This is a genomic window from Bradyrhizobium yuanmingense (assembly GCF_025200905.1).
GTDB classification, from domain to species: Bacteria; Pseudomonadota; Alphaproteobacteria; order Rhizobiales; family Xanthobacteraceae; genus Bradyrhizobium; species Bradyrhizobium yuanmingense.
In genome coordinates this window covers 7440379-7496320 of the sequence record NZ_CP104173.1, presented here as the reverse complement: position 1 = coordinate 7496320, position 55942 = coordinate 7440379, and the positions used below count along the sequence as shown (strand labels likewise).

Annotated in this window: 54 protein-coding genes and 1 tRNA gene (1 of these 55 cut by a window edge); 25 read left to right on the top strand and 30 right to left on the bottom strand. The window is 64.5% G+C overall.

Going from position 1 to position 55942, the window contains the following annotated elements; all coding sequences use genetic code 11:
* From hisF to hisB, 5 genes are all read right to left on the bottom strand, one after another.
* On the bottom strand, positions 1-231 hold the 5' end (the start) of the coding sequence (gene hisF, locus N2605_RS34735) for an imidazole glycerol phosphate synthase subunit HisF (RefSeq protein WP_225135505.1). The gene continues 543 nt to the left of window position 1, outside the view; only the first 231 of its 774 coding nucleotides appear in the window; its start codon is at positions 229-231; the stop codon falls past the left edge of the window.
* A gap of 3 nt (positions 232-234) precedes the next feature.
* Positions 235-966 (bottom strand): 1-(5-phosphoribosyl)-5-[(5-phosphoribosylamino)methylideneamino]imidazole-4-carboxamide isomerase, encoded by a 732-nt coding sequence (gene hisA / locus N2605_RS34730; protein ID WP_225172047.1) that lies wholly within the window; start codon positions 964-966, stop codon positions 235-237.
* Complete coding sequence (gene hisH / locus N2605_RS34725) at positions 963-1613, bottom strand: imidazole glycerol phosphate synthase subunit HisH (RefSeq protein WP_109141958.1); 651 nt, start codon at positions 1611-1613, stop codon at positions 963-965. Before hisH ends, hisA begins: the two co-directional genes overlap by 4 nt.
* Positions 1610-2140 carry a DUF2628 domain-containing protein gene (locus N2605_RS34720; RefSeq protein ID WP_260345201.1) on the bottom strand — a complete coding sequence of 177 codons (531 nt, stop codon included), beginning with the start codon at positions 2138-2140 and terminating at the stop codon, positions 1610-1612. The genes hisH and N2605_RS34720 overlap by 4 nt, the downstream gene beginning before the upstream one ends.
* A gap of 64 nt (positions 2141-2204) precedes the next feature.
* Positions 2205-2798 carry an imidazoleglycerol-phosphate dehydratase HisB gene (gene hisB, locus N2605_RS34715; RefSeq protein ID WP_036044988.1) on the bottom strand — a complete coding sequence of 198 codons (594 nt, stop codon included), beginning with the start codon at positions 2796-2798 and terminating at the stop codon, positions 2205-2207.
* A gap of 191 nt (positions 2799-2989) precedes the next feature.
* Here hisB and hslV point away from each other — a divergent pair, with 191 nt between their 5' ends.
* From hslV to N2605_RS34690, 5 genes are all read left to right on the top strand, one after another.
* Complete coding sequence (hslV, locus tag N2605_RS34710; RefSeq protein WP_225172049.1) at positions 2990-3550, top strand: ATP-dependent protease subunit HslV; 561 nt, start codon at positions 2990-2992, stop codon at positions 3548-3550.
* 190 nt (positions 3551-3740) lie between these two features.
* On the top strand, positions 3741-4223 hold the full coding sequence (locus N2605_RS34705; protein WP_260345199.1) for a GNAT family N-acetyltransferase: 483 nt from the start codon (positions 3741-3743) through the stop codon (positions 4221-4223).
* The gene (locus N2605_RS34700; RefSeq protein ID WP_260345198.1) at positions 4220-4837 is read left to right on the top strand and encodes a DUF2585 domain-containing protein; all 618 of its coding nucleotides are present in this window, start codon (positions 4220-4222) and stop codon (positions 4835-4837) included. The genes N2605_RS34705 and N2605_RS34700 overlap by 4 nt, the downstream gene beginning before the upstream one ends.
* A 49-nt stretch (positions 4838-4886) precedes the next feature.
* Positions 4887-6191: an ATP-dependent protease ATPase subunit HslU gene (gene hslU, locus N2605_RS34695; RefSeq protein ID WP_036003145.1), complete on the top strand. Its 1305-nt coding sequence runs from the start codon at positions 4887-4889 to the stop codon at positions 6189-6191.
* A 28-nt stretch (positions 6192-6219) separates the two neighbouring features.
* Positions 6220-7344: a hypothetical protein gene (locus tag N2605_RS34690; protein WP_260345197.1), complete on the top strand. Its 1125-nt coding sequence runs from the start codon at positions 6220-6222 to the stop codon at positions 7342-7344.
* A gap of 183 nt (positions 7345-7527) precedes the next feature.
* Here the strand turns inward: N2605_RS34690 and N2605_RS34685 are convergent, their stop codons facing one another.
* From N2605_RS34685 to N2605_RS34675, 3 genes are read right to left on the bottom strand one after another with little or no spacing between them, the layout of a single operon-like run.
* Complete coding sequence (locus tag N2605_RS34685; protein ID WP_225135512.1) at positions 7528-8118, bottom strand: Smr/MutS family protein; 591 nt, start codon at positions 8116-8118, stop codon at positions 7528-7530.
* On the bottom strand, positions 8115-9650 hold the full coding sequence (gene mltA, locus N2605_RS34680; RefSeq protein WP_260345195.1) for a murein transglycosylase A: 1536 nt from the start codon (positions 9648-9650) through the stop codon (positions 8115-8117). The genes N2605_RS34685 and mltA overlap by 4 nt, the downstream gene beginning before the upstream one ends.
* Positions 9628-10335 (bottom strand): Tim44/TimA family putative adaptor protein, encoded by a 708-nt coding sequence (locus tag N2605_RS34675; protein WP_036003134.1) that lies wholly within the window; start codon positions 10333-10335, stop codon positions 9628-9630. Before N2605_RS34675 ends, mltA begins: the two co-directional genes overlap by 23 nt.
* 398 nt (positions 10336-10733) lie before the next feature.
* Here N2605_RS34675 and secB point away from each other — a divergent pair, with 398 nt between their 5' ends.
* Complete coding sequence (gene secB, locus N2605_RS34670) at positions 10734-11222, top strand: protein-export chaperone SecB (protein ID WP_036003132.1); 489 nt, start codon at positions 10734-10736, stop codon at positions 11220-11222.
* Here the strand turns inward: secB and dnaQ are convergent.
* Genes dnaQ through N2605_RS34650 form a run of 4 tightly spaced genes read right to left on the bottom strand, consistent with a single transcriptional unit; the run spans position 11213 to position 14051 of the window.
* Positions 11213-11935 carry a DNA polymerase III subunit epsilon gene (dnaQ, locus tag N2605_RS34665; RefSeq protein WP_036024295.1) on the bottom strand — a complete coding sequence of 241 codons (723 nt, stop codon included), beginning with the start codon at positions 11933-11935 and terminating at the stop codon, positions 11213-11215. The two genes, secB and dnaQ, sit on opposite strands and share 10 nt — an antisense overlap.
* Before the next feature lie 29 nt (positions 11936-11964).
* Entirely contained in the window at positions 11965-12564 is a 600-nt protein-coding gene (gene coaE, locus N2605_RS34660) for a dephospho-CoA kinase (RefSeq protein ID WP_036024292.1), read from the bottom strand.
* A 23-nt stretch (positions 12565-12587) separates the two neighbouring features.
* A complete protein-coding gene (locus tag N2605_RS34655) occupies positions 12588-13196 on the bottom strand; it encodes a Maf family nucleotide pyrophosphatase (protein WP_260345192.1) in 609 nt (202 codons plus the stop codon).
* Between the two features lie 9 nt (positions 13197-13205).
* The gene (locus N2605_RS34650) at positions 13206-14051 is read right to left on the bottom strand and encodes a pyruvate, water dikinase regulatory protein (RefSeq protein WP_036003121.1); all 846 of its coding nucleotides are present in this window, start codon (positions 14049-14051) and stop codon (positions 13206-13208) included.
* A gap of 461 nt (positions 14052-14512) precedes the next feature.
* On the opposite strand from N2605_RS34650, the gene hemJ reads away from it, so the two are divergent.
* The 7 genes from hemJ to N2605_RS34615 all read left to right on the top strand — a co-directional run bounded on the left by hemJ (position 14513) and on the right by N2605_RS34615 (position 23251).
* Positions 14513-14947, top strand: a complete 435-nt coding sequence (gene hemJ, locus N2605_RS34645; RefSeq protein ID WP_036003118.1) for a protoporphyrinogen oxidase HemJ — start codon at positions 14513-14515, stop codon at positions 14945-14947.
* Positions 14948-15202: 255 nt separating this feature from the next.
* Entirely contained in the window at positions 15203-16468 is a 1266-nt protein-coding gene (gene rho, locus N2605_RS34640; RefSeq protein WP_008133567.1) for a transcription termination factor Rho, read from the top strand.
* 306 nt (positions 16469-16774) lie between these two features.
* Positions 16775-18130, top strand: a complete 1356-nt coding sequence (mnmE, locus tag N2605_RS34635) for a tRNA uridine-5-carboxymethylaminomethyl(34) synthesis GTPase MnmE (RefSeq protein ID WP_260345188.1) — start codon at positions 16775-16777, stop codon at positions 18128-18130.
* 531 nt (positions 18131-18661) lie between these two features.
* Positions 18662-20542, top strand: a complete 1881-nt coding sequence (mnmG, locus tag N2605_RS34630) for a tRNA uridine-5-carboxymethylaminomethyl(34) synthesis enzyme MnmG (RefSeq protein ID WP_260345186.1) — start codon at positions 18662-18664, stop codon at positions 20540-20542.
* A gap of 23 nt (positions 20543-20565) precedes the next feature.
* The gene (gene rsmG / locus N2605_RS34625) at positions 20566-21339 is read left to right on the top strand and encodes a 16S rRNA (guanine(527)-N(7))-methyltransferase RsmG (RefSeq protein ID WP_425248829.1); all 774 of its coding nucleotides are present in this window, start codon (positions 20566-20568) and stop codon (positions 21337-21339) included.
* A gap of 20 nt (positions 21340-21359) precedes the next feature.
* The gene (locus N2605_RS34620; RefSeq protein ID WP_260345184.1) at positions 21360-22226 is read left to right on the top strand and encodes a ParA family protein; all 867 of its coding nucleotides are present in this window, start codon (positions 21360-21362) and stop codon (positions 22224-22226) included.
* 137 nt (positions 22227-22363) lie between these two features.
* A complete protein-coding gene (locus N2605_RS34615) occupies positions 22364-23251 on the top strand; it encodes a ParB/RepB/Spo0J family partition protein (RefSeq protein WP_036024286.1) in 888 nt (295 codons plus the stop codon).
* Between the two features lie 188 nt (positions 23252-23439).
* Here the strand turns inward: N2605_RS34615 and holA are convergent, their stop codons facing one another.
* The 3 genes from holA to leuS all read right to left on the bottom strand — a co-directional run bounded on the left by holA (position 23440) and on the right by leuS (position 27711).
* A complete protein-coding gene (gene holA, locus N2605_RS34610; protein ID WP_057025788.1) occupies positions 23440-24468 on the bottom strand; it encodes a DNA polymerase III subunit delta in 1029 nt (342 codons plus the stop codon).
* Between the two features lie 65 nt (positions 24469-24533).
* Positions 24534-25085: an LPS assembly lipoprotein LptE gene (gene lptE / locus N2605_RS34605; RefSeq protein ID WP_225127968.1), complete on the bottom strand. Its 552-nt coding sequence runs from the start codon at positions 25083-25085 to the stop codon at positions 24534-24536.
* Positions 25072-27711, bottom strand: coding sequence for a leucine--tRNA ligase (leuS, locus tag N2605_RS34600; RefSeq protein WP_260345180.1), 2640 nt, complete (start codon positions 27709-27711; stop codon positions 25072-25074). Before leuS ends, lptE begins: the two co-directional genes overlap by 14 nt.
* A 257-nt stretch (positions 27712-27968) precedes the next feature.
* On the opposite strand from leuS, the gene N2605_RS34595 reads away from it, so the two are divergent.
* Entirely contained in the window at positions 27969-28946 is a 978-nt protein-coding gene (locus N2605_RS34595; RefSeq protein ID WP_260347535.1) for a GGDEF domain-containing protein, read from the top strand.
* Between the two features lie 176 nt (positions 28947-29122).
* On the opposite strand, the gene N2605_RS34590 is transcribed toward N2605_RS34595, so the two are convergent.
* Positions 29123-30826, bottom strand: a complete 1704-nt coding sequence (locus N2605_RS34590) for a sensor domain-containing diguanylate cyclase (RefSeq protein WP_109141973.1) — start codon at positions 30824-30826, stop codon at positions 29123-29125.
* A gap of 109 nt (positions 30827-30935) precedes the next feature.
* On the opposite strand from N2605_RS34590, the gene N2605_RS34585 reads away from it, so the two are divergent.
* On the top strand, positions 30936-31625 hold the full coding sequence (locus N2605_RS34585) for a YggS family pyridoxal phosphate-dependent enzyme (protein ID WP_225148208.1): 690 nt from the start codon (positions 30936-30938) through the stop codon (positions 31623-31625).
* Between the two features lie 79 nt (positions 31626-31704).
* On the opposite strand, the gene N2605_RS34580 is transcribed toward N2605_RS34585, so the two are convergent.
* A complete protein-coding gene (locus tag N2605_RS34580) occupies positions 31705-32274 on the bottom strand; it encodes a L,D-transpeptidase family protein (RefSeq protein ID WP_036003068.1) in 570 nt (189 codons plus the stop codon).
* Positions 32275-32477: 203 nt separating this feature from the next.
* Here N2605_RS34580 and N2605_RS34575 point away from each other — a divergent pair, with 203 nt between their 5' ends.
* Entirely contained in the window at positions 32478-33164 is a 687-nt protein-coding gene (locus N2605_RS34575) for a response regulator transcription factor (RefSeq protein ID WP_008142830.1), read from the top strand.
* A gap of 58 nt (positions 33165-33222) precedes the next feature.
* Positions 33223-33666, top strand: a complete 444-nt coding sequence (locus N2605_RS34570) for a Crp/Fnr family transcriptional regulator (protein WP_025033074.1) — start codon at positions 33223-33225, stop codon at positions 33664-33666.
* Positions 33667-33808: 142 nt separating this feature from the next.
* On the opposite strand, the gene N2605_RS34565 is transcribed toward N2605_RS34570, so the two are convergent.
* The 8 genes from N2605_RS34565 to N2605_RS34530 all read right to left on the bottom strand — a co-directional run bounded on the left by N2605_RS34565 (position 33809) and on the right by N2605_RS34530 (position 43635).
* Positions 33809-34624 (bottom strand): exodeoxyribonuclease III, encoded by an 816-nt coding sequence (locus tag N2605_RS34565; RefSeq protein ID WP_036003067.1) that lies wholly within the window; start codon positions 34622-34624, stop codon positions 33809-33811.
* A 159-nt stretch (positions 34625-34783) separates the two neighbouring features.
* The gene (locus N2605_RS34560; protein ID WP_036003066.1) at positions 34784-35542 is read right to left on the bottom strand and encodes an outer membrane lipoprotein carrier protein LolA; all 759 of its coding nucleotides are present in this window, start codon (positions 35540-35542) and stop codon (positions 34784-34786) included.
* A gap of 152 nt (positions 35543-35694) precedes the next feature.
* Complete coding sequence (locus N2605_RS34555; protein ID WP_036024275.1) at positions 35695-38175, bottom strand: DNA translocase FtsK; 2481 nt, start codon at positions 38173-38175, stop codon at positions 35695-35697.
* Positions 38176-38184: 9 nt separating this feature from the next.
* Complete coding sequence (locus N2605_RS34550; RefSeq protein ID WP_225113159.1) at positions 38185-39399, bottom strand: aminotransferase class I/II-fold pyridoxal phosphate-dependent enzyme; 1215 nt, start codon at positions 39397-39399, stop codon at positions 38185-38187.
* A gap of 325 nt (positions 39400-39724) precedes the next feature.
* The gene (locus N2605_RS34545) at positions 39725-41173 is read right to left on the bottom strand and encodes an ammonium transporter (protein ID WP_036003055.1); all 1449 of its coding nucleotides are present in this window, start codon (positions 41171-41173) and stop codon (positions 39725-39727) included.
* A 37-nt stretch (positions 41174-41210) separates the two neighbouring features.
* Positions 41211-41549: a P-II family nitrogen regulator gene (locus N2605_RS34540; RefSeq protein ID WP_008142813.1), complete on the bottom strand. Its 339-nt coding sequence runs from the start codon at positions 41547-41549 to the stop codon at positions 41211-41213.
* Positions 41550-41858: 309 nt separating this feature from the next.
* Entirely contained in the window at positions 41859-43160 is a 1302-nt protein-coding gene (locus tag N2605_RS34535; protein ID WP_225174076.1) for an ammonium transporter, read from the bottom strand.
* Positions 43161-43296: 136 nt separating this feature from the next.
* On the bottom strand, positions 43297-43635 hold the full coding sequence (locus tag N2605_RS34530; protein ID WP_008142802.1) for a P-II family nitrogen regulator: 339 nt from the start codon (positions 43633-43635) through the stop codon (positions 43297-43299).
* Between the two features lie 260 nt (positions 43636-43895).
* Here N2605_RS34530 and N2605_RS34525 point away from each other — a divergent pair, with 260 nt between their 5' ends.
* Positions 43896-44774 carry a DUF4339 domain-containing protein gene (locus tag N2605_RS34525; RefSeq protein ID WP_260345157.1) on the top strand — a complete coding sequence of 293 codons (879 nt, stop codon included), beginning with the start codon at positions 43896-43898 and terminating at the stop codon, positions 44772-44774.
* Positions 44775-44804: 30 nt separating this feature from the next.
* Here N2605_RS34525 and tesB read toward each other — a convergent pair whose 3' ends face one another.
* A complete protein-coding gene (gene tesB, locus N2605_RS34520; RefSeq protein WP_036003028.1) occupies positions 44805-45668 on the bottom strand; it encodes an acyl-CoA thioesterase II in 864 nt (287 codons plus the stop codon).
* A 205-nt stretch (positions 45669-45873) separates the two neighbouring features.
* Here tesB and N2605_RS34515 point away from each other — a divergent pair, with 205 nt between their 5' ends.
* Positions 45874-47094 carry a ubiquinone biosynthesis hydroxylase gene (locus N2605_RS34515; protein ID WP_260345155.1) on the top strand — a complete coding sequence of 407 codons (1221 nt, stop codon included), beginning with the start codon at positions 45874-45876 and terminating at the stop codon, positions 47092-47094.
* Between the two features lie 75 nt (positions 47095-47169).
* On the opposite strand, the gene N2605_RS34510 is transcribed toward N2605_RS34515, so the two are convergent.
* Together N2605_RS34510 and N2605_RS34505 are read right to left on the bottom strand one after the other, a co-directional pair.
* Positions 47170-47367, bottom strand: a complete 198-nt coding sequence (locus N2605_RS34510) for a Trm112 family protein (protein ID WP_036003042.1) — start codon at positions 47365-47367, stop codon at positions 47170-47172.
* Positions 47368-47424: 57 nt separating this feature from the next.
* Positions 47425-47955: a TetR/AcrR family transcriptional regulator gene (locus N2605_RS34505; protein ID WP_036024363.1), complete on the bottom strand. Its 531-nt coding sequence runs from the start codon at positions 47953-47955 to the stop codon at positions 47425-47427.
* Positions 47956-48046: 91 nt separating this feature from the next.
* Between N2605_RS34505 and N2605_RS34500 the strand changes: the two genes are divergently transcribed.
* Complete coding sequence (locus N2605_RS34500) at positions 48047-48397, top strand: hypothetical protein (RefSeq protein ID WP_260345154.1); 351 nt, start codon at positions 48047-48049, stop codon at positions 48395-48397.
* 353 nt (positions 48398-48750) lie between these two features.
* Complete coding sequence (locus tag N2605_RS34495; protein WP_074447583.1) at positions 48751-51252, top strand: EAL domain-containing protein; 2502 nt, start codon at positions 48751-48753, stop codon at positions 51250-51252.
* Positions 51253-51387: 135 nt separating this feature from the next.
* On the opposite strand, the gene N2605_RS34490 is transcribed toward N2605_RS34495, so the two are convergent.
* Complete coding sequence (locus N2605_RS34490) at positions 51388-52065, bottom strand: LON peptidase substrate-binding domain-containing protein (RefSeq protein WP_036003016.1); 678 nt, start codon at positions 52063-52065, stop codon at positions 51388-51390.
* A 105-nt stretch (positions 52066-52170) separates the two neighbouring features.
* Positions 52171-53094, bottom strand: a complete 924-nt coding sequence (gene trxA, locus N2605_RS34485; RefSeq protein WP_025033093.1) for a thioredoxin — start codon at positions 53092-53094, stop codon at positions 52171-52173.
* A gap of 271 nt (positions 53095-53365) precedes the next feature.
* Between trxA and N2605_RS34480 the strand changes: the two genes are divergently transcribed.
* The 4 genes from N2605_RS34480 (at position 53366) to N2605_RS34465 (ending at position 55588) form a co-directional block, all read left to right on the top strand.
* A tRNA-Gly gene (locus N2605_RS34480) sits at positions 53366-53440 on the top strand.
* A 272-nt stretch (positions 53441-53712) separates the two neighbouring features.
* Positions 53713-53967 (top strand): hypothetical protein, encoded by a 255-nt coding sequence (locus tag N2605_RS34475; protein ID WP_036003012.1) that lies wholly within the window; start codon positions 53713-53715, stop codon positions 53965-53967.
* The gene (locus tag N2605_RS34470; RefSeq protein WP_036024255.1) at positions 53964-54692 is read left to right on the top strand and encodes a Fic/DOC family protein; all 729 of its coding nucleotides are present in this window, start codon (positions 53964-53966) and stop codon (positions 54690-54692) included. Before N2605_RS34475 ends, N2605_RS34470 begins: the two co-directional genes overlap by 4 nt.
* Positions 54689-55588, top strand: a complete 900-nt coding sequence (locus N2605_RS34465) for an NAD-dependent epimerase/dehydratase family protein (RefSeq protein ID WP_074447584.1) — start codon at positions 54689-54691, stop codon at positions 55586-55588. The genes N2605_RS34470 and N2605_RS34465 overlap by 4 nt, the downstream gene beginning before the upstream one ends.
* Positions 55589-55942: the final 354 nt, after the last annotated feature.

Genomic DNA, 55942 nt, shown 5'->3' with positions numbered 1-55942 from the left:
GACAGGCATGAAGCAGGCTTCCGCCGTGCGCCGGACCACGTCCAGCATGATGCCGCGGTTCTCGTGGGTCGCGGTGATGTCGAGGAAGGTGAGCTCGTCGGCGCCGGCGGCGTCATAGGCGATGGCGGCTTCGACGGGATCGCCGGCATCCCTGAGATCGACGAAGTTGACGCCCTTGACGACGCGGCCGTCCTTGACATCGAGGCAGGGGATCACGCGCACCTTGAACATGGGTCAGCTCCTGCGCGCGTCGCGGATCAAGGTGAGGGCGGCGGCGGGATCGAGCCGGCCGTCATAGAGCGCGCGGCCGGCAATCGCGCCGGCGAGCTTCTTCGCGCGCAGCATGGCTTTCACGTCCTCGATCGAGGCGAGGCCGCCGGAGGCGATCACGGGAATCGAAATGGCATCGGCCAGCGCGATGGTCGCCTCTAAGTTCAAGCCCTTGAGCAAGCCGTCTCGCGCGATGTCGGTGAAGATGATGGCGGCAACGCCGGCATCCTCGAAGCGCTTGGCGATCTCGAGCACAGTCACTTGCGAGGTCTCGGCCCAGCCTTCGACCGCGACCTTGCCGTCGCGCGCATCGAGCCCGACCGCGACGCGGCCGGGGAATTTTTTGGCGGCGCTTTTCACCAATTCAGGATCGCGCACCGCGGCGGTGCCGATGATGACGCGGGTGATGCCCTTGTCGAGCCAGGCTTCGACGGTCGCGAGATCGCGAATGCCGCCGCCGAGCTGCACCGGAATCTTGATCGTCTTCAGCATCGCCTCGACGGCCCCGGCATTCACAGGCTTGCCGGCGAAGGCGCCGTCGAGGTCGACGACGTGGAGATATTCAAAGCCCTGCGCGGCAAAGCTCTGCGCCTGTGCGGCCGGATTGAGATTGAACACGGTCGCGCGCGCCATGTCGCCTTGCTCGAGGCGCACGCACTGGCCGTTCTTGAGGTCGATCGCGGGAAAGAGAATCACGGTTTCCATCGCAAGAAATTCGAGATCAGGGCCAGCCCGAAGCGTTGGCTCTTCTCGGGGTGGAATTGCGTGCCGATGGCGGTGTCCTTGCCGACGATCGCCGTGACGGGTCCGCCATAGTCTGCGCGCGCGAGCACATCCGCCTCGTCGGCGGCGTTGAGATGATAGGAGTGCACGAAATAAGCGTGCTGGCCCTTGGGACCGAGCGGCAGCTTGTTCAGCACCGGATGCTCCTGCAGCAGGTCCAGCGTATTCCAGCCCATGTGCGGGATCTTCAGGCTTTCATCGCGCGGCGTGATCTTCTCGACGTCGCCGCCGATCCAGTTCAAGCCCTCGGTGACGACGTGTTCCTTGCCGCGGCTCGCCATCAGCTGCATGCCGACGCAGATGCCGAAGAACGGCCGCGCCTTGACGCGCACCGCTTCGGTGATGGCCTCGACCATGCCGTTGACGGCATCGAGCCCGCGCCGGCAATCGGCGAAGGCACCGACACCCGGCAGCACCAGGCGATCGGCCTCGTAAGCCTGGTCCGGATCGCTGGTAACAAAGACCTTTTGCGGGCTCTCCAGGCTGCGCGCGGCGCGCTCGAAGGCTTTCGCGGCGGAATGCAGATTGCCGGAACCGTAATCGATGATGGCGACGCTCATCTTGACCCTCCCGGTTCTGGAAACAACCCAATGATGCCGCCGGCTGGAATGGGCGGCGGGTTCGAGAATGGCTGGCCCGGCACATTGCGGGTCGGCGGCGGGCCGCCGCGATCGACGGCCCATTGATCGCCAGCGCTGCCGTTCTGCTTCTGGCTCCAGCGTTCGAAGAAGCGGCGCTCCGCAGTGTCGCTGTCGTCGGCGACGACGATATCCAGCTGCCGCCACTTTCCGTGCGACAAGGTCCAGCGGCGCAGGCTCGAGGCTTCGAGGCCCATCAGCACCGCGACGATGCAATCGGCGAAGAAGATCGAGGAGCGCCCGACGCCGAGGCTCGACAGCCCCGCGTTGAACGCGGCCAGGAAGATCAGATAGCCGATCAGCGCCAGCCACAGCCGATTCCACAACAGCCAGAACGGACCGAAGATCATCGCCCAGAAATGGAAGCCGTCGCGCACGAACACGAACTTGTCGGGCGCGCGCAGATCGGCTCCGCCAGGGGAGGGAGCATGGACTGTGTAGACAGGCATGGTGATGCCCCGTTCTCGAAAATCAGTGATGCCGCCAGCAGCCTTCGCCGCAAGACGGAAGATGTCAGCCGCCGAGCGAGCCCTTGGTGGACGGGATTTCGCCCGCCGCCTTCGGATCGATCGCCACGGCCGTGCGCAGCGCCCGCGCCAGACCCTTGAAGCAGGACTCGGCGATATGATGGCTGTTATCGCCATATAGGGTCTCGACGTGGAGAGTCACGCCGGCGTTGATGGCAAAAGCCTGGAACCACTCGCGCACCAGCTCGGTGTCGAACTCGCCGATCTTGTGCCGGGGGAAGTCGGCCTTGAACACCAGGAACGGGCGGCCCGAGATGTCGATCACCACGCGCGTCAGCGTCTCGTCCATGGGCATGTGCACGCCGGCGTAGCGGGTGATACCCGCCATGTTGCCGAGCGCCTGCTTGACCGCCTGGCCAAGCGCGATGCCGGTGTCCTCGGTGGTATGGTGATAATCAATGTGCAGATCGCCCACCGCCTTGACCGTGAGGTCGATGCGGGAATGGCGGGCGAGGAGATCGAGCATATGGTCGAAAAAGCCGATGCCGGTCGCGATATTGGCCACGCCGGTGCCATCGAGGTTCACGGAGACCTCGATGTCGGTTTCCTTGGTCTTGCGCTTGATCGTCGCGGTGCGCATTGAAAGCTGGCTTTCATCCTAGCTAGGGAGCCGAAAACGCCAGTCTCTTAACAGCCAAATGACACCTTCGCTACTGCGGGAACGGCCGGCCGGACCTCTACTTCTGCCTATGGTGAGCGAAATTCGGCCCGGAACGGCCCGTTGTGCCCTTCGTCCCGACCGCCTAAATCAGGCCGGACAGTGAGGTATTCATGCAGGACTCCCAGAACAGCTCGCCGGGCTGGCACGGCACCACGATTCTAACGGTCCGCAAGGGCGGCAAGGTGGTGGTCGGCGGCGACGGCCAGGTCTCGATCGGCCAGACCGTGATCAAGTCCAATGCCAAGAAGGTCCGCAAGCTCGGCAAGGGCGACGTGATCGGCGGCTTTGCCGGCGCCACGGCTGACGCCTTCACGCTGTTCGAGCGGCTCGAATCCAAGCTCGAGCAATATCCGGGGCAGCTGACCCGGGCGGCGGTGGAGCTCGCCAAGGACTGGCGTACGGACCGCTATCTTCGGCGGCTGGAGGCCATGATGATCGTGGCCGACAAGGACGTCTCCCTGGTGCTGACAGGCACCGGCGACGTGCTCGAACCCGAGGCCGGCGTGATGGCGATCGGCTCCGGCGGCAATTACGCGCTGGCGGCGGCCCGGGCCCTGCTCGACACCGACAAGGACGCCGAGACCATCGTCCGCCGCTCCCTGGACATCGCCGCGGACATCTGCGTCTACACCAACCGGAATCTGACGATCGAGAGCCTGGCTACGGGGTAGGGCGGAGGGGTCATTTGTCCGAGTGCCTCTCCGCACGGTCGGTGCAACCTCTCCCGCTTGCGGGGGAGGTCGGCGCGAAGCGTCGGCTGGGGGCTCTTCCCTCTGGGGGATTGTCCCATCGCGGAAACACCCTCTCCCCAACCCTCTCCCGCATGCGGGAGAGGGAGAGCAGCACCGCTGTGGGCGCTAGATGACGCAAAGCTACGCCTTCCGTCCCATGACCGCGGCCGACATGCCGCTGATCCGGCGCTGGCTCGCCACACCGCATGTCGCCGAGTGGTGGCATGATCCGGAGACGCTTGAATTCGTCGGCGGCGACCTCGATCATCCTGACCTGGCGCAGTTCATCGTCAGCCTTGACGGCCGGCCTTTCGCCTACCTGCAGTGCTACCGGCTCGGCGATTGGCATATCAGCTTCGGCCCGCAGCCCGTGGGCACTCGCGGCCTCGATCAGTTCATCGGCGAGGCTGACATGCTCGGATGCGGCCACGGCTCCGCTTTCATCCGCGCCTTCATCGACCAGCTCTTCGCGCGCGGTGTGCCGCGCATCGTGATAGACCCGAGTCCTTCCAATGCGCGCGCGATTCGTGCCTATGAGAAAGCTGGCTTCGTGCCGCGGCACGAGATCGTCACGCCCGATGGTCCCGCACTCCTGATGATCCGAGACCCATGACGCTCGCCGCAAGCCCCGCCGCCAAGACCACATTCCCGCCGCTCGCCTGGGCCGGCATCGCGCTACTGCTGCTGGCGCTGCAGGCGGCGATCCTGCTTGCTATGGGACGCGTGCCGATCTGCGCCTGCGGTACCATCAAGCTGTGGCACGGCGTGGTGAACAGCTCGGAGAATTCTCAGCAGATTGCAGACTGGTACACGTTCTCACACGTCCTGCACGGCTTCCTGTTCTACGGCCTGACCTGGCTGCTGTTCGCGCGGTTACCCTTGCTGCCTCTCTCCTGGCCCGCACGGCTGATCATCGCCATCCTGATCGAAGGCGCCTGGGAGATCGTCGAGAACTCGCCCTTCATCATCGAGCGCTACCGCGCCGGCACGATCTCGCTGGATTATTACGGCGACAGCATCCTCAATTCGGTCTCGGACAATCTGGCCATGATCTTGGGGTTCCTGGCCGCACGCGCGCTGCCTGTCACCACGACCGTGCTGCTGGGGCTTGCCTTCGAGATCGTGCTGGCGCTCCACATTCGCGACAATCTGACGCTCAATATCCTGATGCTGATCCATCCGATCGAGGCCGTGAAGCAATGGCAATCCGGCCCGCCGATCATCTGACCCAAAATGCGGCTTGTCCTTGGCCGTCTCCCGCCCTAGCTAATCAGACATGACAGACTTCTCCCCCCGCGAAATCGTTTCCGAACTCGACCGTTTCATCGTCGGCCAGGGCGACGCCAAGCGCGCCGTATCGATCGCGCTGCGCAACCGCTGGCGCCGGCAGCAGCTCACCGGCTCTTTGCGCGAGGAGGTGCTGCCGAAGAACATCCTGATGATCGGCCCCACCGGCGTCGGCAAGACCGAGATCGCGCGGCGGCTCGCCAAGCTCGCGAATGCGCCGTTCCTGAAGGTCGAAGCGACCAAGTTCACCGAGGTCGGCTATGTCGGCCGCGACGTCGAGCAGATCATCCGCGATCTCGTCGAGGTCGCAATCGCGCAGGTGCGCGAGCGAAAGCGCAAGGACGTGCAGGCGCGCGCCCAGCTTGCCGCCGAGGAGCGCGTGCTGGATGCGCTGGTCGGCGCCAATGCGAGCTCGGCGACACGGGAATCCTTCCGCAAAAAACTGCGCGCCGGCGAACTGAACGACAAGGAAATCGAGATCGAGACGCAGTCGTCGGGCGGCGGCATGCCGATGTTCGAGATCCCGGGCATGCCGGGCGCTCAGATGGGCGCGATCTCGCTCGGCGACATCTTCGGCAAGCTCGGCGGCCGCAGCAAGACGCGCCGGCTGACGGTAGAGAGCTCGCACGAGATCCTCGTCAACGAGGAATCCGACAAGCTCTTGGACACCGAGCAGCTGACGCTGGAGGCGATCAGCGCGGTCGAGAACAACGGCATCGTGTTCCTCGACGAGATCGACAAGATCTGCGCTCGCGACGGCCGGGTCGGCGGCGACGTCTCGCGCGAGGGCGTGCAGCGCGATCTCCTGCCGCTGATCGAAGGCACCACGGTCTCGACCAAGCACGGCGCGGTCAAGACCGACCACATCCTGTTCATTGCGTCGGGCGCCTTCCACGTGGCCAAGCCGTCGGACCTGTTGCCGGAATTGCAGGGCCGCCTGCCGATCCGGGTCGAATTGCAGGCGCTGACCCGCGACGACATGCGCCGCATCCTGACCGAGCCCGAGGCCTCGCTGATCAAGCAATATGTCGCCCTGATGCAGACCGAAGGCGTGACGCTCGACATCACCGACAGCGCCATCGATGCGCTGGCCGACATTGCGGTTGCCGTCAATTCAACGGTCGAGAATATCGGCGCCCGGCGGCTGCAGACCGTGATGGAGCGGGTGCTGGACGAGATCTCCTTCACCGCCCCCGACCGCAACGGCGAGACCGTCCGGCTCGATGCGGATTACGTGCAAAAGCACATCGGCGACCTCGCCAAGAATGCGGATCTGAGCCGCTTCATTTTGTGATTCGGAGCGGTCACGCTATTGATGCGGCGTGACCGTACGCATCCTGCAAAATCCCTGGCGGCTCCTGCTCGCGATCAACGCGGCGGTCATCGTCGGCGTGCTCATTCACAAGATCCAGCTGCCGCCTTACGTCCCCTACATCCATCTCCTGGTCGACTATCATTTCGGCTTTATCAAGCGCGCGCTGATCGGGGCAATCGTCGCGCTGTTCACCGAGAAGGTGCCGGTCTGGCTGGTGTTCGCGCTCGGCGGGGCGACGTGGCTGGCAACGCTGGGCCTCTATGCCAGGCTCTTCCAGAACACGTTCGGCTTCTCCGCGAAAACGCTGCCGCTGTTCGTCTTCATCGCGGGTTCGCCGTTCTTCCTGAAGAACTTCATGCACACGCTCGGCCATTTCGACATCTATGGCTGCGCGCTGGCGATGATCCTGCTGCTGATGCCGGCGGGCTCGCTGGTCTTCGTGGCTACGGCTGCGCTGTTCTCGATCGTTCTCGTGCTGATCCATCACATTCATCTCTTGATGTACGTGCCGACGATCATCACCATCGTCGTGATCCGGCATTACCTTGCTTACGGTTGTGACCGCAGCAATGTTGTCTTCGGCGGGGTCGCTCTCGCCATTGTCTCCGCGCTGTTCTTCGCCGCGCAGTTTCTGGGAACGATGCCGGTCCCCGAAGCGGACTTCGTCGCCTATCTCAAAAGCCGGATGGCCGATCCTGCGCGCATCGACCTCTTGCAATTTGCCTACATCTGGTACCAGCCGCTGGCGAAGGAGGTTGCCGACACCTGGGGCCGCCTGCCGCACAACATCCTCGGCGTGCCCGTGTTCGCAGCTCTCATCTGGCTGCACGCGCCGCTGTGGCGCTTCTTTGCCAGCCTGATCGGCGCGCTCGCCAGCGATCTGCACAAGCGGCTCGTCATCGCAGCACTGGTCGGCATCAGTGTCGCCTATCTCGTGATGTTCGCGATGGTGTTCGACTATTCACGCTGGATCTCGAACTGGGCGGTCTGCATGTTCCTGATCCTGCACGCGGTGAAGATGCTTCCGGCCGCACGGGAGACAGCGCTGATCCCGGCGGAGGATCGGAAGACAAATATCTTCGGTTTGATCCTCACGCTGATCCCGCGCGTCGGAATCATCCGACCGTTTTAGAGGTAGACCCAGTCGCAACCTCAGAGAAGGTGAGCTCCCTCCCCCGCTTGCGGGGGAGGGTTGGGGAGAGGGTGTCTCCACAGAGGGATTCCCCAAGAGGAGAGAGCCCTCACCCGCCGCGCTTCGCGCGTCGGCCTCTCCCGCAAGCGGGAGAGGCAAGGGAAGCCGCATGCGCCGAGACTGCTACCCTCTCGCCCGCCTGATCCGCACATACAGCGCCCCCTCGCCGCCGTGGCCGATCGCGGCTTCCTCGAAGCCGACCACGAAGGCGCGGAATTCCGGCAGGCTGAGCCATTCCGGCACTTGGCGGCGGAGCACGCCGCTTTCGCCGCCGCTGCGTCCCTTGCCGGTGATGACGAGCACGAAGGTGAGGCCGTCCTGATGGGCGCGGTGCAGGAAGCCGGCCAGCGCGCGATGGGCGCGCATCTGGGTCATGCCGTGCAGGTCGAGCCGCGCCTCGATCTCGCTGCGGCCGCGCGACAGCTTGGTCCGCTCGCGCTTGCCGAGCGGCGCTAGCGGCGGAATCGACGGCTTTGCAGCGCGCGGCGCCGGTGCAGCGGCAACCGGCCTTGACGGTGGCGAAGTCCTCGTCACCTGGGACCCGGGCGAAGATTCGGCGCGCGGGATAGCATGCGCCTTGGCCGCGCGATGCTTTCGCAGCGGCTTGACATGCTTTGCGACGAGATCCCACAGCTCGCGCTCCTCCTCGCTCAGCGCGCGACGGCGCGGCGAGGGGCGAGGCTCCAGCACGGGCGGACGGGACGATCGCTTCATTGCGGGCGATGAGGACGATTCTTTGCCGGACGGCGCGGCTCAGGGGCAGGCTCGATCGCGGGACGCGGCACCGGCAGCGGAACCGGGCCGGCGACGGCGACTGTTTCGGTCTTGCCTTGCGCCGCCGCGGCGACGGGCGTGCCGGTCTTCGCCGGATCGGTCTGCGGAAACAGCTTTGCGATCTTCTCGGCGGGCCTTGGGTCCGGGATCGGCAGCTTCGCGGCGCGCGGGGCGGGATCGAGGCTCTTCGGCACCAGCATCACGAATTGCATGGGGTGGCGCAGCCGGCCGGAGACACGGCCGGCATCCGCGCCGGCGCCGAAAAACAGATCGGCCCGTGCGGGCCCGATGATGGCAGAGCCGGTGTCCTGCGCGATCATCAGCCGGCGGAACGGCGTCTTGGCGCGTTCTGACTCGATCGGAAGCTCGCCCTCGATGAAGAACGGCGTGCCGTAGACATGCAGCGATTTGTCGACGGCGATGGAGCGCCCCGCGGTCAAGGGAATGCCTTGCGCGCCGACTGCCTCCTCCTTGTCGGAGAGGTTGACCTCGCGGAAGAAGATGTAGGCGCGGTTCGCGCGGCGCAGCTCCTTGGCGCCGTCGGGGTTCTGCGCCATCCACTCCCTGATCTTCTGCATCGACATCTCCTCTCTCGGGATGATGCCGCGCTCGATCAGGATGCGACCGACCGCCGTGTAGGGATAGCCGTTATAGGCGTCGTAATTGAGTCGAACCGAGCTGCCGTCGTCGAACTTGATGCGGGCCGAGCCCTGGATCTGCGCGAACAACAGATCGGTCGGATCCTTCAGCCAGGCGATCTCGAGCCCCCGGCCGGCGATCTTGCCGTCCTCGATCTCGCCGCGGTCGTAATAGGGCACCAGCTTGCGGCGGCCGATCTTGCGATAGACCGGGCCCTTGTTGGGCAGGCTGAGCGCATCCTGCTTGTAGCCGCGCACAAACAGGTTCGAGGGACGGCGATAGACCGGCACGTTGTAGACGTCGGTCTGCGCGCGCGATCCCTCCAGCACCGGTTCGTAATAGCCGGTGACGAAGCCTTCGGGCTCGCCGAGCCGCGAGATGCGCAGCGGCGTGAAATTCTCCTCGAAGAAGCTCTTCGCTTTGCCGTCGTCGGCGAGATCCAGCGTCTTGGCGACGCGGCAGGGCTCACCCAGCGATGTGCCCAAAGCTTTGGGCTCGGCCTTGGCTTCGCCGTTCTGCGCATTGATCGGCTTGCAGCTGGCGCGAAAGGTCTTGTACGCGGCGAGATGATTGTCGTCGCCCCACCCCTTCACGTCCGCCCAGGCCAGCGGCAGATATTGCGCGCCGGGAATTTCGAAGGGCAGGGTGAGCTGCGGATAGGGCAAGGCTCGTGGCGGAGCGGCAGGCGTTCGCGGCAGATGGTGGTGGTGGCTGCGATGGTGACGCCGCGCCGCCTCGGCGCCGAGCGAAAACGACGACAGCGCGACGGCAGCTGCGCAAAGCGCCGTCGCGCCGTTCTTCAGGAAGATCTTAATTCGCGCTTCCGGTGCCAACCAGCTTCCAGTTCGGATCGCGAGAGGAGGTGTCGCGGGCGAAAGTCCAGATATCGGTGATATCGGCGACCGTGTCGGCGCTGCCGTCGACGATGTTGCCGGCCTTGTCGCGGGTGGCCGAGATCATCTGCGAGACGAAGCGCACGGTGAGCTGCGCACTGCGATCGCGCAACTCGGCGCCGACGAGCTCGGCCTTGTCGATCGACACGAAGCGCGTCTCGGTCTTCTGCTCGTTCTTCTCGCGTTCCTTGATCGCAGCGTCGAAGCTTTCATAGACGTCCGACGACAACAGATCGCGCAGCGCGCGGCGGTCGCCATTGGCAAAAGCGAGCACGATCATCTCGTAGGCGCCGCGCGCGCCCGAGAGGAAATGGCGCGGGTCGAAGCTGGAATCCTTCTCGACGATGGCATCGAGACCCTGCGCCAGCGGCGTGCCCGGCTCGGTCAGCCCCTTCCAGCGATCGGACGGCGCGGTCGGCTCGGCCGTCGGCGCCAGCGGGGCCTGGTCGATCACCTTGCCCGGCATGGTCACGACGTTGTTGTCCTGGGCGCCTCCGAGCGCGTTGCGGGCGGCGGTGCGATCGAACGGCGGCCGCTCGTTGCCGGTGCGCTGCCCCAGCACGCTACGCAGCCGCAAGAAGATGAAGACGGCCAGCGCCAGGAATATGATGGTGTAGATGTCCACGTCGTATTCGCTTTCTGGTCTTTGCAGGGCTCGTTGCCGGGAAAATCAATCCGGCCAGTAGACCGTTCCTTACATAAACGGCAAGTCTACATCACCATTTTGGGTCCACGTCAGGTCCGTGGGATGTAGGCACGAAATCTGGCCCGGCCAATGGCGCCTTTTGGCACAGCGCCAAGTGTAGCGCGTTTTATGCTTAAGGGGAAACCCGATCCTGCCCGGAAATGGCGCATCTTCAATCGTTTAAGGCGAAATTTCGCGGAAAAGGCAGGAGGAACGTCAAAGCCGCGATTGTGGCCCGAATTCCCGGTCCGGGACCGTTCGTCCTTGTGGAACGAGCCGGCCCTATGTTAGCCAACCGCCGCGAAATTCAGCCCCCAATCGGGTAAGGAGACACTTTCATGACCAACGGTAACGGTACCCCTCCCGAGGCGGCCCAGGCTCCCCAGCTCAACGTGCTGGCGCAATACACCAAGGACCTCTCGTTCGAAAATCCCAACGCGCCGAGCTCGCTGCAGCCGCAGAGCCAGCCGCCGCAGATCAACATCCAGATCAACGTCAACGCCAACAATCTCAGTGAACAGGAATTCGAGGTGACGTTGTCGGTCGAGGGCAAAGCCGAGACCGCCGGTAAAGTGATGTTCTCGTTCGAGCTCGCCTATGCCGGCGTGTTCCGGATCGTCAACGTGCCCAAGGAGAACCTGCACCCGCTGGTCATGATCGAGTGCCCGCGCCTGTTGTTCCCGTTCGCACGCGAGATCATTGCGACGGCGGTGCGCGATGGCGGGTTCCCGCCGCTGATGCTGGATCCGGTCGACTTCGTCGGTCTCTACCGCCAGAACATGGAGCGGCAAATGGCCGCTCAGGGCGGACAGGCCGGTCAGGCCTGAGCCGCCGCCAGCGCGACTGGAGCGGGCAGGTACTCGTTCCAGATCGCCTTGTCGCCGAGCGTTGCGATGAAGGCCCGATGGGCCTCGCGCTCGGCTTCGGAAATCCGCGGCGCGAGCGGCACCGGGCGTTGCCGCCGCGGCGCATCGCCGGCGCTATTGACCCTGATCTCCTCGGCGTCCGAGGCCAGCAGCAGCTGCGACTGCCGCGCTCCGACCAGATCGACATAGACCTCGGCGAGCAGCTCGGCGTCCAGCAGCGCGCCGTGCTTGGTACGGTGTGAATTGTCGATCGAATAGCGCGAGCAGAGATCGTCGAGCCGGTTGGACACGCCGGGATGCTTGCGACGCGCCAGCAGCAGCGTATCGACCAGGCGCTCGCGCGGGATCGCAGCGCGCTTGATGCGGTCGAGCTCGGCGTTGATGAAGCCGATGTCGAACGAGGCGTTGTGGATCACCAGCGGGGCGTCGCCGATGAACGCCAGAAAGTCGTCGGCGACCTCGTGGAACAACGGCTTGGTCGCCAGGAATTCGGACGACAATCCGTGCACCGCAAACGCTTCCGCCGGCATGTCCCGCTCGGGGTTGATGTAGACGTGATACGTCTGTCCGGTCGGCATGCGGTTGAAGATCTCGACGCAGCCGATCTCGACCAACCGATCGCCGCGCAGCGGATCGAGGCCGGTGGTTTCGGTGTCGAGGACGATTTCGCGCATGTCTCTTGGAAGCCGTGTGAGGCGGCGAATCAGGTCCGCCGCTGCGGCATCTTAACGACCTCGGCCAGGATGTGCGCGATTTGGGCCCGCACGGGGTCAAGTCCGTGTGAGGTATCCACCACGAAATCGGCCCGCTTGCGCTTCTCGGCATCCGGCATCTGCTTGGCGATGATGGCATCGAGCTTGGCCTCGTCCATCGTGCCGCGCGCCAGCACCCGCTGGCGCTGCAGCTCGGGCGAGGTCGAGACCACGACCACGGCATCGACCCGCTTCTCGCCGCCGGTCTCGAACAGCAGCGGGATGTCCAGCACCACGACCGGCGCCTTGGCGGCCTCGGCGTCGGCAAAGAATTTCTGCCGGGACGCGCCGAGCATGGGATGAACGATCTGCTCGAGCTGCTTGATCGCGGCGGGATCGTGCACGACACGCGCCGACAGCTTTTGCCGGTCGACCTTGCCATTCGCGGTGGTGCCGGGGAAGGCGGCCTCGATCGCGGGAGCGGCCTCGCCCTCATAGAGCTGATGCACGGCGGCATCGGCGTCGTAGACGGGGACGCCGGCCTCCGCGAACAATGTCGCGGTGGTGGATTTGCCCATCCCGATCGAGCCGGTCAGTCCGAGAATTCGCATCAGCACCCAGCCTTCTCTCGCATCTACACCGCAATTAGCTGCTCGCGGCGCAGATACGCAAGCAGCGGCAGCAGCGGCAGGCCGAGAATGGTGAAATGGTCGCCCTCGATGCGCTCGAACAGATGGATGCCGAGGCCCTCGAGCTGATAGGCGCCGACGCTTCTGGTCACAGCGTCGCCCGCGGCGTCGAGATAGGCCGAAAGATCGGCTTCGCTCATTCCCCGCATGGTCATGCGCGCCACGGAAACGTCCTCGAAGAGAATCCTGCCATCCTGCGCCACGGCGACGGCGGAATTCAGCTCGTGCGTCCGACCGGCGAGATCGCGCAATTGCGCCAGCGCCTGGGCGCGGCCTGCCGGCTTGTTGAAGAGACGGCTCCCGAGCGCCAGCGTCTGGTCGGCGCCGATCACATAATGTCCGGGATAACAGGCAGAAACAGCCTTGGCCTTTTCGCGGGCCAGCAGCAGGGCGATCTCGCGCGGGTTGGAGAGCTTTGACGCGGCCTGGATGCCACGCTCGTCGATATCAGCGGTGACAGCCTCGAATGCGAGCCCGGCATTGGCCAGCAGCATTTTGCGCGCGCTGCTTTGCGAGGCCAGGATCAACGGACGTTTGCCGCGCCACAGACTCATCGGCGACACTTACTCGGACGGCCGGTTGCGCTGGCGATCGCTATACAGCTTCATGATCGCCGCCGCGGTTTCCTCGATGGAGCGGCGCGTGACGTCCAGCAGCGGCCAGTCATGCTTGGCGCTCAGCTTGCGCGCGAACGCGACCTCCTCCGTGACCGACTGCTTGTCGGTGTAGGTATCGCTACCGCTGCTGGACTCGGCGCCCATGGACAGCAGGCGGTTCTGCCGGATCTGAATCAGGCGTTCCGGCGTCGCGTGCAGGCTGACCACCAGCGGCCGCGTCAGCGTCTCCAATTGCGGGGGCACCGGAATGCCCGGCACCAGCGGCACGTTGGCGGTGCGAATGCCGCGATTGGCGAGATAGATCGATGTCGGCGTCTTCGATGTCCGGGACACCCCGACCAGTACCACGTCTGCCTCGTCGAGACCTTCGACATGCTGACCGTCGTCATGGATCATCGTGTAGTTCAAGGCATCGATGCGCTTGAAATATTCCGCGTTGAGCACGTGCTGGGCGCCGACACGGCCGGTGGTCGCTGCTCCCAGATAGGCCTCGAACAGCTGCATCACCGGTCCGATGATCGACAGGCTCGGAACATTGATCTGCTTGCACTTATCCTCGAGTCTGGCGACCAGATCCTTCTCGAGCAGCGTGAACAGCACGATCCCTGGCGCTTCCTCGATCTCATCAAGCACGCGGTCGAGCTGCTTCTGGCTGCGCACCAGCGGATAGACGTGCTCGACCGGCGTCACGTTGGCGTATTGGGCCGCGACCGCGCGCGCCACGGTGATGAGCGTCTCACCCGTGGAGTCCGAGACCAGGTGGAGATGGAAATAATTGTTCGAGGTCGGCACAAAAACCCTTTGAATTTCGTTGGGGTGGTTTGTGGATTTCTGTGGAGCTTAACCTCTCGGAAAGGGATGTGCGACACCAGGGGCGGGACAAGGCGTGATTTTCTTCACACCGCTGCCGGTCAGGACAAATCCGACGCCTCGCCGAGAGGGAAGCGGGATTGCGCGGACAAGTCCCTTGATAAGCTGCCGATACAATCGCGCAAGCCTTTGAAGCCGGCTGACTTATCGGAAGTCGACAAAGGCTGTCCGGAATATGTGGATGGATGTGAACAAGCGCGCGTGAACGCGCGGACGGAATTGCGTGAGTCCAATCCACGGTCACATAGACTCAAACCTTAAGAATCTAAGATTCTAGATTTGAGGAAGGCGCTACAGAGGGATATGTGTGCGGGGTAAGACCTTAACGGGTTCTTACTATCCCCAGCGTTCCCCGCGCTGGGCAGCAAGCCGGACCCCCGAAAATGTTCGAAGACGTCTATCTCTGGATCAAGGCGCTGCACGTGATCGCCGTCATCTCCTGGATGGCCGGCATGCTCTACCTGCCGCGGCTGTTCGTCTATCACTGCGAGGCCGAAATCGGCTCGAAGCAGTCGGAGACGTTCAAGGTGATGGAACGCCGGCTGCTCAAGGCGATCATCAACCCCGCGATGATGGTCACCTGGCTCGCCGGGCTCTATCTCGCCTGGTCCGGCCATTGGTTTTCGTTCGGCTGGCTGCACGTCAAACTGGCACTGGTCCTCGTGCTCTCGGCGGTCCACGGCTATTTTTCACGCTGGGTCAAGGATTTCGCCGCCGATCGCCGCCCGCGAAGCCAGAAATTCTATCGGATTATCAACGAGGTGCCGACCGTCCTGATGATTTTCATCGTTATCATGGTGATCGTGAAGCCGTTCTAGGCAAACTGCGCGACGATTCGCTCAGCGCTTCGGCTTGCGGAGCGCTAGGCGATTTTCTATATTATCGATATCCCACCCAACGCAGGCGGATGTGGTTGTGTCCGAGCCTTCCAGAGGCCGGACCCCGCATCAGGATTGAAGCCTCACCGGCGTTCACCTTGCCAGACCTGCGGACCTTACCTGCACCTGCTCGCGTCCGCATTTCAGAGCCTCCTCGCACCCCCTCTTTTCAGGTTACCCCACAGGACCACCCCAATGCGGGAAATCAAACTCGAAGACCTCAAGTCCAAAACGCCGGCCGAGCTCGTCTCGTTCGCGGAGGAGAATGGGGTCGAGAATGCCAGCACCATGCGCAAGCAGGAGCTGCTGTTCGCCATCCTCAAGCAGCTGGCGCTCGCCGAGACCGATATTGTCGGCCAGGGCGTCGTCGAAGTTCTCTCCGACGGCTTCGGCTTTCTCCGCTCGCCTGACGCGAATTATCTGCCGGGTCCTGACGACATCTACGTGTCGCCCTCGCAGATCCGCCGTTTCGGCCTGCGCACCGGCGACACCATCGAAGGTCACATCCGCAGCCCGAAAGAGGGCGAGCGCTACTTCGCGCTGCTGAAGGTCAACACGCTCAATTTCGAGGATCCGGAAAAGGCCAAGCACAAGGTCAATTTCGACAACCTCACGCCGCTGTTTCCGAATCAGCGTTTCCGCATGGAGATCGACGATCCCACGCGGAAAGACCTGTCTGCACGCGTGATCGACATCGTCGCGCCCATCGGCAAGGGCCAGCGCGCCTTGATCGTGGCACCGCCGCGTACCGGTAAAACCGTGCTGATGCAGAACATCGCGCATTCGATCACGCACAATCACCCCGAATGCTATTTGATCGTGCTCTTGATCGACGAGCGTCCGGAAGAAGTCACGGACATGCAGCGCTCGGTGAAGGGCGAGGTCGTGTCCTCGACCTTCGACGAGCCGGCGGTGCGCCACGTTCAGGTCGCCGAGATGGTGATCGAGAAGGCAAAACGCCTGGTCGAGCACGGCCGCGACGTCGTGATCCTGCTCGATTCGATCACGCGCCTCGGCCGCGCCTACAACACCGTGGTGCCGTCATCCGGCAAGGTGCTGACTGGCGGTGTCGACGCCAACGCGCTGCAGCGTCCGAAGCGCTTCTTCGGCGCGGCCCGCAACATCGAAGAGGGCGGCTCGCTGACCATCATCGCGACCGCGCTGGTCGATACCGGCAGCCGCATGGACGAAGTCATCTTCGAAGAGTTCAAGGGCACCGGTAACTCGGAGCTGATCCTGGACCGCAAGGTCTCGGACAAGCGCACCTTCCCGGCGATCGATATCTCGCGCTCCGGCACCCGCAAGGAGGAGCTCATCACCGATCCGCAGGTGCTCAAGAAGATGTACGTGCTCCGCCGCATCCTCAATCCGATGGGGACGATGGACGCGATCGACTTCCTGCTCGACAAGCTGCGCTCGACCAAGAGCAATTCGGAGTTCTTCGACTCCATGAACACCTGAGTGCACTGCAATAAATCCCGGGGCGCCTTCGGGCGCCCTTTTTGTTGCGGTTTTGCTGCAGCGAAGGTGCAGCATGAGCGGCAGCCGGTGCTCGACCTAGGTTTCTCACTAACCTGTTGATATTGAAAAGTAATTCTTGAAACCCTAGTCGGCCTCCTCCTGCGATCAGGCCAACTGCAGCAGAATGCTGCGGTTATATTGCGGTGCAAAATCGATTTGCTGCAGAACCTGGTGCAGCAAATCCGGTTGCTCTCGATCGCGAGAAACTGACGTTTGCGTTTTCGGCCGCAGCCGGACAAATAGGCTATGCATCCACGAGACCAGACCATTTTCGCGCTGTCATCCGGGCGGGCGCCCAGCGCGATCGCCGTGGTCCGCGTCTCCGGCTCGCAAGCCGGCGCGGCGCTGACGGCGCTTGCGGGCCGGCTGCCGGCGCCGCGACAGGCGAACCGTCGGCTGCTCCGGGACGGCGAGGGCCAGCCGATCGACGATGCGGTCGTGCTCTGGTTTCCAGGACCGGCCAGCGCCACCGGCGAGGATGTTGCCGAGTTTCACGTTCATGGCGGCCGGGCGGTGCTCGCGGCGCTCTTCGCTGCAATTTCCGATATCCCGAATACGCGTGCGGCCGACCCCGGCGAGTTCACGCGCCGCGCCTTCGAGAATGGCAAGCTCGACCTGACCGAGGCCGAGGGGCTCGACGACCTCATTCACGCCGACACCGATCGCCAGCGCCGCCAAGCGCTGCGCCAATTGCAGGGCCTGCTTGGCGACCGCGCGCGCGACTGGCGCGAGCGCATCATCGAGGCCTCCGCGCTGATCGAGGCCGGCATCGATTTTTCCGATGAAGGCGACGTGCCGGCGGAGCTGCGGGCGCCGGCGGTGAAAGCGATCAGAGCGCTTCACGATGAAATCGCGAAAGTGCTTGCGGCACAGGGGCATTCTGAACGGCTGCGCGAGGGCCTTGTCGTTGCCATCGCCGGCGAGCCGAATGTCGGCAAGTCGACGCTGATCAACCAGCTCGCGCGCCGCGAGGTCGCGATCGTCTCGCCGCATGCCGGCACGACGCGCGACGTCATCGAGGTGCAGCTCGATCTCGACGGCTATCCCGTCACGGTCATCGACACCGCTGGCATCCGCGAGACCGACGATCCGGTCGAGCAGGAAGGCGTGCGCCGCGCCCGCGCGCGCGCCGAGGACGCCGACCTGGTGCTGTGGCTGGTGGAGGGCGGACAAGCCATCGATCCGGATACAATGCGCTCGCGCTGGACATTGGCGGACGGTGCTGTTCCGTCCGGCGGCTCGGTCTGGATCGTGCGCAACAAGATTGATCTCGGCAGGGTCGGAGCAGCCAGGCCGAGCGAGTTCGGGATCTCGGCAAGCCGGGGCGACGGCATGCCTGAGCTGGTCGAAGCGCTGGTGAAATTCGCTTCGGAGTTCTTCGGAACCACCGAGGGCGCCATGGTGACCCGGGCGCGCCAGCGCGAATTGTTGAGCCGGGCCTCAGCCAGCTTGCGCCGGAGTCTGGACCTTGTAGAACACGGTGAGGAGCTCGCGGCCGAAGAGCTGCGGGCGGCCGCCTATGCCTTGGGCCGGCTCTTGGGCCGGGTAGACGTCGAGGACGTCCTTGGGGCCATCTTCCAGAAGTTCTGCATCGGAAAGTAGCGCTAGTTCTTCATTGTAGAACTAGCGCTGGTTCCATTTCTTGTTTCACGTGAAACAGGGACCCCGGTTCCGCGCAGTGGTCTTTTTAGTTGTTTCACGTGAAACTGCGCCGGGGCGCGTGTCGGTCGGCCGTTCCGATTCCCGAAGAGAGCGTCAGGGCGACGACCGTGCTTCGAATCTCGTCATTGCGAGGAGCCCTTGTGGCGAGGCAATCTAGACTGTCTTCGCCGCGAGATTCTGGATTGCTTCGCTGCGCTCGCATTGACCTATGATGCAGCTGCCCGCGTTCGTCTCGCAGCTCCGGTAACCAGGCAAGGAGCACGTGATAAAGGCTTGTGTGCTTGGCCATCTGCCGCTGTGAGCTCCCGATCGTGTTTCACGTGAAACACCATGTGGCTCAATGCCCCTCCTACTGTGCATGGGGTTGTTTTCGCAAAAGTGCTTCCGACCTGGACCGCGCTTGTTTCACGTGAAACACTTCACCCGAGTTTCTACTTCCGGCTTTCTCGCCGCTAAGCTAGAAGTCCGTCCATGCGAACAGAGCGAGAGAGCTTCGACGTCATCGTCATCGGCGGCGGTCACGCCGGCTGTGAGGCCGCGGCTGCGTCTGCCCGGATGGGTGCGACGACCGCTCTGGTAACGCACCGTTTCTCGACCGTTGGCGCGATGTCCTGCAATCCCGCCATCGGCGGGCTCGGCAAAGGGCATCTGGTCCGCGAGGTCGATGCGCTCGACGGCCTGATGGGCCGTGTGGGCGATGCCGGCGGCATTCAGTTTCGCGTTCTTAATCGTCGGAAAGGTCCGGCCGTCCGCGGTCCGCGGGCCCAGGCCGACCGCAAGCTCTACGCGGCGGCGATGCAGGCCGCGATCCGCCAGACCGAAGGTCTTTCCGTCATCGAGGGCGAAGCCGACGAGCTGGTTGTAGTCGATGGCCGGGTGTCCGGGCTTCGCCTGGCCGACGGCCGGGAGCTCCGGGCAGGGGCCGTTGTCGTGACCACCGGCACCTTCCTCCGCGGTCTCATCCATCTCGGCGAGAAGAACTGGCCCGCCGGACGCGTCGGCGAGGCGCCTGCGATGGGCCTTTCCAGCTCCTTCGAGCGCGCCGGCTTCACTCTTGGACGTCTCAAGACCGGGACGCCGCCGCGTCTCGACGGCACCACCATCGACTGGTCCGCAGTCGAGATGCAGCCCGGCGACGAGCCGCCGGAGCCGTTCTCGGTGATGACCGAGCGGATCACGACGCCGCAGATCCAGTGCGGGATCACCCGGACCACGTCCGCGACCCATGAGGTGATCCGGGCCAATGTCCATCGCTCCCCGATGTACTCCGGCCAGATCAAGAGCTCCGGTCCACGCTATTGCCCCTCGATCGAGGACAAGATCGTCCGCTTCGGCGACCGCGACGGTCACCAGATCTTTCTGGAGCCGGAAGGGCTCGACGACACGACCGTCTATCCCAACGGCATCTCGACCTCGCTCCCCGAAGAGGTCCAGCTCGCGATCCTCGCCAGCATCCCCGGCCTGGAGCGGGTGAGGATGGTCCGTCCCGGCTACGCCATCGAATACGACCACATCGATCCCCGCGAGCTCGATCCGACCCTCCAGACCAAGCGTCTGCGCGGTCTCTTCCTGGCCGGGCAGATCAATGGCACCACCGGATATGAGGAAGCCGCCGGGCAGGGCATTGTCGCCGGCCTGAATGCCGCGCTCTCCGCCAGCGGTGCCGCGCTCACAGTGTTCGACCGTGCCGACGGCTATCTCGGTGTGATGATTGACGACCTCGTCACCCGCGGGATCAGCGAGCCCTATCGCATGTTCACCTCCAGGGCCGAGTACCGGCTGACCCTGCGGGCCGACAATGCCGACCAGCGTCTGACCGAGAAAGGGATCGCTCTGGGATGTGTCGGCAGCGCCCGGATCAGGCATCATCGCGCCAAGATGGACACATTGAATGCTGCCCGGACGTTGTCGAAGTCCCTGACCATCACCCCGAACGAAGCCATCAAGCACGGGCTGTCGCTGAACCGGGACGGCCAACGCCGCTCGGCGTTCGAGCTGATGGCCTATCCGGAAATCGGCTGGAGCCAAGTCCGCGCGATCTGGCCTGAGCTGTCGGCCATCGATCCCGTCATCGCGACCCATCTCGAGATCGACGCCAAGTACGACGTCTACCTGGAGCGCCAGAGCGCCGACGTCGAAGCCTTCCGGCGCGACGAGGGTATGGTGCTGGCGGATGTCGATTACCAGCTCGTGCCCGGTCTCTCCAATGAAGTGCGCGCCAAGCTGGAGAAGGCACGACCGTTCACCGTCGGCCAGGCCGGCCGGATCGACGGGATGACGCCGGCGGCGCTCGGCATTCTCGCGGCCTATCTCCGCCGCGAGGCACGGAAGACTTCCAAAGCAATCGCATAAAGCCAATCGCATAGGCGTTTCACGTGAAACAGCGCGGATCGGGCGGAGATCGACCGCCATCGCGAAGACCCGGAGCGGGTGAGGGCGCCGGGCAGCGAAGTGAACCTGGAGTGGCCAGCCCGAAGATCAGCAAGGCCGCGGCCAACGACAAGGTGCTCGATTCGATCATCGCCGCTGACAAGACCGCCGCTATGAAGCTCGCTCCCGTTTCACGTGAAACCGAGGAGCGGCTTGATCGCTACATCGCGCTACTCCGGGAGTGGCAGGCCAAGACCAATCTCGTCGCGCCATCGACTTTGCCAAACCTCTGGACCCGGCACATCGCTGACTCGCTCCAGCTCGTCGATCTCGCACCGGCTGCAAAACGGTGGGCTGATCTCGGGAGCGGCGGCGGATTTCCCGGCGTCGTGCTCGCCTGCGCCATGGCCGGCACGCCTGGCGCGAGCGTCCATCTGGTCGAGCGAATCGCCAAGAAGGCCGCTTTTTTGCGCGAAGCGATCCGCGTCACCACATCTCCGGGAGTCGTACATCTCGCTGAGATCGGGGATAATGTGGATAGAATCACCGGCCCCGTCGATTGCGTCACCGCGCGTGCGCTGGCTCCGCTACATCAACTCATCGGCTTTGCGGAGCCGCTGATGCGCCAGGGCGCAAAAGCGTTGTTTCTCAAGGGTCAAGATGTAGAGGCTGAATTGACCGAAGCCGCTAAATATTGGAATATTCGGCCGCAGCTCCACCAAAGCCGCACGGGCGACGGCTGGATCGTGGAGCTCGATGCCGCCGAACGGCGCCGCTGAGGGGTGAGTGGGGAATTGCGATGAGCGTGATTGACGAACCGCAGCAAGAAGAGACGGCCCAAAAGACCGACGAGGTCCCCCACGGCCATCCGCGCATCCTCGCGCTGGCGAATCAAAAGGGCGGGGTGGGGAAAACAACCACAGCGATCAATCTGGGCACGGCGCTCGCGGCGATCGGGGAGCGCGTCCTGATCGTCGATCTCGATCCTCAGGGCAACGCCTCGACCGGCCTCGGCATCGATCGCCGCAACCGCTCCTGCTCGACCTACGACGTGCTGATCGGCGAAGCCGCCTTGCGCGAGGCGGTGGTCTCGACCGCGGTGCCGCGGCTGCACATCGCACCATCGACCATGGATCTCTCCGGCCTCGAGCTCGAGCTCGGCACCACGCCCGGCCGCGCCTTCAAGTTGCGCGATGCGATCGGCGCGCTCAACAACAACGTCTCGCCGGACGCCGACTACACCTACGTGCTGATCGACTGCCCGCCCTCGCTCAACCTGCTTACGGTCAACGCGATGGCGGCCTCGGATGCGATTCTGGTGCCGCTGCAATGCGAGTTCTTCGCGCTCGAAGGTCTGTCGCAATTGTTGCAGACGGTCGAGCAGGTGCGCTCGACGCTCAATCCGAACCTGTCGATCCACGGCATCGTGCTGACCATGTTCGACTCGCGCAACAACCTGTCGAACCAGGTCGTCGCCGACGTCCGCCAGTTCATGGGCGAGAAGGTCTACAAGACCATGATCCCGCGCAACGTGCGCATCTCGGAAGCGCCGTCCTACGGCAAGCCGGTGCTGGTCTACGACCTCAAATGCGTCGGCAGCGAAGCTTACTTGCGCCTCGCCACCGAAGTGATCCAGCGCGAGCGCGAGTTGCGCACCACGCATTGACGCTGCCGTAGGGTGGGCAAAGGCGTCTTCGCCGTGCCCACCGTCTTCCGCACACAATTGGTGGGCACGCTTCGCTTTGCCCACCCTACGATAATTCAGTTCTGGAGTGCTGCACCGTGAATCCAAGGGAGCTGGCGATGGCCGACGAAGCGCGTTCGCGACTGGGCCGGGGTCTTGCAAGTCTGATCGGTGACGTCGGCGGCGAGGCTCAGCATGTCGATCGTCCGCGCGCGCAGCGCAAGGTGCCGATCGAATTCATCAAGGCCAATCCGCGCAACCCGCGCCGCACCTTTTCGGACACCGAGCTGAAGGAGCTCTCGGAGTCCATCAAGCAGCATGGCGTGATCCAGCCGATCGTGGTGCGTCCGGTGAAAGGCGCGCAGGACCGCTTCGAGATCATTGCCGGCGAACGACGCTGGCGCGCCTCGCAGATGGCCGGGCTGCACGAGGTGCCGATCGTCCCGGTCGACATCAGCGACAGCGATGCGCTGGAATTCGCGATCGTCGAGAACGTGCAGCGCGAGGACCTCAACCCGATGGAAGAGGCGCAGGGCTATCATGCGCTCGCCAACGAGTTCAAACGCAGCCAGGAGGACATCGCCAAGGTCGTCGGCAAGAGCCGCAGTCACGTCGCCAACATGATGCGGCTGACCAAGCTGCCGGCGGAGGTGCAGGCCTTCATCGCGACCGGCGAGCTGACGGCCGGCCACGCCCGCGCGTTGATCGGCGTGCCCGATCCGCTCGCCGCCGCCAAGCGCATCGTCGAGGAAGGTCTCAACGTCCGCCAGGCCGAGGCGCTTGCGCATGAAGAGGGCGTGCCGGAGCGCAAGCCGCAGAAGGCGCGCGCCAGCGGGGGCAAGGAGAAGGATCCCGACACGATCGATCTGGAGAAGCGCGTCAGCGACGCGCTCGGGCTCAAGGTCACCGTCAATCACCGCGATCCCGGCGGCTCCGTGCAGATCAACTACCGCAACCTCGATCAGCTCGACGAGGTGATGAAGCGGCTGGCCAAGGGCGCGCTGTAGAGCCATTTTCACGCCACTCTCTCCACGCGTCATTGCGAGGAGCTCGCGACAAAATTGCGAAGCAATTTTGCGCTGAAGCGACGAAGCAATCCAGAATCTTTCCGCGTAGGGACTCTGGATTGCTTCGCTCGGCTCGCAATGACGGGTGGAGAGAGCTCCGCTCGCAATGACGTGGAGAGAGCGGAGGTCTAGCCCCGCCGTTTCGCATTCGCGGCGATCGCCATCAGCGCACGTTGGGCGATGGCAGCGGCGAGGGTGGACTGCTTGCGCGTGTCGAGGGCGGCGGTCGCCAGCTGCTCGATCACAGCGGCGAGCCGCGCCGGGCTGAAATTGCGCAGCGCGGTTTCGACCGCGGGCTTTCGTGAAAAATGCAGGCGCGGAAAGCCGCCGTCGAGCACGGCGGAGGCAGGCGTGCCGTCGGCAATCGCCAGCGCGGATTTGTGCAGCCACGCGGCCTGGCGCTGGGCGGCCGAGATGATCACGCCGGGATAGGTCCCGGCGATCATCGCTTTCGCAAACTCGGTCTCGACGATGTCGGGCCGCCCGGCGAAGGCACCGTCGACGATCGGATCGAGCTTCAGCTCCGAGGCATCGGCGACCACGGCCATGACGTCATCCAGCGTGACCTCGCCCTTGCCATGGGCGTAGAGCGTCAGCTTGCGCAGCTCGTTACGCGAGGCCTGACGGTCGCCGCCGAGGAACGACATCAGCGCCGCGCGGGCGTCCGGCGCGATGCGCAAATTCGCGATCCGCAGCTCGTCGTCCATCAGCTTGGCAAGATCGCGCTCGGTGTCGGGATAACAGCCGATCGCCACGGCAGTCTTGGCTTTCTCGCAGGCCTTGCGCAGCGGCGATTCCGGGCGGAGCTCGCCGGCCTCGATCACGATGCGGCAATCCCTCACGTTCATCTCGGCCAGGGTCTCGATGCCGGAGGCAAAGCTGCGCGAGCCGGCGCGAACGCGGATGGCGCGTCGGCCGCCGAACAGCGGCACCGTCATGGCTTCGTCGACCAGGCGCGAAGGCTCGGCGGAGAGCTCGTCGCCGTCGAGCTTGACCAGCGAGAACGGATCGTTGGGATCGTCGACGCCGGACGCGATCAGCGCGTCGGCGCGCTCGCGCACGAGGCCGGCATCGGGACCGTAGAGCAGGATGATCGGACGGCCCGCATCGGGGCGGGCGAGGAACGCGTCGATCTCTTTTCCGCGCAGTGCGACCATATCGTCCGATACTCGTCATTCCGGAATGCCTCGTCAGAAGGCGAACCCGGAATGACGGAAGCGTATTACGTTCCCGCGGTGAAGAACGAGGCGAGCCGGGTGGTGATGTTCTCGGCGATCTCGTTGGCGGCCCGGTCTTCGGCATCGCGCACGGCGCGGGTGCGCGAGAAGCGCTGATAGGACCCCGGCATGTCATAGGACACGCGCGAGAAGGTCGAGCCGGTCATCACAGACTTGCCGGTTACGACTTCGACCAGATTGTACTGGGCGTCGATGCCGAGATTTTCGCTGGTCGGCAATCCCGTCGCGGAGCTGACGATCAGGGAGGAACGGCTGGTGGTGAAGCGGATGTCGAGCCGGTGGGTCGGCGGCATGCCCGTCGCCGTGCCGTAAAGCTTGAAGGCCAGCGCGTTGCGGATTTCGACGCCGACGCGGGCCTCGCGGGAGGCATTGGGCTTGTTGATCGGGGGCAGCTCGACCCCCATCAGCTTCTCGCGCAGGCCCGGGGTGCCGTCGCTGCGCTCGGCATACATCGGCTGGAAGCAGCCGGCCGTCAGCGCCGCCAGTGCGGCAACTGCCAGCAAGCGGGCTGCGATACGGATCCTAGCCGACAACATTCACGATCCTCTTGGGGACAATGATCACCTTGCGGACGGGCTTGCCGTCCAGGGCCAGCTTTACCGCATCGAGGGCCAAAACGGCAGCCTCGATTTCCGGATTTTGGGCCGCTGTTGCAACTGTGACCTCACCCCGCTTCTTGCCGTTGACCTGCACCACCAGGGTCACGCTGTCTTCAACCAGCAAATCGCGTTCGATTTGCGGCCAATCGGCCTCCGAAACCAGCCCCTTTCGGCCAAGACCATTCTCAAAAAGCACCTGCCAGCACTCCTCGGCGAGGTGCGGCATCATCGGCGAGAACAGCTGGACCAGGATCTGGCTGGCCTCCTGGATCGCCCAGGCGAGGTCCGGGGCAGGCTGGCCGGGGCGCTGGAGCACCTCCGAGAAGGCATTGGTGAATTCGCGGATATGGGCGAGGCAAACGTTGAAGTGCAGCCGCTCGATGCCGGCGGTGACCTTGTCCAGCGCGCCGTGGGCGGCCTTGCGCAAGGCGGTGGCGTCCGGGCCGAAGCTGGCCGGCCGGGCTGCCGGCGCAGCCTTGCCGAGGGTGGCGGCATCGTTCACCAGCCGCCACAGCCGCTGCACGAAGCGCGAGGCACCCTGGACGCGCTCGTCGCTCCAGATCACGTCGCGGTCGGGCGGGGAGTCCGACAGCATGAACCAGCGGGCGACGTCGGCGCCATAGGTCTCGATGATGTCGTCGGGGTCGACCGTGTTCTTCTTCGACTTGGACATCTTCTCGATCGGGCCGATCGCGATGTCTTCGCCCGTCGTCAGCAGCGTGGCGCGGCGTCCGTTGCCGCCGACCTCGACCTTCACCTCGGCCGGCTGCACATAGCTGCCGTCGGCCTTCTGGTAGGTCTCGTGCACCACCATGCCTTGCGTGAACATGCCGGCGAACGGCTCGTCCAGCGCGATATGCCCGGTCGCTTTCATCGCGCGGGTGAAGAAGCGGCTGTAGAGCAGATGCAGGATCGCGTGCTCGACGCCGCCGATATATTGGTCGACCGGCAGCATGCGGTTGGCGACCGCAGGCGTGGTCGGCGAAGCCTCGTTCCAGGGATCGGTGAAGCGCGCAAAGTACCAGGACGAGTCCACGAACGTGTCCATGGTGTCGGTTTCGCGCTGCGCCTTGCCGCCGCATTGCGGGCAGGTGACGTGCTTCCAGCTCGGATGATGATCGAGTGCGTTGCCCGGCTTGTCGAAGGTCGCATCGTCCGGCAGCTTCACGGGCAGGTCGGCATCCGGCACCGGCACCACGTCGCATTTCGGACAGTGAATGACGGGAATCGGGCAGCCCCAATAGCGCTGGCGCGAAATGCCCCAGTCGCGCAGACGGAAATTCACCTGGCGCTCGCCGACCGGCGCGTTGCCGCGCAGCTCCGTCTCGAGCCGCTTCGCCACCTCTTCCTTCGCCTGCTCGATGGTCATGCCGTCGAGGAAGCGCGAATTGATCATGCGGCCGTCGCCGTCATAAGCGGTGTCGGTGATGACGAAGCTCTTCGGGTCCTGGCCTTCCGGGCATACGACGGGCGTGTTGCCGAGAGCGTACTTGTTGACGAAGTCGAGGTCGCGCTGATCGTGCGCCGGGCAGCCGAAGATGGCGCCGGTGCCGTATTCCATCAGCACGAAATTGGCGACATAGACCGGCAGCTTCCAGGACGGATCGAACGGATGCACGGCGCGGATGCCGGTGTCGAAACCCTGCTTCTCCGCGGTGTCGATGATCTCCTGCGCGGTGCCGATCTTCTTGATCTCTGCGATGAACTCCGCAAGCTCAGGGTTCTTTGCGGCGGCGGCCTGCGCCAGCGGATGATCCGCCGAGATCGCCATGAACTTGGCGCCGAACAGCGTATCCGGCCGCGTCGTGAAGATCTTCAGCTCGCTCTCGCCGGCCGGCGTCGTCGCCGCATCCAGCGCGAAGCGGATCAACAAGCCCTCGGAGCGGCCGATCCAGTTGCGCTGCATCAGGCGCACCTTGTCGGGCCAGCGGTCCAGCCCGTCGAGCGCCGACAGCAGCTCCTGCGAGTACTTCGTGATCTTGAAGACCCACTGGTTCATCTCGCGCTGCTCGACCACGGCGCCCGAGCGCCAGCCGCGGCCGTCGATCACCTGCTCGTTGGCGAGCACGGTCATGTCGACGGGGTCCCAGTTCACCTTGCGCTTCTCGCGCTCGGCAAGCCCTGCGCGCAGGAAATCCAGGAACATCTTCTGCTGGTGCTTGTAATAGGAGGGGTCGCAGGTCGCGATCTCCCTGGACCAGTCCAGCGACAGCCCGATCGAGCGGAGCTGCTTCTTCATCGCGGCGATGTTGTCGTAGGTCCAGGCCTTCGGCGCCACCTTGCGCTCGATCGCGGCGTTCTCGGCCGGCAGGCCGAAGGCGTCCCAGCCCATCGGATGCAGCACGTTGAACCCCTTGGCGCGCATGAAGCGGGCCAGCACGTCGCCGAGCGTGTAATTCCGGACATGGCCGATATGGATGCGCCCGGACGGGTAGGGGAACATCTCGAGCACGTAATATTTCGGCCGCGGATCGTCGTTCTTGGAGACGAAGATCGCCTGCTCGTCCCAGAGGCGTTGCCAGCGCGGTTCGGCGTCGCGGGCGTTATAGCGTTCGGAGGTCATGGAATCGTTGGGTTTTCGTGGTTCGGCCGTCTCAAGACGGCGGACTAGGCCATAGAAGCCCTTAAGGGGTCAATGGGTTGCCGCGTTTTGGAACTTTGATCCCTCCGCATAACTACGAGGGTCCGCGTTGGGGTGTGATTAAGGCGTCGATGCCAAGTTGCAAGCCCGACAAGGCCGCGTTACCGCACATGGATTCCAGCTTCGACGATCCCGATTACGACTATGCCGCGTCCGTCGCCGGGCGGGCGATGCGGAGCATGGCCGAACAGCGGATTGCACCGACCCCGGCCAACTTTGCCGTCTGGTTCCAGTATTTCGCGGGCAGCCATGACGATCTGCGCAACGCGATCGATCTCCTGATCGACCACAATCGTCCCTTCGACGCCCAAACCAATCAGGATCTGTTCGAGACCTACGTCGCGCCCCAGGTGAGTGCCGTCGTGGTCGACACGTCCGAGCGGCTGCAGGCGCTGATGGGGACGGCGAAGGAGTTTCTGACGACGGCGATCGCCGACAATCATTCGCAGATGCAGGTCATCAGCCAGGTGGCCGACCAGGGCAAGGCCGGCGTCGATCCAAAGCTGCTGGTGGCCCAGCTCATGAACGAGCTGGCGCGGGCGGCCACGCGGGCGACGCGGCTGGAGGCAGGCTTTGCGGAAAAGACCCGCGAACTCGACGTGATCCGCGATTCGCTGTCGCGGTCCGAGCAGCGCGCCCGGACCGACACGCTGACCGGGCTGGCGAACCGGCGGGCCCTCGACGAATTCCTGCGCAAGGCGCAGACGACGGCGGAATGGGGCGAGCCGCTCAGCGTGCTGATGCTCGACATCGACCACTTCAAGTCGTTCAACGACAATTTCGGCCACGGTGTCGGCGACCAGGTGCTGCGCCTGATGGCCAAGGTCCTGCGCGAGAAGGTTCGCGCGCAAGATCTGCCGGCCCGCTATGGCGGCGAGGAGCTGATCGCGGTGCTGCCGGACGCCGATCTCGCCGCTTGCGCCGAGATCGCCGAACGCATCAGGCGCGCGATCGCAGATTGCACGCTCACGCGTCGCTCGACCGGCGAGACCCTGCCCGGCATCAGCGTGTCGATCGGCGTTGCGCAATTCCGGGTCGGCGAGGCGATCACGGATCTGATCGAACGCTGCGACCGTGCGCTCTATCTCGCCAAGGGCGGCGGCCGCAATCGTGTGGTGACGGAGATCGAGCTCGATCGCGCCGGCGCTGCGGGCTAGCTCGGGCGAGACGACAGGCCGTCATGCCCGGGCTTGTCCCGGGCATCCACGTTCTTTGTGCTGTGGGCAAGGCGTGGATGGCCGGGACAAGCCCGGCCATGACGATGTGGAATCTATCGTGTCCGGCAGTGCACAGTTCAGACGCCGCAAGCGGGGCGAGGTGAAGAACCAGCGCTTTAGGCGCTCGCCACCATCATCATCTCGGCCGTGCCGGTCGCGATCGCCTGCACGCCGTGCTCGACGACATTGTTGCGGCCACGATGCTTGGCGGCGTAGAGCGCGGCGTCGGCGGCTTCGATCAGGTCGCCGGGACGCAAGGATTCGCTCGGCTTGGTCGCGGCGACGCCGATCGAGACCGTGACGATCATGTGGTTCGAAGTGATGTGAGGCAGGCAGAGCCTCAGCACGGACGAACGCACCTGCTCGCCGATCGCGACGGCGCGCGTCACGTCGGTGTTCGGCAGCAGCAGGCAGAACTCCTCGCCGCCGTAGCGGGCCGCGAAGCCCATCGTGTCGGCGGCGATGCCGGACAGTGATTCGCCGAGCCGCGTCAGGCAGGAATCGCCTTCGAGATGGCCGTAGGTGTCGTTGAACAGCTTGAAATGGTCGACGTCGATCATCAGAAGCGCCAGCTCGCTGCCATATTGCTGCGCGCGCATCCATTCGAAATCCAGCCGGCTCTGGAAGCCGCGGCGGTTGGCGAGACCGGACAGCATGTCGATCGAAGCCATCACCGTCAGGCGGTCGTTGCTTGCGATCAGCTCGCGCTCGCGCTGGCTCAGCTGCGCGGCCATCGCGTTGAACGCGCGGGCCAGCGGCACGAACTCGGCGGGCAGGCGATTGCGCGCGGCGCGCGCCGACAGGTCGCCCTCGCCGAGCCGCTTGGCCATGTCGGCGAGCATCTCGATCGGCTTGATCACGAGCTTTTCGGCGGCGATCAGCGCGCCGAGCAGGACGAACATGAGCACGAAGGCGAGCTGCAGATAGGCGGTGCGGATGTCGCGGCTGACCGCTGCGGACACCTTGTCTTCGTCGATGCTGGCGATCAGGCGGGCATTGGTGCCGGCGATGCGGATATAGCTGACCGCGCGGCGGGAGCCGTCGGCGGCGAGAAAGGACAGCGAACCCTCATCCTGATCAGAGCGCAGCGCCTTGTCGGCGATCGCGGACATCAGCGGCATGTTGTCGAGCGGACGGCCGACCGCGCTGTGCTGATCGGCCGGGGCCGCCAGCACGGTGCCCGCGCTGTCGACCAGCACCGCAGTGATGCCGGCGCGACCGCCCAGATTGTTCATGACCTTCGACATCCAGTCGAGATTGACGGTGGCGAGCACGACGGCATCAGCCACACCGCTGAAGGCGGAGACCGGATAGACCGCCATCACCGTTGGCGACGGTACCGGTCGCGACATGATGAAGTCGCTCAGCACGAAGCGGCCGGTTTCCTGGGCCTGCTGGAAGTACGGTCGATCACTGAGATCGAGGCCGACATACATGTTGTTGGTGGCGCATTGGATGCGGCCGTCCTGGCCGGCGATCAGAAGCGTGCGGATCCAGGGCAGGCTCGACGGCAGGCTCGCGCGCAGCACGTCGCAGCTCTTGCTGATGCCGCCGGCGGAGGCGCGGATGAAGGCCTCCGATTTCAGAATGGTCTCGACCGACGAGATCACCTGGCGCTGCGCATCGGCACTGTGCCTCGCCACCGTGGTGAATTCAGCCGCGGCCTGCGCAACTTGCCGCGCGCGCGTGTCTTCGAGGGAACGGATGCGCTCGATCATCAAGGGCGTCACGAGAATCACCGCGAGCAACGCAAGCCGCGCCCGGATACCGAGAACCTGCTTGAGTTTCGCGCGCTTGCGGTTGAGACTGACGCTTGCCATTTTCGCTACCCACCCCGCGGGCTAAGGTAAAGCGAAGGGTTCAAAAACTGTTTCTTGAACTCGGTAAAATTGGACCTAACTCGGGCTAAGGTCACAACCAAGAGACGTCATGACGGAAGCCAACGTCGCGCCGGTCACCGGCCATTCACCAAACGCGCTCGCCGCGGTCGAAGCCGAAATTGCACGCGCCTGCAGGGACGCGCAGCGTGACCGCGCCTCGGTCACGCTGATCGCCGTGTCCAAGACGTTCGCGGCGGATGCAATTATCCCGGTTATCGCCGCAGGACAGCGCGTATTTGGCGAGAATCGGGTGCAGGAGGCCAAAGCCAAGTGGCCGGCGTTAACGTCTGCTTACCCCGATATCGCGCTGCATCTGATCGGGCCGCTGCAATCCAACAAGGCGAAAGAGGCGGTTGCGCTGTTCGACGCCATCCATTCGGTCGACCGTCCGAGCATTTGCCAAGCGTTAGCCAAGGAGATCGAATCCCAGAACAGGCACCCGGAGCTGTTCGTCCAGATCAACACCGGCGAGGAGCCGCAGAAGGCCGGGATTGCCCCGGGCGAGGCCGATGCCTTCATTGCAAGCTGCCGCGACACCTACGGGCTGACGATCTCCGGATTGATGTGCATCCCGCCGGTCGACGAGCCGCCCGCCGCCCACTTTGCGCTCACGGCCAAGATCGCCGCGCGCAATGGCTTGACGAATCTCTCGATGGGCATGAGCGCCGATTTCGCGACCGCCATCATGCTGGGTGCCACCCATGTGCGCGTCGGCAGCGCGATCTTCGGGCATCGGTAATTGCCGTTGGCGAGGGCCGATGCCGCCCGAACGCTGTCAATATTGTCGCAAGGGCTCCTCGCAATGACGGCGGTGTGCCTCACCCGATGATGATCTTTGTGCGCGGGCCCAGGCGCCGCAGCAATTGCAGCATGGCGGATTTCGTCATGGAGACGCAGCCGGCGGTCGGGCCGAAATTGTCGCGGGCAAGGTGCAGGAACACCGCGCTGCCGCGGCCGGCGATGCGGGGTCGGGTGTTGTGGTCGATCTCGATGATGAAGTCGTAGAGATGGTCGGCGCGCCGGAGCCGGTCGCCGCCCTGCCCCTCGCCGAGCCGGATGCTCTGGTTGTAGCGGCGGTCCCGCGGATCCTCGCACCAGGCGTCCACGCCGGTGATCATCCGGGCCGGCAGGAACGTCCGGGGACGGCTGTGCCGGTCGCCCCGCCACCACAATTGCCTGGGCCGGAAGCTGCCTCTGGGGGTGCCGCCATCGCCCTCGCGCTTGTTGGCGAGAATGCCGCCTCGCCCCAGCGCAACCGGAATGGTCAGCGCTCCCGCCGTCAGCCAGCCTCGGCGCGGATTGCCGGCAGCAGGCTTAACGCGGATCGCCGAGAGCGGCCCGGGGCCTCGATTCCTGATGTAACCGACTGAAGCTGCTTTGTTTTTCATGTGAACGTGCAATGTCGAATTCATTACAGGACATTCATCCAAACGTCCTGCTATCTTGGGTTAGAGTGCTTCCGGCTTGTGAATCGGTAACAGCCCACTACTTCAACACGAACAACAATAATCACGGCGACCTTAAACTTCCCCTCGCGGCTGGGTGCGGCATGGATGTGCCGCCGAGCCGGACCCCAAAAGGATGACCCCCCATGGCCAATGCCCGCAAGATCCTGATCGTGGATGACGATACCGATCTGCGCGACACGTTGGTGGAGCAATTATCGCTACACGAAGAATTCGAAGCCTCTGCGGTCGATACCGGCGCCAAGGGCGCCAGCGCCGCGAAGGCCAATTCCCCCGATCTGGTTCTGATGGATGTCGGCCTGCCCGACACCGACGGCCGCGAGGTTGTCCGCTCGCTGCGGAAGGGCGGCTTCAAGGCCCCGATCATCATGCTGACCGGGCACGACACCGATTCCGACACGATCCTGGGCCTGGAATCCGGCGCCAACGACTATGTGGCAAAGCCCTTCCGTTTCGCGGTGCTGCTGGCGCGCATCCGCGCCCAGCTCCGTCAGCATGAAGCCAGCGAGGACGCGGTGTTCTCGGTCGGACCCTACTCCTTCCGTCCCGGCTCGAAGATGCTCACCGCGGCCAATGCCCGCAAGGTCCGCCTCACCGAGAAGGAAACCGCAATTCTCCGCTTCCTCTACCGGGCCGGCCAGATGCCGGTGTCGCGCGAGACCCTGCTCCAGGAGGTTTGGGGCTATAATTCCGGCGTCACCACGCACACGCTGGAAACCCACATCTACCGCCTCCGCCAGAAGATCGAGAAGGACGCCGCCAACCCGGAGATCCTGGTGACGGAAGCCGGTGGCTACAAGCTGGTGCCGTGATACGCTTCGATGGCGTGCGAATCGTTTTAGATCGCACGCCTTCGAGCCTCGGACCTGAATGTCAATCGACGATGATGTAGCGCTTCTCGAGCGTGTCCCGACACTGCGCCTGTTGGGAGACGCCTCGTTGCGCATGCTGGCGATCGGCTCGGAGCAGCGTGATTTCGTCCGCGGCGACGTGCTGTTCAATCTCGGCGACGACGCCGACGCCGGCTTCGTGGTCCAGCGCGGCGCCTTCCGGGTCGAGGACGGCGCCGGCGCCGAAATGATCGCCGGTCCCGGCGCGTTGATCGGCGAGCTCGCGCTGGTGGTGCCGATGAAGCGGCCGTCGAGCGCGGTCGCGCTGGAGCATTCCTCCGTCATCCGCGTCGCCCGCAGCCTGTTCCAGCGCGTGCTCGAAAGCGATCCCGCTGCGGCGGTGCGCCTGCGCGACGAGTTCGCGGTGCGCTCCAGCCAGATTGCCAGTGATATCCTGATGGCGGGTGCAAAGCTGACGAGCTGAGCCCTCGTCATTCCGGGGCGCGACGAAGTCGCGAACTATGGTGCGCAATTGCGCACCTGAGAATCCATTGAGCGGCAGAGTCAGTTGATGAATGGATTCCGGGCTCGCGCCAAGTGGCGCGCCCCGGAATGACGAGGGCGGCTCACACCTCCAGCGTCACCGTCACAGGCACGTGGTCCGATGGCCGCTCCCAGCTGCGCGCATCGCGCAGAATCCTGAAATCGCTGACTGCATCCTTCAGCGCGCGCGAGACCCAGATGTGGTCGAGCCTGCGGCCGCGATCGCCGATGGTCCAGTCGGCGGAGCGGTAGCTCCACCACGTATAGACCTTCTCCGACATCGGGATGCGCTCGCGCGCGACGTCGACCCATTCGCCGGCCGCGAGCGCCGCCTTCAGCTTCTCCGTTTCGACAGGCGTGTGCGAGACCACTTTCAGCAGCTGCTTGTGCGACCACACGTCGTTCTCGTGCGGGGCGACGTTGAGATCGCCGACCAGGATGTGGCGGTCCTCACCGCGCGGATGCAGCGGCTCGCACGCTTTCATCTCGTCGAGGAAGCGGAGCTTGTGGTCGAATTTCTCGTTCAGCGCGGGATCGGGAATGTCGCCGCCCGCGGGCACGTAGAAATTATGCAGCACCAGTGGTTTTGCGATGCCCGCCTTTTCACCGAACGACACCGAGATGTGGCGCGAATCCACCTTGTCGCAGAAGGTGCGGATGTCCTTCGATTCGAACGGGATCTTCGAGATGATGGCGACGCCGTGATAGCCCTTCTGACCGTTCAGCGCGACGTGCTCGTAGCCGAGCCGCTTGAAGCGCTTCAGCGGAAAAGCATCGTCGATGCACTTGGTCTCCTGCAGGCACAGCACTTCTGGCCGCGCGCTCTTGAGAAATTTCGCGACCAGGTCGATGCGTAGCCGCACCGAGTTGATGTTCCAGGTTGTCAGGGAAAGACGCATAGGAAATGCGTCTTAGCATGGATTGGCGTGGGGAAAATGCTTGTCCACAGCGAGCTCTCGTAGGGTGGGCAAAGCGAAGCGTGCCCACCGTGATGGCCGTGAGGAGAGGTGGTGGGCACGGCGCAGAGCGCCTTTGCCCACCCTACGGCAGCGGAGCGCTCAACCCCGCGACGGCGTGTTGTAATTGGTGAAATCGATCTTGAACATGTTGGGGTCGAGCTTCTTGCTCGAGTCCAGATTGTACACCGCAATCGTCGTGTCGTAGCCCTGCGGATCGGTGACGGTCCACTGCTTGAGCTGGCCGTCCTTGGCGCCGAACATCAGCAGCAAGCGGCTGGTGCCGACCAGGGCCTGCTTCTCCTCGATGGTGACGCTGACGAAGACGTCGTCGGCCGAGACGCCAACGACATTGGTGTCCCTCATCAGGTCGATGCGGTCGGACAATAGAAAGCGCAGCGGCGTCTGCGACAGCGGGTAGACGTCCTGGGTCGCGAGCTTGCGGTCGCGCACCACGAGCGAGGATCCGTCGGCGACGATGTCGATCGGGCTCGGCGCATCATATTCGAAGCGTACCTTGCCGGGTTTCTGGATGTAGAAGTCGCCCTGCGTCTTGCTGCCGTCGGGACCGACCTGGACGAAATTCCCGACCAACGTCTGCAGCGACGACAGATAGGCGCTGACCTTGGCCGCCTGCGCTTTCTGGTTGGCGTCGAAGGTCTGGAAGATGCTGCTCGGAACGTTGCGCCGCGGATCCGGGATCACCGGATTGGGCGGCGCCTGCGTCGCGCCGGTGACGGCCGGCCCACCGGCGGTCGCGCCGCCGTCACGCCCCTTCGGCGCGGGCTTCGGCACCGGCACGGTCTGCGCGAAAGACGCAGCGGTCACCATCGCGGCGGTGACGAGAAGCACGCCGGCCAAGCGCGCGCTTCGCGCGGCGATCGTGGCAGCGAATCGAATGTCCGGATGTCTGATCAACGCGTCGTCCTGTGTGGCTGGGCGCCCTTTTACCGTGATTTCGGGCAAAAGCAGATATCGAATTTGCGTGAAATGTTGCTCAGAGGCTCCTCGCCTCACATATGGCTGTCTTCTTCCTCGACCAGAATCTCGCGCTTGCCGGCATGGTTGGCGGGACCGACGATGCCCTCCAGTTCCATGCGCTCCATCAGCGATGCGGCGCGGTTGTAGCCGATTTGCAGGCGGCGCTGGATGTAGCTGGTCGAGGCCTTGCGATCGCGTTTAACGATCGCGACCGCCTGCTGGAAGAGATCGCCGCCGCCATCGCCGCCCATGCCGGTGGCGTCGAACACGGCACCGTCCTCGTCCTCGGTCGGCTCTTCGGCGGTGACGGCTTCGAGATATTCCGGCTGTCCCTGCGTCTTGAGGTGACGCACCACCTTCTCGACTTCCTCGTCGGAGGCGAACGGTCCGTGCACGCGGCTGATGCGGCCGCCGCCCGCCATGTAGAGCATGTCGCCCTGGCCGAGCAGCTGCTCGGCGCCCATCTCGCCGAGAATGGTGCGGCTGTCGATCTTGGAGGTGACCTGGAAGGCGATACGGGTCGGGAAGTTCGCCTTGATGGTGCCGGTGATGACGTCGACCGACGGACGCTGCGTCGCCAGGATCACGTGCAGGCCTGCGGCCCGCGCCATCTGCGCCAGACGCTGCACCGCGCCTTCGATGTCCTTGCCGGCGACCATCATCAGGTCGGCCATTTCGTCGACGATGATGACGATGTAGGGCAGCGGATCGAGCGAGAGCTTCTCTTCCTCGTAGATCGCCTTGCCGGTTTCCTTGTCGAAGCCGGTATGCACCGTGCGCGTCGGCTCCTCGCCCTTGGCCTTCAATTCGAGCAGGCGCGTGTTGTAACCGTCGATGTTGCGCACACCGAGCTTGGCCATGTTCTTGTAGCGCTCTTCCATCTCGCGCACGGCCCATTTCAGCGCGACCACCGCCTTCTTCGGGTCGGTCACAACAGGCGTGAGCAGATGGGGAATGCCGTCATAGACGGAGAGCTCGAGCATCTTCGGATCGACCATGATCAGGCGGCACTGGTCCGGCCGCAGCCGGTAGACCAGGCTGAGGATCATGGTGTTGATCGCGACCGACTTGCCCGAGCCGGTGGTACCGGCGATCAGCATGTGCGGGGTGCGCGCGAGGTCGATGATGACGGGGTCGCCGCCGATGGTCTTGCCGAGGCAGAGCGGCAGCTTCGCCACCGTGTCGGTCGCCTCCTTCGCCACCAGCAATTCGCGCAAATAGACTTTCTCGCGATGCGCGTTCGGCAGCTCGATGCCGATCGCGTTGCGGCCGGGCACGACGGCGACGCGTGCCGACAGCGCGCTCATCGAGCGGGCGATGTCGTCGGCAAGGCCGATCACGCGCGAGGACTTGATGCCGGGCGCCGGCTCCAGCTCGTACAGCGTAACGACCGGACCGGGATTGGCCTTCACGATCTCGCCGCGCACGCCGAAATCCTGCAGCACGCCTTCGAGCGAACGGGAATTGTTCTCCAGCTCGGCCTTGCTGAGCGGCTGGCGATCGCCGGCCTTTGGTGCGGCCAGCATGGAGACGGACGGGAGGTCGAACTTGTCGGAGGATTTCTTGGAAGCGGGCTTGGGCGCGGCTTTCTTCTTCGGGGCGCGCGCGGCGGGCTCCTCCTCTTCCTCCTCCTCGTCCTCCAATTCGTCTTCGTGCTCGTCCTCGTAGTCCTCGTCTTGAGACTGCGGTGAGATCGACGGCGCCGAGCGGCCGCCGCCGAGATTCGGCTCCTGCCGGCTGAACTGGGCGGCCTTGGTCTTCGGTCCGCTCGAGACCAGCGAGCGGTAGGCGGCACCACACAGCCAGATCAGCCGCGCCTTGGTGCTCATCAATGCATGGAACAGCCAGCCCAGCGAGACCGAACCCCGATCGCTCTCCTCGTCTTCGTCGAGCGGCTTGTCGTCATCGGCGACCTCAGCGATCTCGTCGTCTTGCTCGCGCGCGCCGAGGCCGCAGGCGATCAGGAAGGTCGCTGTCATCGCGGCGAACAGGATCGTGCCCAGCACGATGCGATAGATCGTACCGGCCGGCCCGAAGATCACCGCGGGCGCGCGCACCAGCGCATCGCCGACCACGCCGCCGAGGCCGGTCGGCAGCGGCCAGGCCCCGCCATGCTGAAAGCAACTGACGAAGCCTGCCGCGATCACCGTGCAGAGAATCCAGGAGCCGAGCCGCAGCGCCTCGCGGTCGAACGGCCGATGCGTCATCATACGCCAGCCCCAGACCGCAACGGTCAGGACCAGCATGATCGCGCCGAGCCCCAGGATCTGCATGGCGAGATCGGCGCCGATCGCGCCGGCATAGCCGAGGATGTTGCGGATCGGCCGCGAGGTCGCGTGGCTGAGACTGGGATCCTGCACCGACCACGTCATCAGCGCCGCCGCGGCGATGCCCGCCAGCGCGATCAGGCCGAGGCCGGCGAGCTCGCGCATGCGCCGCGCCAGCCCCTCGCGGATCGAGGGCGGCAGATGGCCGACCAGAGGAATGACGCGTTCGATTGCCGACATGCTCACGGGCCCCGCCTAACCCAGAGTCTCGACCAGCCGGTGCAGCGCCTGCGCCGTGGTCTCGCCGTCCTGCACCAGTGCGAGGCGGATATAGCCTGCGCCGGGATTGAATCCGTCAGGCTGCTGTCGCGCCAGGAAGCTGCCGGGCACCACGCGCACGCCGGCTTCCTTGAACAGCTTGAGCGTCACCGACACGTCATCGCCGATCTCGGAGGTGTTGAGCCAGACGCAGAAGCCGGCATCGGGGCGGCGATAGCCGTAACGATTGCCGATGATCTGGTCGGCGAGGTCGAACTTGATCCGGTACAGCCGCCGATTCTCCTCGACATGCGCCTCGTCGCCATAGGCGACCGTCGCGACATGCTGCAGCGGCACCGGCACCTGGGGCGCGGCGATGTTGCGCAGCTCGAGGAACATGCCGATGAACCTCTTGTCGCCGGCGGCAAAGCCGACGCGCAGGCCCGGCAGGTTGGAGCGCTTCGACAGTGACTGGAACGCGACCACGCGCGTGAAGTCGGGGCCGGCGCATTCCAGCGCGCTGCCGGGTGCCTCGCGGGTGTAGATCTCGGAATAGCACTCGTCGCTGAGGATCACGAAGCCATAGCGATCGGCGAGCTGCTTCAATCGCTTGAAATAGCCGGGCCTCGCGACCGAGCCCTGCGGATTGGCGGGCGAAGCCAGGTAGAACGCCACCGTGCGCGCCAGCGTCGCCTCATTGATGGCGTCGAGATCGGGCAGGAAGCCGTTCTCGACCGTGGTCGGCAGATGGACCGGCTCGCAAGCGGCCGCAAGCGCGCCCGCGCCGTAGACCGGATAGAACGGGTTCGGCATTAGGATCGCGGGCTTGCCCGGACGCGGGCCGACATAGCGCGCGGCCGCGATCGCGGCGAGGAACAGCCCCTCGCGGCTGCCATTGAGGACGAGAATCTCGCTCTCGGGATCGAGCGGCCGCGGCAGCTTGAACCGCGTCGACAGCCAGGCCCCGGCGGCGTTGCGGAACGGGTCGGTGCCCTTGTTGGCGGGGTAACGGCCGAAATCGGCGATGTGCTTGGCCAGCACCGGGCCGACAAAGTCGGGTACGGGATGCTGGGGCTCGCCGACCGCAAGCGAAATCAAGGGCTTGCCCGGCTGATGCGGGGCCAGCAGCTCGTTCAGCCGGACGAAGGGCGAGCGTTCGGAATCGGAGCCATTACCGCCCTGCGGCGCACGGGATGAAGCGGTCAGAGCCATTCGTTGGGCGCCAGTACTCTTGGAACGGCCGGTCGCTACCAAAGGCGCCGGCGGGAAGCGGTTCAGTTCACCATAGATAGGGCGAGGTTAAGACGCGATTAACCATCGGCCGCCGCCCGCGTCCAGAGCGGGAATAATGGGGCCGGAGACAGCGGCGTGCATGGACGGTCCCCCCTCCCCCGGAGGCGCCTGCAGGCGGAGCGATCAAAAGAAAGGGGCTCCAGCTTGCGCTGGAGCCCCTCAACGGTCAGGGCATTGCCGGGTATGTGCCCGAACCGTAGTTGTGGACGCGGTCCCCGAAGAGACCGCGCCCGGGAGGAGAGGGTCACATGTTGTAGGCGCGCTCGGTGTGCTCGGTGATGTCGAGGCCTTCACGCTCGCTCTCGACATTGGCGCGGAGGCCGACGATCACATCGACAACCTTGAAGAGGATCGCCGAGCCGACGCCCGACCACACCAGCGTGGTGCAGACGGCCTTGATCTGGGCGAGCATCTGCGTGGCGAAGTCGTAATCGGCGACCTTCGGCGGGATCGCCGAATAGTCGATGATGCCGGCGCCGCCGAGCGCGGGGTTGACCAGAATGCCGGTGCCGATGGCGCCGACGATGCCGCCGATGCAGTGCACGCCGAACACGTCGAGCGAGTCGTCGTAGCCGAGCGCGTTCTTCACCACGGTGCAGAAGAACAGGCAGACCACGCCGACGACGAGGCCGAGGACGATCGCTCCCATGACGCCGGAGAAGCCGGCGGCGGGCGTGACGGCCACGAGGCCCGCGACGGCGCCTGAGATCACGCCGAGCACGGAGGGATGACCCTTGATGATCCACTCCGCGAACATCCACGACAGCGCGGCGGCTGCGGTGGCGACGAAGGAGTTGGTCATGGCGAGCGCAGCGCCGCCGCTGGCCTCGAGGTTGGAACCGGCATTGAAGCCGAACCAGCCGACCCAGAGCAGCGAGGCGCCGATCATCGACATGGTCAGCGAGTGCGGGGCCATCAGCTCCTTGCCGTAGCCGACGCGCTTGCCGATCAGGAGAGCGCCGACGAGGCCCGCGATACCGGCGTTGATGTGCACCACGGTGCCGCCCGCGAAGTCGATCGCGCCCATCTTGAAGATCCAGCCGGCATCGGCGTTGAGCTCGTCGAGCTTGGCCTGGGCCGCGGTCTTCGCCGCCGCGTCAGTAGCGGCAGCCAACGCTTTGGCCGCATCCTGGATCAGGTCCGGACCCTGCCAGTACCAGACCATGTGCGCGATCGGGAAATAGACCAGCGTCACCCAGAGCGGAACGAACAGCGCGATCGCCGCGAACTTCATGCGCTCGGCGAAGGCGCCGACGATGAGAGCGGGCGTGATCGCCGCGAAGGTCATCTGGAAGCAGACGTAAATCAGCTCCGAGATGTTGGCGTCGACCGAGAAGGTCGCGGCCTTCGTGTCGGTGGTGACGCCCATCATGAAGGCCTTGGAGAAGCCGCCAATGAAGTCGGAGCCGCCGGTGAAGGTGAGGCTGTAGCCGTATACGGCCCAGATCACGCAGACGACGCAGACGGTGTAGAACACCTGCATCAGGACCGAGAGCATGTTCTTGGAACGAACCAGACCGCCGTAGAACAGCGCGAGGCCGGGGATCGTCATCAACAGCACCAGCACTGTCGATGTCAGCATCCAGGCGTTGTCTCCCTTGTTGACCGTTGGCTCGGCGTAGGCTGCGGTCGCAGCGAACAGGCCGACTGCGAGAGCCGCCAGTCCCGCGCCATAGGGACGCTTGAACGTCATATTGTTTACTCCTGCTTGGATAAGGTTGAGCGCGAAATCAGAGGGCCGCGGCATCGGCCTCGCCGGTGCGGATACGCACCGCGTGGTCGAGGTTGATGACGAAGATCTTGCCGTCGCCGATCTGTCCGGTTTTCGCCGCGGACGTGATGGCATCGATGGTCTTGTCGACCTGGTCGGAGGCGACAGCGACCTCGATCTTGATCTTGGGCAGGAAGCTCACGGCATATTCGGCGCCGCGATAGATTTCCGTATGGCCCTTCTGGCGGCCATACCCCTTGACTTCCGTCACCGTGAGACCGTGAACGCCGATGGCGGTCAGGGCGTCACGGACTTCTTCAAGCTTGAATGGCTTGATGATCGCCATAACAATTTTCATGGGTCCTATCCCCGCTTGGGCCCGGTCCGGACGTGGCCGGGCGTTCTCGACTGGTTCGCCACGAGGGAGAAGTTTCACTACGCGGGCACAGCCGGACCCCTAGAATCAAATGCCGTGCCAGATCAGGCGGATTGCCTAACGGACTATGAAGACGGGGGTTTTCGCCTTTGGCGGGTGCTGCGATGCAGTGCGCTATTACGTCGCGCTCAAAACGTGGTCACGCCTGCTTAAAATAAGGGCAAGACAGGCTCCCGACACAATGTTGCTCACGCCTCGGGCAGCGAGGCGGTATTTACGTAGCGTCGGCGCCTATTGCAGGGCTTCACCGTGCTGCGAAATATCCAGACCCTCCAGCTCGTGCTCACGGGATACGCGCAAGGGCACGAACAGGCCGACCAGCTTGAGCAGGATGAAGCTGACGCCCGCCGACCAGACGAAGGTCACGGCGACCCCATAGAACTGGATCAGGAGCTGCTGCGGATGGCCCTCCAGCAGGCCGGCGGTGCCGCCGATGGCGCTGGTGGCGAACACGCCGCCGAGCAGGGTGCCGGTCAGGCCGCCGATGCCGTGGACGCCGAAGACGTCGAGCGAATCGTCGTAGTCGAAGCGGTGCTTCAGCCAGGTACAGGCCCAGTAGCAGAGTGCACCGGCAATGATGCCGATGACGATGCCGTGCCATGGCGCGACGAAGCCCGAGGCCGGCGTGATGGTGCCGAGACCTGCGACCGCGCCGGAGATCATGCCGAGCACCGAGGGCTTGCGCCGGGTCGCCCATTCGATCGCGCCCCAGGTCAGCGCGCCCGCGCAGGCGGCCAGATGGGTCGCGATGATCGCCATCACCGCGCGTGAGTTCGCTCCGAGCGCCGAGCCGCCGTTGAAGCCGAACCAGCCGACCCACAACAGGCCGGTGCCCATCACTGCGAGCGACAGATCGAACGGCGAGAGATTCTCGGTGCCGTAGCCGTGACGGCGTCCCATCACCTTGGCTGCAACGAGGCCGCCGGTGCCGGCCGACAGATGCACGACGAGACCGCCGGCGAAATCGAGCACGCCCATGCTGGCGAGGAAGCCGCCACCCCACACCCAATGCGCCAGCGGAATGTAGACGAAGATGAACCAGGCGACCGAGAACAGGAGATAGGCGGAGAACCGCATGCGGTCGGCGACCGAGCCCGCGACCAGCGCCACCGTGATGACGGCAAACGTCATCTGGTACAGCATGAACAGCGATTCCGGGATCGTCTTCGCCGCGGGGTTGACGCTGTCCATGGTCATGCCGGCGAGAAACCAGCGATCGAGCGTGCCGATCCAGGGGCCGTCGCCGACGAAGCACAGCGAGTAGCCGAACGCCACCCAGAGGATTGAGATCAGCATCACCGCGGCCAGGCTCTGCGCCATGGTGGCGAGCACGTTCTTCTTGCGCACCATGCCGGAATAGAACAGCGCAAGCCCCGGGATCGTCATCATCAGCACCAGCGCTGTCGCGACGATCATCCAGGCGGTGTCGGCGGTGCTGATCTCGTTTGCCGCCGCGTGCGCCGGCGCAGCTAGGACGGACACAAATCCGATTGGCGCAGCCTTGGCAGCTGCGCGGCGCGACAATCCCGCCATATCGTTCCCCCCGGCATCAATTGGCGTCGCACATCATGGCGTATTTGCCCGGTGCGATCGAAGCAGTCGTGTCAAAGCGTTTTCGAGCGAAGTGGATACCGGTTCGCGTGACAAGAAAACGCGTCAAAACAAAAAGTCAGAGCGCGTCGCTGTCGGTCTCGCCGGTGCGGATGCGCAGCGCGTGGTCGATCGGCGTGACGAAGATCTTGCCGTCGCCGATCTGGCCGGTGCGCGCCGTCGCGGTGATCACGGCGACCGCCTTGTCGGCGACGTCGGAAGCGACCGCGATCTCGATGCGCAGCTTCGGCAGGAAGTTCACGACATATTCGGCGCCGCGATAGATCTCGGTGTGGCCCTTCTGCCGGCCATAGCCTTTCACCTCGGTCACGGTCATGCCGTGCACGCCGATCGCCGTTAGGGCCTGGCGGACCTCATCGAGCTTGAAGGGTTTGATGATCGCGACGACGAGTTTCATGGTCAGGCCTATTCCCCGGGATGCGCCGCGCCGTATGTCCCCGGCGCTGCGTCAATCTGGCATCTTTCCGGGCAAATGGCACAAAAAAGTTGCAGATTGAAGCGGAAAAACGTTTGGCCAAGGGCGGTCATGTGAACGGCCGCCTCTGTACAGGGCAGCTGTTCATCATTCACAATGCATTTTTGGCATGGATGCGGTGAACCCAGGCGTGAACCGAAGCGTCCCGGCCGGTACACACCTAAGTTCGAGGGGGACGTTCCATGGCGAGTTGGTTCTACGCATCCGAGGGCAAGCAGCAGGGGCCCTTTCCGGAAGGGCAATTCCGCGACCTCGTTGCCCAGGGCGTCGTGCGTCCGGACACCTTGGTCTGGACCGAGGGCATGGCCGGCTGGCAGAAGGCCGCCGAAATTCCCGGCCTGATCGGCGGCGGTGCGCCGCCGATGGTCCCGACGGGCGGAAGTGGCTATGGCGGCGCTGCCGGCTATGCAAGCGGTGGATCGCTCTCGGTCGATTTCAGCATCCTCGAATTCACCTGGCGCAGCATCGTCCTGCTGATCGGAATGATCTTCGTCATCCCGGCGCCTTGGGCCTTCGTCTGGTACACCAGATGGATCGTCTCCTGCGTGAACGTCCCCGGGCGGCCGAACCTCAGCTTCACCGGCAATGCGATGACGTTGGTGCCGTGGTATTTCGGCTTCATCGTTCTCGCCATCGCGCTCGGCTTCGTCGGCAGCGAGATATTGAGCAATCTGCTGTTCATCGTGCAGATCGTGCTCTACTGGCTGCTGATCAAATGGATGGTCGCGAACCTCGCCTCCAACGAGCAGCCGCTGGGCCTCAGCTTCACCGGTTCGGTCTGGGCCTATATCGGCTGGAATCTGTTGTTTGCGATTTCCATCATCACCATCATCGGCTGGGCCTGGGTGGCCGCGGCCCAGATGCGCTGGTTCTGCCGCAACGTCGAGGGCACCCGGCGCGAGATCGTGTTCAAGGGCAGCGGCCTCGATATCCTCTGGCGCGGCATCGTGGCCGCCATCCTGATGTGCTTCATCATCCCGATCCCGTGGGTGTACCGCTGGATCATGAACTGGTTCGCCTCGCAGACCGAGCTCGCGCCGCGCGGCTCGCTCGGGGCATGATCTGAACGCTTCAGGCGCTGCTTGAAGCGATCAGGCCTTCCGCTCGCGCACGGAGCCTTCCTGTGCGACGGAGGCAACCAGCGTGCCGTCCGGCTTGAAGATCGAGCCGCGGGTCAGCCCCCGTCCCGATTGCGCGCTCGGCGAATCCTGCGCGTAGAGCAGCCATTCGTCGGCGCGGAACGGGCGATGGAACCACATCGCGTGGTCGAGACTCGCCGGCATCATGCGTTTGTCGAACAGCGTGCGGCCATAGCGCGCCATGATCGCGTCGAGCAGTGAGAAGTCCGAGGCGTAAGCGAGCGCGCACATGTGCAGCGCCGGATCGTCGGGCAGCTTGGCCGCGGTCTTGATCCAGACGTGGATGCGGCCGTCGTCGATCTTCTGGCCGAAATAACGGCCGAGCTCGACCGGGCGCAGCTCGATCGGCCGATCGGATTCGTAGTAGCGGCGGATGAAGTCCGGCATCTCCTTGAACATCGGCTGCTTCGCCACCTCCTCCGCCGTGAGCTTTTCCGGCGGCGGCACGTCCGGCATCTTGTCCTGGTGGTCGAACGCAGTCTCCTCCTCGGCGTGGAACGACACCATGATCGAGAAGATCGCGTTGCCGTGCTGGATCGCGGTGACGCGGCGCGTCGAGTAGCTTTTGCCGTCGCGCAGGCGCTCGACCTGATAGATGATCGGGATCTGCGGATCGCCCGGCAGGATGAAATAGCAATGCAGCGAATGCGGCAGCCGGCCCTCCACGGTGCGGCAGGCCGCGACCATCGCCTGCCCGATCACCTGGCCGCCGAACACCCGCTGCCAGCTCGTCTTCGGGCTGTTGCCGCGGAACAGGTTCACCTCGAGCTGCTCGAGGTCGAGGATCCCGATGAGGTCGATCAGTCCTTTGGACATGATGGTGCTTTCCAGTGATGCCTCATTCCGGGGCGCACGCGGTGCGAACCCGAAAATCTCGAGCTGATAAACCTCCGGATTCCGGGTACGCGCGTTGCGCGCCCCGGAATGACGGAACGAAGGGCTAGCGGTCCTCGTTTCACCGCACTGTTTCGCCCAGCTCAAGTCTGCTAGCAAGACCGAGAATTGTCCGGGAAGCTTTGGTATGTCGGTACAGGGTAGCATTGTCATCGGTGGCGGCGCGTTTGCCGGCCTTGCGCTGGCCTTGGCGCTACGCCAGGGGCTCGGGCCCGAGATCCCAATCATCGTCGCCGATCCCGCGCTCGGCACGCGGCCGAGCCGCGACCCCCGCGCCACCGCGATCGTCGCCGCCTGCCGCCGCCTGTTCGAGACGATCGGCGCCTGGGACGACGTCCGGGGCGAGGCCCAGCCGATCCTCGACATGGTCGTCACCGATTCCAAGCTCGAGGACGCCACCCGCCCGGTGTTCCTGAACTTCGCCGGCGACGTCGCGCCGGGCGAGCCCTTCGCGCATATGATCGAGAACCGCCGCCTGATCGACGCGCTGGTGGTGCGCGCCGAGGCCGCCGGCATCGATCTTCGCGCCACCCCGGTCGCCTCCTACGATGCGCGCACCGACGGCATCGAGGTGACGCTCGGCGACGGCAGCGTGATCGCGGCGGGCCTCTTGGTCGCCGCCGATGGCGCGCGGTCGAAGCTGCGCGAGCGCGCCGGCATCGTCACTCATGGCTGGGAGTACGATCAGTCCGGCATCGTCGTCACCGTCGGCCACGAGCGCGATCACGAGGGCCGCGCCGAGGAACACTTCCTGCCGGCCGGCCCGTTCGCGATCCTGCCGCTCACCGGCAAACGCTCCTCGCTGGTGTGGACCGAGCGCCGCACTGAGGCCGCGCGCATCATCGCCCTCAGCGACGAGGAATTCCACGCCGAGCTCGAGCAGCGCTTCGGCCTGCATCTCGGCGAGGTCAAGGTGCTCGACAAGCCGCGGGCGTTTCCGCTGTCTTATTTCGTCGCGCGGTCCTTCATCGCCGAGCGCCTCGCGCTGGTCGGCGACGCTGCCCATGTCATCCACCCCATCGCGGGCCAGGGCCTCAACATGGGCCTGAAGGACGTCGCTGCGCTGGCGGAAGTGGTGGTCGATGCCGCGCGGCTCGGCCTGGATATCGGCGGGGCGGACGTGCTCGAACGCTACCAGCGCTGGCGCCGGTTCGACACCATGGCGATGGGCGTCGCCACCAACTCGCTGAACTTCCTGTTCTCCAACCAGTCGACGCTGTTGCGCACGGTGCGCGACATCGGCCTCGGCCTCGTCGACCGCGCCCCGCCGCTGAAGAACCTCTTCATCCGCCAGGCCGCAGGCCTCACCGGCGAGGTGCCGCGGCTGTTGAAGGGCGAGGCGTTGTAAGGGGCGAATGGTGAGTATCGAGTGGCGAGTGGACCCATTCGCCATTCGCCACTCCCCACTCCCCACTCGCTGTTATCAATCGATCTTGCGCGCCTCTTCCGGCAGCATGATCGGGATGCCGTCGCGAATGGGATAAGCGAGCTTGGCGCTGCGCGAGATCAGCTCCTGCCGCTCAGCATCGAATTCCAGCGGGCCCTTTGTCAGCGGGCAGACCAGGATCTCCAGCAATTTTGGATCGACGCTGGCTTCGGGACGTTCGGTGGGCGCGTTCATGGAAGTCTCCGGCACTTGCTTGCCTTTAGCATAGAAATTCGCGCCCGCCATCGCGCTTTAGGCGGAGACCATCGCCAGGAGCTCGTCGAGCATGGTCCGCAGCCGCGCGGCCGGGATTGACGGGCCTGACAGGGCGAAACCGAGAAATGTCCAGTACAGGATCTGCGCGCGGGCCTGCGCCGTTGCCGGGGCGAGTCCCCGCTTCTGCAGCAGCTCCTCGATATAATCGAGCCTGCGGCGATCGATGGCACGCACCGCCCCTTGCGCGCTCGCATCGAACGCCGCCCAATTGCGCACCGCGCGTTCGAGGTCGAGCCGCGCGCCGAAGGATCTCCGCAGCAGCATCTTGACCGGCTCGTCGCCGGCGGCTTCGACGTCGGCGATGATCCGCTCGGCCGCGATCTCGCGCCAGCGCTTCAGCACCGCGGCGTGAAACGCGGCGAGATCGGCGAAATGCCAATAGAAGCTGCCGCGCGATACGCCCATGGCCTTGGCGAGCGGCTCGGCCTTCAAGGCCGTGAAGCCGCTCTTGGCCAGGGCCTTGAGGCCCTGGCCAGTCCAATCGTCAGCGGAGAGCTGTTGGTTCATGTCGTTTCCCGAAAAGCGCACCATACACTAGTGTATTGACAAGCGCTTGGCCAGACGCTATCGAAACATACATGAGTGTATGGAGGCGTCGATGCGGGATCTGCTGCTCCAGTGTGCGGGCGTCGTGACCATCGCCGTTGCGCTCGTTCACGGCTACCTCGGCGAAGCCAAGGTCTTCGCCCGCGCTCGCATCGAGCCGGAGCGCCTCCGCACCTTGATCCGGCTGGTGTGGCAGGCCTCGACCGTGGCCTGGATCGGCGGTGGCGTGCTGCTGATCGCGGCGCCGTGGATGCAATCGGAGCCGGCTCGTCACTGGATCGTCGCGACCATGGCCTGCGTGTTCGGCTGCTCCGCCCTCGCCAACGCATGGGCGACGCGGGGCCGGCATTTCGGCTGGATGGCGCTCAGTGCGGTCGTCGTGATGTCGGTTGTCGGGTACTAGAACTCATCTAAAGCGGACCAGATCCGTTACCGATCGACCAGGCATTCTTCGGATGCCGTCATCGTCCTGGTCGTGCTCCACGTTGCTGGTGTGGCGCTGATAGGACTCCTGCAGCGCGATGATCACCGGACGCAAGCGCATCCGCGTCCATCTCCAGTCATCTGCAAACGCGCGCAGCGGGCTTCCGGCGCGACCGGCGCGCGGAACGTGTTAGCCCCACAGATCAAATTTTACGGACGGTGTTGGCAAGCCGCTAAGCATGCGATCAGGCGCGGCACAAAATTAACGCGAAGGGCGATTAGCCGGTCCAGCATCGACAAACATCAACAATATCGACGATGGGGCGAAACTGAATGTTCCGCGTTTTCTCCTGCCTTACGGCCGAACACGATTGGCGGCTCGTCGTGCTCGCTGCTCTGGTCTGCTTCGTTGCCAGCATCGTCGCGGTCAGCATCTTCCACCGCGCGATCGCAACGCGCGGGAGAACCCGGTGGATCTGGATCGCCATTGCCGGTGCGGCCATCGGATACGGCATTTGGGCTACGCATTTCGTCGCGATGCTCGCCTACGAGCCCGGGGTCACGACGGGCTACGGCATCGTGTTGACGGCGTCCTCTCTCGCGGCGGCAATGCTGCTGACCTCGGTCGGCTTCGGCGTCGCGGTCGTCACGTCCGGCCGCTGGCGCGCGGCGGCTGGCGGCGTCATCATCGGTGGCGGCATTGCCAGCATGCATTATCTCGGGATGTGGGCGCTCGAAGTGCCGGGCCGAGTCTCCTGGTCCGTGGACCTCGTGCTCCTCTCCATCGTTCTGGGCATGTGTTTTGGCTACGCTGCGCTGGCGGCAGCGCTCACCCGTCAGGGTTATAGCGGCACGCTGGCAGCCGCCACCCTGCTGACGCTCGCCATCGTGTCGCATCACTTCACGGCCATGGGCGCCGTGCAGATCACACCGGATCCGGCGCTCGCGACCGATACGCTTTCGCTGTCTCCGGCCTTCCTCGCGCTCGCCATCGCCGGCGTCGCATTGTCCGTGCTGGGCATGAGCCTGATCGGAGTGCTGGCCGATCGTCGTCTGGCGACCAGAACCGCCAGGTTCGAGGAGATCATCAGCCAGCTCTCCATCGCCCGGCAGCAGCTCGAAGGGTCGCAGAACGAGCTCAAGGAACAGAAGCTGAGGCTGGACACGGCCATCAACCATATGGTCGAGGGCCTTTGCATGTTCGACGCCGGGAAGCGGCTCGTCATCTGCAACGAGCGTTACGCCCGTTTGTACCGGCTGCCGCCGGAATTGCTGCGTGCGGGAACTCCGCACCGCGACATCATCCGTCATCGCGTTACCAGCGGCATACTCGAAGGCGAGGCCAGCGATTTCGCCGCCGAACGGCAGATCGCCAGGCTCGAAGCACTGCCGATCCATGCCGTCTCGAGCCGCATCGATGCGTTCGCCGATGGGCGGCTGATCTGCGTGACGCGGCAGCCGATGGCCGGCGGCGGCTGGGTGGCTACGCATCTGGATGTCACCGAGCAACGCCGGTCCGAAGCGAAGATCACCTACATGGCGGAACACGATGCGCTCACCGAGTTGCCGAACCGCGTGCTGCTCAAGGCGCGTCTGGAGCCTGCACTCGCCGATACGCGTGGCGGAAATCTCCATCTGGCGGTTCTCCTGCTCGACCTCGACCGCTTCAAGGAGGTCAACGACACGCTCGGACATCCGGCGGGCGACCTGCTGCTGCGCTCAGTCGCGGCGCGCTTGCTGGATTGCATCAGGGAGACGACGTTCGTCGCCCGACTGGGCGGCGACGAATTCGCAATCGTCGACTACGTGACCAATCCGGCTGCGGACGCGGCCTCTCTCGCCGAGGCGATCCATGGCGCGCTCAGCGAGCCGTTCGATCTCGGCGATCATCAGGTCATTGTCGGCACCAGCATCGGGATCGCCCTTGCGCCCCGAGACGGCGCCGATTCCGACACGATCCTCAGGAGCGCAGATCTTGCCCTCTACTCGGCCAAGAGCGGCGGACGTGGTGCATTCCGCTTCTTCGAGCCGGAGCTGGACCGGCTCCTGCATGCGCGCCGCAACCTGGAGCGGGATCTGCGGAAGGCGCTTGCGAGGAGCGAATTCGAGCTCCACTACCAGCCGTTCGTCAATTTGAAGAGCGGCGAGACCTGTGGCTTCGAGGCGTTGCTGCGTTGGCATCACCCCGAGCGGGGTCTGGTCTCGCCCGGCGAATTCATTCCCGTCGCGGAGGAAACTGGCTTGATCCTGCCGCTGGGGGAGTGGGTGTTGAGAACCGCCTGTGCCGAAGCGGCAAAATGGCGTTCCGACCTGAAGATCGCGATCAACCTGTCTCCAGCGCAATTCAGGAGCAAGGAGCTCGTGTCGACGATCGTGAGCGCACTGGCGGCGTCGGGGATTGCTTCAGACCGGCTCGAGCTCGAGGTCACCGAAACCGTCATCATGCATGACAGCGGGACCGTATTCGCAGCACTCAGCCAGCTGCGCGAGCTCGGGGTGCGGATTGCCCTCGACGATTTCGGCACCGGCTATTCGTCGCTCAGCTTTCTGCAGAAGTTTCCCTTCGACAAGATCAAGATCGATCGCAGCTTCGTCAGCGAGCTGTCCAGTCCGATGGAGGAGCCCCATCGGATCGCGCGGGCCGTGGTCCAGTTCGCCACGAGTCTCGGTAAGACGTCCACCGCCGAAGGCGTCGAAACCGCCGAGCAGCTGGACATCCTGCGCCAGGAGGGCTGCGTCGAGGCCCAGGGCTTCCACCTCAGCCCGCCGATACGGGCCTCGACGGTCGCACGGCTTGCGGATCGAAAGGCCGAGGCCGGCGAGTTTGCCGCATAGAGCATGATCCGGACCCGAAGGGCCGCGTCAGCGCAAAGTGTGTAGCGGTTTCCGAAAAGATCATGCTCAAACCAAAAAACCCAAAGCGCGATGAGGATTTATCCTAATCGCATCGCGCTTTGGGTCGCTTGACGATCACTGCAGCGGCGGGTCGCCGCTAGTGCGCTTCTTGGCGAGGTCCATCTCGGTGACGGCGATCAGGATCTCGGCGCGGGTCTTCAGGTCGGGCGCCTCCAGCATGGCCTGCTTTTCCGCGGGGCCGTAGGGCGACATCATCGCGAGCGCATTGACGAGGGCTTCATTGGGCGCGCTCTCGACGCCCTCCCAGTCGACCTTGAGGTTGTTGGCCTTCAGGAAGTCCGCCAGCACCGCCAGCAGCGCCTCGCGGTCGACCTCCTCCTCGCCGCGGCGCGCGGTGAAATCGTCGACGTAGGCGAAGAAGTCCACCTTGCACTGCCGATAGGGGGTGAGCACCTCGAGCTCCTCGACCACCTTGAAGCGCGAAACGCCGGTGAGCTCGAGGATGTAGCGGCCGTCGCCGGACTCGGCGAGCTGGGTGATGCGGCCGACGCAGCCGACGCGGAACAGCGCCGGCTTGTCGGAATCCTTCCGCGAATGCGCGATGTCGGGCTGGATCATGCCGATCAGGCGATGGCCGTCGCGGAAGGAATCGTCGACCATCGAAAGGTAGCGCGGCTCGAAGATGTTGAGCGGCATCTGGCCGCGCGGCAGCAGCAGCGCGCCCGGCAGCGGGAAGACCGGAATGATCTCCGGGAGGTCGGCGGGCCCGCGATATTCGATGTTGATCGGCATCTGCCCGGTCCCCTGGCGTTGCTAGCGCATGATCCGGATCCGAAGGACCGCGTTAGCGCAAAGTGTGGAGCGGTTTTCCGAACAGATCATGCTCAAAAAAGGCCGTTACGAAAACAGGATCGTCGACAAACGTTTGCGGCCTTCGACGGTTGCATCATCCGTGCCGCCCCAGGCCTCGAAGAACTGCACCAGCTGCTTGCGGGCGCCGTCGTCGTTCCATTTGCGGTCGCGCTTGATGATCTCGAGCAGCTGCTCGGTCGCCGCCGCGCGGTTGCCTTGGGCGTTGAGCGCGGTGGCGAGGTCGAACCGGGCCTGATGATCGAGCGGATTTGCGGCGACTTTCTGTTCCAGCTCGGCGACCGGTCCAAGCGATTTCGCCTGCTCGGCGAGATCGATTGCGGTCTGCACGGCCTTCACGGCCGGGTCGTTGCGCTTGGATTCCGGCACCATGGCCAACGTCTGCTTGGCCTGCTCCATCGCGCCGGAAACGGCGTAGCACTTCGCAAGGCCCGCAAGCGCCGCGATGTTGGTGGAATCATGCTGCAGCGCCTCGGCATAGATCTGCGCCGCCGCCGCCGCGTCGCCCTCGGCGAGCACCGCGTCGGCCTCCTGCACGATCTCGGCGACGTTGACCTCGCCCGGCGCGGTGACGCCCTTGGTCAGCCGCTCGATGAAGGCGTTGACCTGGCTCTCCGGCACCGCGCCCATGAAGCCGTCGGCCGGCTGGCCGTTGACAAAGGCGATCACGGCCGGGATCGACTGGATGCCCATCTGGCCCGGGATCGCCGGATGATGGTCGATATTCATCTTGACCAGCTTGACCTTGCCCTTGGCCGCCTTCACCGCCTTCTCCAGGACGGGGGTGAGCTGCTTGCAGGGGCCGCACCATTCCGCCCAGAAATCGATCAGCACGGGCTGGCGCTTCGATTCCTCGATCACGTCCTTCACGAAGGTCTGGGTGGTGGTGTCCTTGATCAGGTCGGCCGCAGCCGGGCCCGCCGCTCCGTTACCCTGGTCGATGATCGTCACGGGATTCCCTCGTCATGTCTGGAATGGCGGCTCTTTAGCACGCCGCCGCGTCATATGCTTGTGGTCGGCTCCTAAATTGGGCCGAATGGGCCGAATTTCAATCCAGGCACCCCGATTCGCCGGTTCCGAGACGTTTCCGGTCGATTTGGCCGGCTTCGGGCTCCATACGGGGTCCGAATTGCGAATTGAGGCCGCCTGTAGCTGTTGCATTCCCCTCCCGCTTTTGGCATACGACAGCCGTTGTCGGCGCGTCACGCGACCGACACAGGATGCGGGTGTAGCTCAGTGGTAGAGCACGACCTTGCCAAGGTCGGGGTCGAGGGTTCGAGCCCCTTCGCCCGCTCCAGTTTTTCCTAGGCTGGCCTAGGAAGCGCTCTCCAACCACGGAGAGCATTGTATGAGCCTCAAAGACTCCAAAGGGCAAGCGCGAGCTGTTGTTGGGCATGAGCCGCCTCGTACGGCGATTTGCTGTCCGCGCTTGCGAGAGCGGCCTCAAACCGAGGCCGGAGCAATTTTGAAGGTCTTTCGGTAGTTTACGGGCAAGTGAAGACGCCGGGAAGGCAGCAACTCAATGGATTCTCAGGCCTTGGTTCACTATATTTGGGGAGAGGAGTTTCCATGTCTGCTCAGCGCTCCGCCACCAAGGCCCAGTATACCGCTGGTGTAATCCAGCGGTTGGCGGCCGCTAACAACGTGGCAGTGATCGCGACATCGAACGATGTCTTTGCCCATCACGTGACGCGGCTCTCCGGCGATGACGTGAATTTCGATCCTATCGAGAATACCATCGTCGCACTCCAGCGCGCCGGGATTTTGGATCGTGTCCAAGCGGTGCGTCTTCAAGCGCGCTATCTTCGCGAAAGCCGTCTGTGACGTTTGATCCGTTTGGAGATTTTGCGACGCGCGGTTATTTGCGCAACGTCGCGAAGGCCAAAGATCCCGGAATCGTTCAGCGCCTCCTGCACAATTCCTTTCTGACCGGCATCGATGCAGCCTTGGATCATCTCAAGGCGCAGCCTTCCCTAAGCTACGCCGATGTCCTCCAAACACACAAAACGCTCTTTGAAGGAGTGTTCCCCTGGGCTGGAGAGGACCGTCATACGAACGCGTCCCACATCTTCGTAAAGAAGGGCTCAGTGATCTTCGCCCATCCCAATGACATCCGCAAAGCTATCGACTACGCGTTGGAGAAGGGACAAGACGAGGCGTTCATGGCGGAAAAGCCCGGCGAAGTGATGGGCTATCTCGCCTATGGCCATCCATTCCTGGACGGCAATGGCCGCACTATCATGCTGATCCATGCGGAACTTGCGCGGCGTGCAGGCATCAGCATCGATTGGGCCGCCACGGACAAAGTTCAGTATCTCGCAGCCCTGACGCCGAAGCTCGAAGAGCCGGGCAAGGGCAAACTTGATGCTTACCTTAAGCCATTCATCCGCAAGGGCTTGGAGAGCAGCATCGCCGACGGGATCAAGGCCGCGCCGGGCCTGGACGGCGGCAACGCAGACACAGTCGCAGGCGAGACGAGCAATCCAATGCTCCAGGCGCAATACGAAGAGCAAAAAGCCAAGCGCAACGGCGGGCGAGACTTGCAATGACAATCCTGGTCACCGGTAGCGCTGGCCATCTCGGGGAGGCGGTCCTGCGGACGCTCCGTGGGCGCGGGTCGCCCGCCCGCGGCGTCGATCTCAAGCCCTCCCCCTTCACCGATGCCGTCGGCTCCATCGTCGATCCCGCCTTCGTGCGGCGCCAGATGGACGGCGTCACTGCCGTGATCCACACCGCGACGCTGCACAAGCCGCATGTGGCGACCCATTCCAAGCAGGATTTTGTCGACACCAACGTGTCAGGAACGCTGAACCTGCTCGAGGCGGCGGTGTGGGTCACCGAGGAGCTGCCATCGGTGCCGAAGAACATCTACGGCACGACCAAGCTGATGGCCGAGAACCTCTGCGAGCTGTTCTTTCGCGAGCGCGCGCTACCGATCGTGGTTCTGCGGACCTCGCGCTTCTTTCCGGAGGACGACGACGATCCGGCGATGCGATCGGCCTACACGCTGGACAACGCGCAGGCCAACGAGCTGCTCTACCGCCGGCTGGATATCGCGGACGCAGTGAGCGCGCATCTGCTCGCCGTCGAGCGTGCGCCCGGCATCGGCTTCGCCCGCTACATCGTCTCGGCGACGAGCCCGTTCGAGCAACGTCATCTCGGAGCGCTGGCGCGCGATGCCGCCGGCGTCGTGCGCGAGCTCTATCCGGAGTGCGCGCAGCTCTATGCGGCGCGCGGCTGGCGGCTCTTCCCCGCGATTGACCGGGTCTATGTCAACGAGCGCGCGCGGCGGGAGCTCGGCTGGCGACCCGAATTCGACTTCGCGCATGTGCTGCGCAGCCTGCGCGATGGCCGCGACGTCCGCAGCACGCTGGCGCGTGAGGTCGGATCGAAAGGCTACCACGACACGCTGTTCGACGACGGACCCTACCCCGTCGCCCCGTGAGCGCCGCGATTATTTTACTCGACGCTTCAAATGATTGTCCGGCGTCACCGCGCGCGGATCAACTTGCGCAGTTCTACTGTGCATGGGGTTGTTTTCGCACTTTTGTATGCCCACCCCGGCGGACCGCCTGACGACGTTGCGCGCGCGCTGTTGATTCCGCGTTGCAGCGCGAGGCGCGGTCGTCGCAGCGTTCATCCGTTCATTGACATTCCGTCTCAATTTTTGCTGCGCGCAGCCGCGCTGCATCCGGCGCGCTTCTCACGATGGGCAGATGTGCTACCCTTTTTGCGTCTGTCGTCCCGACGGGCTCAAGACTTCGCCTCTCGACTAGCAAAACAAAATAACGCGCAGCCC

Excerpts from the sequence above, each read along its gene's own strand:
- hisH (WP_109141958.1), bottom strand. The coding sequence starts at position 1,613 with ATGAGCGTCGCCATCATCGATTACGGTTCCGGCAATCTGCATTCCGCC.
- N2605_RS34720 (WP_260345201.1), bottom strand. The coding sequence starts at position 2,140 with ATGCCTGTCTACACAGTCCATGCTCCCTCCCCTGGCGGAGCCGATCTG.
- hisB (WP_036044988.1), bottom strand. The coding sequence starts at position 2,798 with ATGCGCACCGCGACGATCAAGCGCAAGACCAAGGAAACCGACATCGAG.
- hslV (WP_225172049.1), top strand. The coding sequence starts at position 2,990 with ATGCAGGACTCCCAGAACAGCTCGCCGGGCTGGCACGGCACCACGATT.
- N2605_RS34705 (WP_260345199.1), top strand. The coding sequence starts at position 3,741 with ATGACGCAAAGCTACGCCTTCCGTCCCATGACCGCGGCCGACATGCCG.
- N2605_RS34700 (WP_260345198.1), top strand. The coding sequence starts at position 4,220 with ATGACGCTCGCCGCAAGCCCCGCCGCCAAGACCACATTCCCGCCGCTC.
- hslU (WP_036003145.1), top strand. The coding sequence starts at position 4,887 with ATGACAGACTTCTCCCCCCGCGAAATCGTTTCCGAACTCGACCGTTTC.
- N2605_RS34685 (WP_225135512.1), bottom strand. The coding sequence starts at position 8,118 with ATGAAGCGATCGTCCCGTCCGCCCGTGCTGGAGCCTCGCCCCTCGCCG.
- secB (WP_036003132.1), top strand. The coding sequence starts at position 10,734 with ATGACCAACGGTAACGGTACCCCTCCCGAGGCGGCCCAGGCTCCCCAG.
- dnaQ (WP_036024295.1), bottom strand. The coding sequence starts at position 11,935 with ATGCGCGAAATCGTCCTCGACACCGAAACCACCGGCCTCGATCCGCTG.
- coaE (WP_036024292.1), bottom strand. The coding sequence starts at position 12,564 with ATGCGAATTCTCGGACTGACCGGCTCGATCGGGATGGGCAAATCCACC.
- N2605_RS34655 (WP_260345192.1), bottom strand. The coding sequence starts at position 13,196 with ATGAGTCTGTGGCGCGGCAAACGTCCGTTGATCCTGGCCTCGCAAAGC.
- hemJ (WP_036003118.1), top strand. The coding sequence starts at position 14,513 with ATGTTCGAAGACGTCTATCTCTGGATCAAGGCGCTGCACGTGATCGCC.
- rho (WP_008133567.1), top strand. The coding sequence starts at position 15,203 with ATGCGGGAAATCAAACTCGAAGACCTCAAGTCCAAAACGCCGGCCGAG.
- mnmE (WP_260345188.1), top strand. The coding sequence starts at position 16,775 with ATGCATCCACGAGACCAGACCATTTTCGCGCTGTCATCCGGGCGGGCG.
- mnmG (WP_260345186.1), top strand. The coding sequence starts at position 18,662 with ATGCGAACAGAGCGAGAGAGCTTCGACGTCATCGTCATCGGCGGCGGT.
- N2605_RS34620 (WP_260345184.1), top strand. The coding sequence starts at position 21,360 with ATGAGCGTGATTGACGAACCGCAGCAAGAAGAGACGGCCCAAAAGACC.
- N2605_RS34615 (WP_036024286.1), top strand. The coding sequence starts at position 22,364 with ATGGCCGACGAAGCGCGTTCGCGACTGGGCCGGGGTCTTGCAAGTCTG.
- holA (WP_057025788.1), bottom strand. The coding sequence starts at position 24,468 with ATGGTCGCACTGCGCGGAAAAGAGATCGACGCGTTCCTCGCCCGCCCC.
- lptE (WP_225127968.1), bottom strand. The coding sequence starts at position 25,085 with ATGTTGTCGGCTAGGATCCGTATCGCAGCCCGCTTGCTGGCAGTTGCC.
- leuS (WP_260345180.1), bottom strand. The coding sequence starts at position 27,711 with ATGACCTCCGAACGCTATAACGCCCGCGACGCCGAACCGCGCTGGCAA.
- N2605_RS34595 (WP_260347535.1), top strand. The coding sequence starts at position 27,969 with ATGGCCGAACAGCGGATTGCACCGACCCCGGCCAACTTTGCCGTCTGG.
- N2605_RS34590 (WP_109141973.1), bottom strand. The coding sequence starts at position 30,826 with ATGGCAAGCGTCAGTCTCAACCGCAAGCGCGCGAAACTCAAGCAGGTT.
- N2605_RS34585 (WP_225148208.1), top strand. The coding sequence starts at position 30,936 with ATGACGGAAGCCAACGTCGCGCCGGTCACCGGCCATTCACCAAACGCG.
- N2605_RS34580 (WP_036003068.1), bottom strand. The coding sequence starts at position 32,274 with ATGAAAAACAAAGCAGCTTCAGTCGGTTACATCAGGAATCGAGGCCCC.
- N2605_RS34575 (WP_008142830.1), top strand. The coding sequence starts at position 32,478 with ATGGCCAATGCCCGCAAGATCCTGATCGTGGATGACGATACCGATCTG.
- N2605_RS34570 (WP_025033074.1), top strand. The coding sequence starts at position 33,223 with ATGTCAATCGACGATGATGTAGCGCTTCTCGAGCGTGTCCCGACACTG.
- N2605_RS34565 (WP_036003067.1), bottom strand. The coding sequence starts at position 34,624 with ATGCGTCTTTCCCTGACAACCTGGAACATCAACTCGGTGCGGCTACGC.
- N2605_RS34550 (WP_225113159.1), bottom strand. The coding sequence starts at position 39,399 with ATGGCTCTGACCGCTTCATCCCGTGCGCCGCAGGGCGGTAATGGCTCC.
- N2605_RS34545 (WP_036003055.1), bottom strand. The coding sequence starts at position 41,173 with ATGACGTTCAAGCGTCCCTATGGCGCGGGACTGGCGGCTCTCGCAGTC.
- N2605_RS34540 (WP_008142813.1), bottom strand. The coding sequence starts at position 41,549 with ATGAAAATTGTTATGGCGATCATCAAGCCATTCAAGCTTGAAGAAGTC.
- N2605_RS34535 (WP_225174076.1), bottom strand. The coding sequence starts at position 43,160 with ATGGCGGGATTGTCGCGCCGCGCAGCTGCCAAGGCTGCGCCAATCGGA.
- N2605_RS34530 (WP_008142802.1), bottom strand. The coding sequence starts at position 43,635 with ATGAAACTCGTCGTCGCGATCATCAAACCCTTCAAGCTCGATGAGGTC.
- N2605_RS34525 (WP_260345157.1), top strand. The coding sequence starts at position 43,896 with ATGGCGAGTTGGTTCTACGCATCCGAGGGCAAGCAGCAGGGGCCCTTT.
- tesB (WP_036003028.1), bottom strand. The coding sequence starts at position 45,668 with ATGTCCAAAGGACTGATCGACCTCATCGGGATCCTCGACCTCGAGCAG.
- N2605_RS34515 (WP_260345155.1), top strand. The coding sequence starts at position 45,874 with ATGTCGGTACAGGGTAGCATTGTCATCGGTGGCGGCGCGTTTGCCGGC.
- N2605_RS34510 (WP_036003042.1), bottom strand. The coding sequence starts at position 47,367 with ATGAACGCGCCCACCGAACGTCCCGAAGCCAGCGTCGATCCAAAATTG.
- N2605_RS34505 (WP_036024363.1), bottom strand. The coding sequence starts at position 47,955 with ATGAACCAACAGCTCTCCGCTGACGATTGGACTGGCCAGGGCCTCAAG.
- N2605_RS34500 (WP_260345154.1), top strand. The coding sequence starts at position 48,047 with ATGCGGGATCTGCTGCTCCAGTGTGCGGGCGTCGTGACCATCGCCGTT.
- N2605_RS34495 (WP_074447583.1), top strand. The coding sequence starts at position 48,751 with ATGTTCCGCGTTTTCTCCTGCCTTACGGCCGAACACGATTGGCGGCTC.
- N2605_RS34490 (WP_036003016.1), bottom strand. The coding sequence starts at position 52,065 with ATGCCGATCAACATCGAATATCGCGGGCCCGCCGACCTCCCGGAGATC.
- N2605_RS34475 (WP_036003012.1), top strand. The coding sequence starts at position 53,713 with ATGTCTGCTCAGCGCTCCGCCACCAAGGCCCAGTATACCGCTGGTGTA.
- N2605_RS34465 (WP_074447584.1), top strand. The coding sequence starts at position 54,689 with ATGACAATCCTGGTCACCGGTAGCGCTGGCCATCTCGGGGAGGCGGTC.